Origin of the sequence: Thermogymnomonas acidicola JCM 13583 (assembly GCF_001316105.1) — an archaeon.
GTDB lineage: Archaea > Thermoplasmatota > Thermoplasmata > Thermoplasmatales > Thermoplasmataceae > Thermogymnomonas > Thermogymnomonas acidicola.
The window spans coordinates 1-53894 of the sequence record NZ_BBCP01000010.1 but is presented as its reverse complement, the minus strand read 5'-3'; the positions used below and the strand labels follow the sequence as shown (position 1 = coordinate 53894).

General features: G+C 58.1%; 66 protein-coding genes, 2 tRNA genes and 11 pseudogenes (1 of these 79 running past the window's edge). 34 read left to right on the top strand and 45 right to left on the bottom strand.

Translation table 11 applies throughout. The annotated features are described in order from the left end of the window. From JCM13583_RS13040 to JCM13583_RS09185, 8 genes and pseudogenes are all read left to right on the top strand, one after another. A pseudogene (locus JCM13583_RS13040) lies at window positions 1-2539 on the top strand (ATP-dependent helicase) (it extends 98 nt beyond the left edge of the window). Then, a complete protein-coding gene (locus JCM13583_RS14165; protein WP_171823559.1) occupies window positions 2536-2685 on the top strand; it encodes a hypothetical protein in 150 nt (49 codons plus the stop codon). The pseudogene JCM13583_RS13040 and the gene JCM13583_RS14165 overlap by 4 nt, the downstream one beginning before the upstream one ends. A gap of 53 nt (window positions 2686-2738) precedes the next feature. Continuing rightward, a complete protein-coding gene (locus JCM13583_RS09210) occupies window positions 2739-3203 on the top strand; it encodes a hypothetical protein (protein WP_162509728.1) in 465 nt (154 codons plus the stop codon). After that, window positions 3118-4485 (top strand): hypothetical protein, encoded by a 1368-nt coding sequence (locus tag JCM13583_RS09205; RefSeq protein WP_171823558.1) that lies wholly within the window; start codon window positions 3118-3120, stop codon window positions 4483-4485. The genes JCM13583_RS09210 and JCM13583_RS09205 overlap by 86 nt, the downstream gene beginning before the upstream one ends. After that, window positions 4458-5099, top strand: a complete 642-nt coding sequence (locus JCM13583_RS09200) for a hypothetical protein (RefSeq protein WP_075057466.1) — start codon at window positions 4458-4460, stop codon at window positions 5097-5099. Before JCM13583_RS09205 ends, JCM13583_RS09200 begins: the two co-directional genes overlap by 28 nt. Before the next feature lie 37 nt (window positions 5100-5136). After that, window positions 5137-5403, top strand: coding sequence for a hypothetical protein (locus JCM13583_RS09195; protein WP_162509727.1), 267 nt, complete (start codon window positions 5137-5139; stop codon window positions 5401-5403). 3 nt (window positions 5404-5406) lie between these two features. Further along, the gene (locus tag JCM13583_RS09190) at window positions 5407-5640 is read left to right on the top strand and encodes a winged helix-turn-helix transcriptional regulator (protein ID WP_075057464.1); all 234 of its coding nucleotides are present in this window, start codon (window positions 5407-5409) and stop codon (window positions 5638-5640) included. Next, entirely contained in the window at window positions 5634-5906 is a 273-nt protein-coding gene (locus JCM13583_RS09185; protein ID WP_075057463.1) for a hypothetical protein, read from the top strand. The genes JCM13583_RS09190 and JCM13583_RS09185 overlap by 7 nt, the downstream gene beginning before the upstream one ends. Here the strand turns inward: JCM13583_RS09185 and JCM13583_RS14160 are convergent. The 9 genes and pseudogenes from JCM13583_RS14160 to JCM13583_RS09145 form a co-directional block, all read right to left on the bottom strand. Continuing rightward, window positions 5903-6055 (bottom strand): hypothetical protein, encoded by a 153-nt coding sequence (locus JCM13583_RS14160; RefSeq protein ID WP_171823557.1) that lies wholly within the window; start codon window positions 6053-6055, stop codon window positions 5903-5905. The genes JCM13583_RS09185 and JCM13583_RS14160 overlap by 4 nt on opposite strands. A gap of 8 nt (window positions 6056-6063) precedes the next feature. Continuing rightward, a complete protein-coding gene (locus JCM13583_RS09180) occupies window positions 6064-6561 on the bottom strand; it encodes a hypothetical protein (RefSeq protein WP_162509726.1) in 498 nt (165 codons plus the stop codon). Window positions 6562-7224: 663 nt separating this feature from the next. Then, window positions 7225-8587, bottom strand: a pseudogene (locus JCM13583_RS09175) (MFS transporter). Window positions 8588-8740: 153 nt separating this feature from the next. Next, a pseudogene (locus JCM13583_RS09170) lies at window positions 8741-9793 on the bottom strand (zinc-binding dehydrogenase). A gap of 122 nt (window positions 9794-9915) precedes the next feature. Continuing rightward, the gene (locus JCM13583_RS09165; RefSeq protein ID WP_162509725.1) at window positions 9916-10146 is read right to left on the bottom strand and encodes a hypothetical protein; all 231 of its coding nucleotides are present in this window, start codon (window positions 10144-10146) and stop codon (window positions 9916-9918) included. Next, a complete protein-coding gene (locus tag JCM13583_RS09160; protein ID WP_075057460.1) occupies window positions 10121-11239 on the bottom strand; it encodes an FAD-dependent oxidoreductase in 1119 nt (372 codons plus the stop codon). Before JCM13583_RS09160 ends, JCM13583_RS09165 begins: the two co-directional genes overlap by 26 nt. A gap of 407 nt (window positions 11240-11646) precedes the next feature. Further along, the gene (locus JCM13583_RS09155; protein ID WP_075057459.1) at window positions 11647-11922 is read right to left on the bottom strand and encodes a PRC-barrel domain-containing protein; all 276 of its coding nucleotides are present in this window, start codon (window positions 11920-11922) and stop codon (window positions 11647-11649) included. Between the two features lie 88 nt (window positions 11923-12010). Further along, window positions 12011-14279, bottom strand: a pseudogene (locus JCM13583_RS09150) (CDC48 family AAA ATPase). 205 nt (window positions 14280-14484) lie between these two features. Then, a pseudogene (locus JCM13583_RS09145) lies at window positions 14485-15313 on the bottom strand (sulfurtransferase). Window positions 15314-15458: 145 nt separating this feature from the next. Here JCM13583_RS09145 and JCM13583_RS13035 point away from each other — a divergent pair. Continuing rightward, window positions 15459-15740, top strand: coding sequence for a pyridoxal-phosphate dependent enzyme (locus JCM13583_RS13035; RefSeq protein ID WP_162509723.1), 282 nt, complete (start codon window positions 15459-15461; stop codon window positions 15738-15740). Between the two features lie 2 nt (window positions 15741-15742). Continuing rightward, window positions 15743-16414, top strand: coding sequence for a pyridoxal-phosphate dependent enzyme (locus JCM13583_RS09140; RefSeq protein WP_162509722.1), 672 nt, complete (start codon window positions 15743-15745; stop codon window positions 16412-16414). Window positions 16415-16421: 7 nt separating this feature from the next. Here the strand turns inward: JCM13583_RS09140 and JCM13583_RS09135 are convergent, their stop codons facing one another. Together JCM13583_RS09135 and JCM13583_RS09130 are read right to left on the bottom strand one after the other, a co-directional pair. Further along, window positions 16422-17318, bottom strand: coding sequence for a hypothetical protein (locus JCM13583_RS09135; RefSeq protein WP_162509721.1), 897 nt, complete (start codon window positions 17316-17318; stop codon window positions 16422-16424). Further along, a complete protein-coding gene (locus tag JCM13583_RS09130) occupies window positions 17294-18376 on the bottom strand; it encodes a hypothetical protein (protein ID WP_162509720.1) in 1083 nt (360 codons plus the stop codon). Before JCM13583_RS09130 ends, JCM13583_RS09135 begins: the two co-directional genes overlap by 25 nt. Window positions 18377-18499: 123 nt before the next feature. On the opposite strand from JCM13583_RS09130, the gene JCM13583_RS09125 reads away from it, so the two are divergent. The 4 genes and pseudogenes from JCM13583_RS09125 (at window position 18500) to JCM13583_RS09115 (ending at window position 20773) form a co-directional block, all read left to right on the top strand. Beyond that, on the top strand, window positions 18500-18685 hold the full coding sequence (locus tag JCM13583_RS09125) for a DUF1059 domain-containing protein (protein ID WP_075057456.1): 186 nt from the start codon (window positions 18500-18502) through the stop codon (window positions 18683-18685). Window positions 18686-18765: 80 nt separating this feature from the next. Then, window positions 18766-18975: a hypothetical protein gene (locus tag JCM13583_RS14155; protein WP_171823556.1), complete on the top strand. Its 210-nt coding sequence runs from the start codon at window positions 18766-18768 to the stop codon at window positions 18973-18975. Next, on the top strand, window positions 18972-19694 hold the full coding sequence (locus tag JCM13583_RS09120) for a homoserine kinase (protein WP_171823555.1): 723 nt from the start codon (window positions 18972-18974) through the stop codon (window positions 19692-19694). The genes JCM13583_RS14155 and JCM13583_RS09120 overlap by 4 nt, the downstream gene beginning before the upstream one ends. Window positions 19695-19758: 64 nt before the next feature. Continuing rightward, window positions 19759-20773: pseudogene (locus JCM13583_RS09115) on the top strand (PLP-dependent transferase). 33 nt (window positions 20774-20806) lie between these two features. Here JCM13583_RS09115 and JCM13583_RS09110 read toward each other — a convergent pair. The 22 genes and pseudogenes from JCM13583_RS09110 to ppcA form a co-directional block, all read right to left on the bottom strand. Continuing rightward, a complete protein-coding gene (locus JCM13583_RS09110) occupies window positions 20807-21790 on the bottom strand; it encodes an HNH endonuclease (RefSeq protein WP_075057455.1) in 984 nt (327 codons plus the stop codon). Next, on the bottom strand, window positions 21787-22086 hold the full coding sequence (locus JCM13583_RS09105) for a hypothetical protein (protein WP_075057454.1): 300 nt from the start codon (window positions 22084-22086) through the stop codon (window positions 21787-21789). Before JCM13583_RS09105 ends, JCM13583_RS09110 begins: the two co-directional genes overlap by 4 nt. Next, complete coding sequence (locus JCM13583_RS09100; RefSeq protein WP_162509718.1) at window positions 22047-22499, bottom strand: hypothetical protein; 453 nt, start codon at window positions 22497-22499, stop codon at window positions 22047-22049. Before JCM13583_RS09100 ends, JCM13583_RS09105 begins: the two co-directional genes overlap by 40 nt. A 16-nt stretch (window positions 22500-22515) precedes the next feature. Beyond that, window positions 22516-22716, bottom strand: coding sequence for a hypothetical protein (locus JCM13583_RS09095; protein WP_075057452.1), 201 nt, complete (start codon window positions 22714-22716; stop codon window positions 22516-22518). Continuing rightward, window positions 22703-23188, bottom strand: coding sequence for a hypothetical protein (locus tag JCM13583_RS09090; protein WP_075057451.1), 486 nt, complete (start codon window positions 23186-23188; stop codon window positions 22703-22705). Before JCM13583_RS09090 ends, JCM13583_RS09095 begins: the two co-directional genes overlap by 14 nt. After that, the gene (locus JCM13583_RS13030) at window positions 23188-23355 is read right to left on the bottom strand and encodes an AAA family ATPase (protein WP_162509717.1); all 168 of its coding nucleotides are present in this window, start codon (window positions 23353-23355) and stop codon (window positions 23188-23190) included. Before JCM13583_RS13030 ends, JCM13583_RS09090 begins: the two co-directional genes overlap by 1 nt. Then, window positions 23352-23741 (bottom strand): isochorismatase family protein, encoded by a 390-nt coding sequence (locus tag JCM13583_RS09080; protein ID WP_162509716.1) that lies wholly within the window; start codon window positions 23739-23741, stop codon window positions 23352-23354. The genes JCM13583_RS13030 and JCM13583_RS09080 overlap by 4 nt, the downstream gene beginning before the upstream one ends. Beyond that, complete coding sequence (locus JCM13583_RS13025; protein ID WP_162509715.1) at window positions 23624-23962, bottom strand: hypothetical protein; 339 nt, start codon at window positions 23960-23962, stop codon at window positions 23624-23626. The genes JCM13583_RS09080 and JCM13583_RS13025 overlap by 118 nt, the downstream gene beginning before the upstream one ends. 162 nt (window positions 23963-24124) lie before the next feature. After that, on the bottom strand, window positions 24125-24481 hold the full coding sequence (locus tag JCM13583_RS14150; RefSeq protein WP_171823554.1) for a hypothetical protein: 357 nt from the start codon (window positions 24479-24481) through the stop codon (window positions 24125-24127). 81 nt (window positions 24482-24562) lie between these two features. Then, window positions 24563-24898, bottom strand: a complete 336-nt coding sequence (locus JCM13583_RS09070) for a hypothetical protein (protein WP_075057448.1) — start codon at window positions 24896-24898, stop codon at window positions 24563-24565. Window positions 24899-25016: 118 nt separating this feature from the next. Further along, the gene (locus JCM13583_RS09065; RefSeq protein ID WP_075057447.1) at window positions 25017-25628 is read right to left on the bottom strand and encodes a hypothetical protein; all 612 of its coding nucleotides are present in this window, start codon (window positions 25626-25628) and stop codon (window positions 25017-25019) included. Then, window positions 25610-25756 (bottom strand): hypothetical protein, encoded by a 147-nt coding sequence (locus JCM13583_RS14145; protein WP_171823553.1) that lies wholly within the window; start codon window positions 25754-25756, stop codon window positions 25610-25612. The genes JCM13583_RS09065 and JCM13583_RS14145 overlap by 19 nt, the downstream gene beginning before the upstream one ends. 16 nt (window positions 25757-25772) lie before the next feature. Then, window positions 25773-26060 (bottom strand): hypothetical protein, encoded by a 288-nt coding sequence (locus tag JCM13583_RS09060; RefSeq protein ID WP_162509713.1) that lies wholly within the window; start codon window positions 26058-26060, stop codon window positions 25773-25775. Next, window positions 26060-26521: a hypothetical protein gene (locus JCM13583_RS09055; RefSeq protein ID WP_075057445.1), complete on the bottom strand. Its 462-nt coding sequence runs from the start codon at window positions 26519-26521 to the stop codon at window positions 26060-26062. The genes JCM13583_RS09060 and JCM13583_RS09055 overlap by 1 nt, the downstream gene beginning before the upstream one ends. Next, window positions 26502-26879 (bottom strand): hypothetical protein, encoded by a 378-nt coding sequence (locus JCM13583_RS09050; protein WP_075057444.1) that lies wholly within the window; start codon window positions 26877-26879, stop codon window positions 26502-26504. Before JCM13583_RS09050 ends, JCM13583_RS09055 begins: the two co-directional genes overlap by 20 nt. Further along, a complete protein-coding gene (locus tag JCM13583_RS09045) occupies window positions 26861-27400 on the bottom strand; it encodes a hypothetical protein (protein ID WP_075057443.1) in 540 nt (179 codons plus the stop codon). Before JCM13583_RS09045 ends, JCM13583_RS09050 begins: the two co-directional genes overlap by 19 nt. Next, window positions 27369-27626 carry a hypothetical protein gene (locus JCM13583_RS09040; protein ID WP_075057442.1) on the bottom strand — a complete coding sequence of 86 codons (258 nt, stop codon included), beginning with the start codon at window positions 27624-27626 and terminating at the stop codon, window positions 27369-27371. Before JCM13583_RS09040 ends, JCM13583_RS09045 begins: the two co-directional genes overlap by 32 nt. Window positions 27627-27723: 97 nt before the next feature. Beyond that, window positions 27724-28092, bottom strand: coding sequence for a hypothetical protein (locus JCM13583_RS09035; RefSeq protein ID WP_075057441.1), 369 nt, complete (start codon window positions 28090-28092; stop codon window positions 27724-27726). A 174-nt stretch (window positions 28093-28266) separates the two neighbouring features. Further along, window positions 28267-29610 (bottom strand): annotated as a pseudogene (locus JCM13583_RS13020) (ammonium transporter). A 224-nt stretch (window positions 29611-29834) separates the two neighbouring features. Continuing rightward, a complete protein-coding gene (locus JCM13583_RS13015) occupies window positions 29835-30155 on the bottom strand; it encodes a phosphoenolpyruvate carboxylase (RefSeq protein WP_162509709.1) in 321 nt (106 codons plus the stop codon). Then, window positions 30128-30454: a phosphoenolpyruvate carboxylase gene (locus tag JCM13583_RS13010; RefSeq protein ID WP_171823548.1), complete on the bottom strand. Its 327-nt coding sequence runs from the start codon at window positions 30452-30454 to the stop codon at window positions 30128-30130. The genes JCM13583_RS13015 and JCM13583_RS13010 overlap by 28 nt, the downstream gene beginning before the upstream one ends. After that, window positions 30439-31365: a phosphoenolpyruvate carboxylase gene (ppcA, locus tag JCM13583_RS13005; RefSeq protein WP_162509708.1), complete on the bottom strand. Its 927-nt coding sequence runs from the start codon at window positions 31363-31365 to the stop codon at window positions 30439-30441. The genes JCM13583_RS13010 and ppcA overlap by 16 nt, the downstream gene beginning before the upstream one ends. 345 nt (window positions 31366-31710) lie before the next feature. Here ppcA and JCM13583_RS09015 point away from each other — a divergent pair, with 345 nt between their 5' ends. Further along, window positions 31711-32724 (top strand): AMP-binding protein, encoded by a 1014-nt coding sequence (locus JCM13583_RS09015; RefSeq protein ID WP_162509707.1) that lies wholly within the window; start codon window positions 31711-31713, stop codon window positions 32722-32724. Window positions 32725-32907: 183 nt separating this feature from the next. Continuing rightward, a complete protein-coding gene (locus JCM13583_RS14140) occupies window positions 32908-33180 on the top strand; it encodes a hypothetical protein (protein ID WP_075057437.1) in 273 nt (90 codons plus the stop codon). Window positions 33181-33719: 539 nt separating this feature from the next. Here the strand turns inward: JCM13583_RS14140 and JCM13583_RS12995 are convergent. Next, window positions 33720-34580 (bottom strand): annotated as a pseudogene (locus JCM13583_RS12995) (SMP-30/gluconolactonase/LRE family protein). Window positions 34581-35515: 935 nt separating this feature from the next. Continuing rightward, window positions 35516-35603: transfer RNA gene (locus JCM13583_RS09000), tRNA-Leu, on the bottom strand. 268 nt (window positions 35604-35871) lie between these two features. Here JCM13583_RS09000 and JCM13583_RS08995 point away from each other — a divergent pair. The 4 genes from JCM13583_RS08995 (at window position 35872) to JCM13583_RS08985 (ending at window position 38133) form a co-directional block, all read left to right on the top strand. After that, window positions 35872-36732, top strand: a complete 861-nt coding sequence (locus JCM13583_RS08995; RefSeq protein WP_075057435.1) for a DMT family transporter — start codon at window positions 35872-35874, stop codon at window positions 36730-36732. Window positions 36733-36777: 45 nt separating this feature from the next. Continuing rightward, window positions 36778-36930, top strand: a complete 153-nt coding sequence (locus tag JCM13583_RS14135) for a hypothetical protein (RefSeq protein ID WP_171823552.1) — start codon at window positions 36778-36780, stop codon at window positions 36928-36930. Further along, on the top strand, window positions 36927-37526 hold the full coding sequence (locus JCM13583_RS08990) for a hypothetical protein (protein WP_075057434.1): 600 nt from the start codon (window positions 36927-36929) through the stop codon (window positions 37524-37526). Before JCM13583_RS14135 ends, JCM13583_RS08990 begins: the two co-directional genes overlap by 4 nt. A gap of 121 nt (window positions 37527-37647) precedes the next feature. After that, the gene (locus JCM13583_RS08985) at window positions 37648-38133 is read left to right on the top strand and encodes a hemerythrin domain-containing protein (RefSeq protein ID WP_075057433.1); all 486 of its coding nucleotides are present in this window, start codon (window positions 37648-37650) and stop codon (window positions 38131-38133) included. Here the strand turns inward: JCM13583_RS08985 and JCM13583_RS08980 are convergent. Together JCM13583_RS08980 and JCM13583_RS08975 are read right to left on the bottom strand one after the other, a co-directional pair. Continuing rightward, window positions 38055-38309: a hypothetical protein gene (locus tag JCM13583_RS08980; RefSeq protein WP_075057432.1), complete on the bottom strand. Its 255-nt coding sequence runs from the start codon at window positions 38307-38309 to the stop codon at window positions 38055-38057. The genes JCM13583_RS08985 and JCM13583_RS08980 overlap by 79 nt on opposite strands. Window positions 38310-38338: 29 nt before the next feature. Further along, window positions 38339-39019 (bottom strand): SIS domain-containing protein, encoded by a 681-nt coding sequence (locus JCM13583_RS08975; RefSeq protein WP_171823551.1) that lies wholly within the window; start codon window positions 39017-39019, stop codon window positions 38339-38341. A gap of 318 nt (window positions 39020-39337) precedes the next feature. On the opposite strand from JCM13583_RS08975, the gene JCM13583_RS08970 reads away from it, so the two are divergent. The 10 genes and pseudogenes from JCM13583_RS08970 to JCM13583_RS08925 all read left to right on the top strand — a co-directional run bounded on the left by JCM13583_RS08970 (window position 39338) and on the right by JCM13583_RS08925 (window position 45925). Further along, complete coding sequence (locus tag JCM13583_RS08970) at window positions 39338-39610, top strand: hypothetical protein (protein ID WP_075057430.1); 273 nt, start codon at window positions 39338-39340, stop codon at window positions 39608-39610. Continuing rightward, window positions 39597-39935, top strand: coding sequence for a hypothetical protein (locus JCM13583_RS08965; protein ID WP_162509705.1), 339 nt, complete (start codon window positions 39597-39599; stop codon window positions 39933-39935). Before JCM13583_RS08970 ends, JCM13583_RS08965 begins: the two co-directional genes overlap by 14 nt. Window positions 39936-39956: 21 nt before the next feature. Further along, window positions 39957-40030: transfer RNA gene (locus tag JCM13583_RS08960), tRNA-Arg, on the top strand. A 160-nt stretch (window positions 40031-40190) separates the two neighbouring features. Then, window positions 40191-41437 (top strand): annotated as a pseudogene (locus JCM13583_RS08955) (divalent metal cation transporter). A gap of 69 nt (window positions 41438-41506) precedes the next feature. Then, window positions 41507-41854 (top strand): tRNA-binding protein, encoded by a 348-nt coding sequence (locus JCM13583_RS08950; protein WP_075057428.1) that lies wholly within the window; start codon window positions 41507-41509, stop codon window positions 41852-41854. A gap of 40 nt (window positions 41855-41894) precedes the next feature. Continuing rightward, window positions 41895-42398 (top strand): DUF2203 domain-containing protein, encoded by a 504-nt coding sequence (locus JCM13583_RS08945; protein WP_162509704.1) that lies wholly within the window; start codon window positions 41895-41897, stop codon window positions 42396-42398. Beyond that, window positions 42365-45004, top strand: a complete 2640-nt coding sequence (locus JCM13583_RS08940) for an MMPL family transporter (protein WP_075057427.1) — start codon at window positions 42365-42367, stop codon at window positions 45002-45004. The genes JCM13583_RS08945 and JCM13583_RS08940 overlap by 34 nt, the downstream gene beginning before the upstream one ends. 111 nt (window positions 45005-45115) lie before the next feature. Beyond that, complete coding sequence (locus JCM13583_RS08935) at window positions 45116-45280, top strand: MMPL family transporter (protein ID WP_162509703.1); 165 nt, start codon at window positions 45116-45118, stop codon at window positions 45278-45280. Continuing rightward, complete coding sequence (locus JCM13583_RS08930) at window positions 45277-45501, top strand: MMPL family transporter (RefSeq protein ID WP_075057426.1); 225 nt, start codon at window positions 45277-45279, stop codon at window positions 45499-45501. Before JCM13583_RS08935 ends, JCM13583_RS08930 begins: the two co-directional genes overlap by 4 nt. A gap of 190 nt (window positions 45502-45691) precedes the next feature. Next, on the top strand, window positions 45692-45925 hold the full coding sequence (locus JCM13583_RS08925; RefSeq protein WP_075057425.1) for a hypothetical protein: 234 nt from the start codon (window positions 45692-45694) through the stop codon (window positions 45923-45925). Here JCM13583_RS08925 and JCM13583_RS08920 read toward each other — a convergent pair. The 4 genes and pseudogenes from JCM13583_RS08920 to JCM13583_RS08905 form a co-directional block, all read right to left on the bottom strand. Next, entirely contained in the window at window positions 45915-46220 is a 306-nt protein-coding gene (locus JCM13583_RS08920; protein WP_075057424.1) for a hypothetical protein, read from the bottom strand. The two genes, JCM13583_RS08925 and JCM13583_RS08920, sit on opposite strands and share 11 nt — an antisense overlap. 63 nt (window positions 46221-46283) lie before the next feature. Beyond that, on the bottom strand, window positions 46284-46889 hold the full coding sequence (locus JCM13583_RS08915) for an HAD hydrolase family protein (protein ID WP_162509701.1): 606 nt from the start codon (window positions 46887-46889) through the stop codon (window positions 46284-46286). 39 nt (window positions 46890-46928) lie between these two features. Continuing rightward, window positions 46929-48232 (bottom strand): annotated as a pseudogene (locus JCM13583_RS14130) (dihydroorotase). Then, on the bottom strand, window positions 48205-48858 hold the full coding sequence (locus tag JCM13583_RS08905; RefSeq protein ID WP_075057498.1) for a 7-carboxy-7-deazaguanine synthase QueE: 654 nt from the start codon (window positions 48856-48858) through the stop codon (window positions 48205-48207). Before JCM13583_RS08905 ends, JCM13583_RS14130 begins: the two are co-directional and overlap by 28 nt. Before the next feature lie 61 nt (window positions 48859-48919). Between JCM13583_RS08905 and JCM13583_RS08900 the strand changes: the two are divergent. Both JCM13583_RS08900 and JCM13583_RS08895 read left to right on the top strand, forming a co-directional pair. Beyond that, window positions 48920-50012, top strand: a pseudogene (locus tag JCM13583_RS08900) (aminopeptidase P family protein). After that, entirely contained in the window at window positions 50009-50878 is an 870-nt protein-coding gene (locus JCM13583_RS08895; RefSeq protein WP_075057423.1) for a hypothetical protein, read from the top strand. The pseudogene JCM13583_RS08900 and the gene JCM13583_RS08895 overlap by 4 nt, the downstream one beginning before the upstream one ends. 103 nt (window positions 50879-50981) lie before the next feature. Here JCM13583_RS08895 and JCM13583_RS08890 read toward each other — a convergent pair whose 3' ends face one another. The 4 genes from JCM13583_RS08890 to JCM13583_RS08875 form a co-directional block, all read right to left on the bottom strand. After that, complete coding sequence (locus JCM13583_RS08890) at window positions 50982-51239, bottom strand: signal recognition particle (RefSeq protein WP_162509697.1); 258 nt, start codon at window positions 51237-51239, stop codon at window positions 50982-50984. A 4-nt stretch (window positions 51240-51243) separates the two neighbouring features. Further along, the gene (locus JCM13583_RS08885) at window positions 51244-51627 is read right to left on the bottom strand and encodes a 30S ribosomal protein S8e (protein WP_075057422.1); all 384 of its coding nucleotides are present in this window, start codon (window positions 51625-51627) and stop codon (window positions 51244-51246) included. A gap of 515 nt (window positions 51628-52142) precedes the next feature. Beyond that, complete coding sequence (locus JCM13583_RS08880; protein ID WP_075057421.1) at window positions 52143-52616, bottom strand: hypothetical protein; 474 nt, start codon at window positions 52614-52616, stop codon at window positions 52143-52145. Window positions 52617-52746: 130 nt separating this feature from the next. Further along, window positions 52747-53322: a hypothetical protein gene (locus JCM13583_RS08875; RefSeq protein WP_162509696.1), complete on the bottom strand. Its 576-nt coding sequence runs from the start codon at window positions 53320-53322 to the stop codon at window positions 52747-52749. A 185-nt stretch (window positions 53323-53507) separates the two neighbouring features. Between JCM13583_RS08875 and JCM13583_RS14125 the strand changes: the two genes are divergently transcribed. Next, the gene (locus JCM13583_RS14125; RefSeq protein WP_171823550.1) at window positions 53508-53663 is read left to right on the top strand and encodes a hypothetical protein; all 156 of its coding nucleotides are present in this window, start codon (window positions 53508-53510) and stop codon (window positions 53661-53663) included. After that, window positions 53645-53821 carry a hypothetical protein gene (locus tag JCM13583_RS14120; RefSeq protein WP_171823549.1) on the top strand — a complete coding sequence of 59 codons (177 nt, stop codon included), beginning with the start codon at window positions 53645-53647 and terminating at the stop codon, window positions 53819-53821. The genes JCM13583_RS14125 and JCM13583_RS14120 overlap by 19 nt, the downstream gene beginning before the upstream one ends. The last annotated feature ends 73 nt before the right edge of the window (window positions 53822-53894 follow it).

Sequence of the window (53894 nt, the reverse complement as noted above, 5' to 3'; positions counted from 1 at the left end):
GCTTACCGAGCCGCAGAGGAGGGCAATCCCGCTCATCCACGAGAGGAAGAACGTCCTGGTATCAAGCCCAACTGGCACCGGAAAGACGCTCACTGGTTTCCTGGCGATCATCAACGAGCTCTTCCGCTTCGCCAGGGAGGGCACGCTCAGGGACACGGTGTACTGTGTATACATTAGCCCACTGAAGGCCCTGGCGAACGACATCGACAGGAACCTGAACCAGCCCCTCAGGGAGATAATGGAGATATCGAAGGAGGAGGGCATGGAACTGCCACAGATCAGGGTCTCCGTGAGGTCTGGGGGGGATACAAAGCAGAGCGACAGGCAGAGGATGCTCAGGAAGCCTCCCCACATCCTGATCACCACCCCGGAATCCTTCTCGCTTGTCCTCACGGCCCCCAAGTTCAGGGAGAAGCTGAGGACCGTGAGGTACGTGATCGTGGACGAGATCCACGAGGTCTCGTCAACGAAGAGGGGATCGCTGCTCTCCGCAAATCTGGAAAGGCTGAGGGCTGTGACCGATGAGGACTTTGTGAGGATAGGCCTGTCCGCCACACAGGCACCCCTGGATGAGATAGCGAAGTACCTGTGTGGCTTCGACGGCGAAGTGCCGAGGCCCTTCGAGATCGTGGACGTGGACACTAAGAAATACCTTGACCTCCGCACCATCGTGCCGGTCCACGACCTGACCAAGGTGTCCTCTGAGGTCGCCAACGAGAGGATGTACGACATACTCACGGACCTCATAAACAGGCACAGGACAACGCTGATATTCACCAACACCAGGAGCGGGACGGAGCATGTGGCCATAAAGCTCAAGGCAAGGGGCATAGAGAGCGTGGAGGCCCACCACTCCTCCCTGGGCAAGGAGACCAGGCTCGATGTGGAGGATAGCTCAAGAGGGGGGGAGAACTGAGGTGCGTGATAACATCGACATCCCTGGAGCTCGGCATAGACATAGGCTACATTGACCTTGTGGTCCAGATCGGGAGCCCCAAGTCAGTATCCAAGGGGGGGCTCCAGAGGATAGGCAGGTCGGGGGGGCACGGCATAGACGAGCTCTCCAAAGGCAGGTTCCTGGTCTTCGACCTCGACGACCTAATGGAGTGTGCCGTGCTCACAAAGGCCGCGTACGACAGGGAGATCGACAGGGTCACCATACCCAGGAACCCGCTGGACGTGCTTTCACAGGTACTTGTCGGCATGTCACTGGAGAAGGTGTGGGGGGGCATAGAGGAGGCATACAGGACGCTCAAGAACTCTTACTCCTTCCACACCCTGGAATGGGACGACTACATGTCAGTCCTGAGGTACCTTGCGGGCCAGATAGAGGACAGCACCATATACTCCAAGATATGGCTCGACGAGGGCGAGGGCACGTTCGGGAAGAAGAAGAGCACCAGGATGATCTTCTTCATGAACGTAGGAACGATACCGGAGGACGCTGACTACCAGGTCGTGGGGGGGGAGAGGGGGGGCAGGCACCTCGGGCAGCTGAGCGACAAGTTCGTGGAGAGGCTGAAGCAGGGCGACATCTTCGTGCTGGGCGCCAGGACATACATGTTTTTGAGGACGTCGAGGAACCTGGTCTATGTGAAGGACGCCACGGGCATGAGGCCCACTGTACCCACGTGGACGGGGGGGGAGATGCTGCCCAGGAGCTATGACCTCGGCGTCCTGGTTGGCAGGTTCAGGGAAGAGGCTGTGAGAAAGATACAGAGGGGGGGGAGGACGTCAGGAAGTGGCTAATGGAAGACTACAGGCTTGATGAGTGGGGGGGTGCAGACAGTCTCATCTCATACATAAAGGGGGGGCAGATGAAGTACGGGGGGGTGCCCACCCACAGGCACCTCCTGGTTGAGGGCTACATTGACCGTGACAACCTGTACAGCGTGATTTTCCATGTCCCGCTGGGCAGGAGGGTCAACGATGCCCTCTCGAGGGCATACGCTCAGGCAGCATCCAACAGGTACGGGAGCAGCGCCAGGGTCACAGTCACTGACGACGGCTTCATGGTGACGCTCTCGGAGAAGCCTGACCTCAGGGAATTCGTCCACCTGGTGACCTCATCCAGCTTCGATGACACAGTGCGTGCATCCATAAGGAACACAGAGACCTTCAAGCAGAGGTTCAGGCACTGTGCCTCGAGGGCTCTCATGGTACTGCGCAGGTATAAAGGCACGGACATAAGCGTGGTCAGGCAGCAGCTCAGGAGCGACAGGGTCCTCAGGACAATAGGAGAGATGGAGGGCTTCCCTGTTGTCAAGGAGACGTTCCACGAGATAATGGAAGACATGATGGACGTGCCAGGGCCAGGCAGTACATAAGTGAGGTCATAGAGAGAGGGAATTACAGGGTCCTCGACTACACCGCTGAGACGAGCCCGTTCTCCTATGGCATAATACTTGCAGGCGTATCGGACCTGGTGCTCATGGAGGACAGGTCAAGGGTACTCAGGGAGCTGCAGAACAGGATACTGGACAAGATCTACGGCCCAGGGGGGAAATACGTTACATCTTCAGGGACGATGGGCCCGTGAGAGAATTCTTCGCCTCTCTGGTGCCCAGGGTCAGGGACATGGAGAGCTACGAGGCCATGGCAAGGCATTTCCTCCACATAGACCCGTTCAGGAACAGGCAGAACTCCCCCCCTACCCTTACTCTGACACGGACGCAAAGGCGATAGGTGAGGAACTGATAGAGAAGGACAGGATAGTCTCGGCCTTTGCCAGGATGCCAGTGTGGTGCCACATAGACAATTACCCCCCCATTCTGAGAACGCTGTTCCGGGATGCGTCCAGGGTCAGGCAGGAGGACCTGGCCCTGCTGGAACACTGCAACGGCACTACGCTCTCAGAGCTGAAGAGGGACACGGGCCTCAGCGAGGAGGACATAAGGGAATCCATGAACAGGCTGGAGGCAGCCTACCTGGTGAGGAGGAAGCTCCGTGGGGGCGTGCAGGTCTTCATCAGGAATGACCTGGAGGCGCAGGATATGGATAGGGAAGAGGCCCTCAGGGCCGCCGTACGCAGGGTCCTCCACTCCTACGGGCCCCTCACTATCGAGGAGGTGCTCATCCGGATACCCGTTGGTCAGGAGGAGGTAGAGAGGGCGCTGGATGCCATGGTCTCCTCCGGCGAGATCACTAGGGACTTCGTCACTCCTGTCTTCGCTCCCCCAGTTCATCCTCAGGGAAGACCTTGAAAGGCTCACCGGGATGCAGAAGAGGGACATCAGGAAGGACAGGGTCTTCAAGATGCTCCAGCCGGCAAGTGATGTGAACGACTACTTCATGAAGTACGGATACGCCTCCTCAACATGGGACCTCAGGGCCAGGGGGGGCGTGACTGTGACTACCGGCCAGCTGGCGTCGATGGTCGGAGACCGGTCGCTTGTCTACGGCCGCTTCGTGAAGAACAAATACGTGTACATGCACCCGGAACTGGCCAAGGCACTTCACACGCTCAGGCGCGAGGAGGCAGGGGGGGATGAACTGAGGAGCGTGTACAGGGCCATAGAGAACGGCGCCTGGAACGAGAGCCAGGTATCCGCGGTCACGGGCCTTCCCAAGAAGGTGGTGAGGGAGGCAGTGAAGGACCTGGAGTACTACCTTGCGGTGTGCAGGCTCCCTGACGGGGGGGGCCTCAGGCCCCTTTACGGCCTGGACAGCTACGGTGACCCGTCCGAGGCCATGTCACTGCTCGTGAGGATGTTCGGGCCCGCCACCCAGGAGGAGCTCTCGAGGCACTTCTGGTTCTACGCATCAAGGTTCGTTAATAGCATAAAGGAGACCGTGAGCCAGGGCGGGGGGGAGGTATACTACGGCAGCACAGGTGAGTACAGCGGGAGAGGGTCCATAGTGAGCACCGGCGACCCCCCCGTGACCATTTTCCTTGAGAAATTCTACACGGACAGGGACAGCAATGGCAGGTTCATCGCGGCGAGCGGCAACACCTACCAAGTGGAGGTGAGGGAGAGTGCCGACGCAGTGGTCATCGAGAAGTTCGAGGAAATGCCCGGTGAGGATTTCGTGGATCTCTGCAGGCTACTTGTTTCCCTCGTCTCCGGGGGGGGCACGTTCCGGGTCAGCGTGGTGCGCGGCATCTCCGGTGGCGAGGCAGGGGGGGTCGCTGAGGGCCTGGGCCTGAGGGCATCGGGCGACACAGCGGTGTACGGAGAGGTGGACATAGAGGACATGGATGAGGGCAGCCTGCTCTCACTGGCCCTGGCCAGGGCCATGAGGCGCTCCGGCGAGATACCCTTCGCGGTGATGAACGGGCGCCTGGAGGGCTTCAGGAGCGCACTGGAGGCTGTGCACAGCGGCATCTCGCCCACAGACGTGAGGAGTCACCAGGAGTCGAGCCTCCTGCTCAGCTTCAACGGCCCCCCCTTTGACATAGTCTCACTGGGGGGGACGCTCGGTGTGGTGGCCCTCTACAGGGCCTCAGGGAGAGGGAGATGGACGAAGGCGAGAAGGAGATCGTGAGGATCGTGCTTGAGAGCAGTGGCGCCACTGAATCGGAGATAGTCAGTGCCTCTGTCCACCCGCACCTGCCCAGGGTGAGGATAAAGGCGCTGTTCCAGAGGGACGTGCTGGCCAAGGACTACGAGAGGCGCTACATCGTGGTGCCTGAGAAGTACAGGAGGAGGGAGGCCATGCTCATTTTCCTCCGCTACCTCCTGAAGAACTACGGGTTCTTCGATGCCCAGAGGTACTCTGAGGCAACCGGGAACGAGGTCGACAGCGATTTCGTCTGGGCCGTGTCACGCCTGCACGAAGAGGGCAGTGCCAGGAGGGTGTTCGTCAGGGACCTCGGTATGGTAATGTATGTATCAACGGAGAGGAGGAAGAGGCCAGAGGGCCTATTCATATCGGGACCGAAGGACTTCATTACCAGGTACTTCTCCAGGTACCTGAGGGCAAGGTTCGGCTCCCTGAACCTCTACTTCATATTCATGGACGGGCAGGCAGTTGCGGCCGTGAAGGTCAAGAAGAGCGGCGAGAGCGTCACGATAGAGAAGGTCATCGGGGACAGGAAGTACAGGGACGTCTTCAGGAAGGAGATGAACGCCTTCGGTATTTCCGCAACGTTCTCGTGAGAGATATTAATTTAAAGTGTGCGTATCCACACCCATCATGGACCTCTACAGCACCTATGCGTCTGGCCTCATACTCATCCTTTCCGTGTTCCTCTCAGCCGTCTCCATGAGGGCTTACAGGAGGAGCAGGCTGAGGGCCGCAGCCCTGGTGTCAGCTGTGTTCATCCTCACCGCTGTGGTCGAAGTGGTACTGCTCCTCTCCACCTTCATGCTCCTCCCTCTGGAGGGCCATTCTGATGACATAATGTCCACTCTCATACTTGTAATCCTTCTCCTCTTCTACTTCTCGATCCTTAGGAGGTAGTGCTTGAGGACCGACAGCAGCGTCCGAGAGGATATATCGGAGGCCATAAGGAAGAACCCAGGTATACACTTCAGGGAGCTACAGCGCATGCTGGGCCTTGCTGTCGGCCAGCTGGAATATCACCTCTACAGGCTTGAGGTTGAGGGGGGGAGGATATTCTCAAGGCAGGACGGGAGGTACAGGCGGTACTTCCCTGGGGGGGATGAGGGGGGACGCAGAGGGAGAGGACTGTGCTGATCGCGCTCAGGAACCCTGACGCCAGGAAGATCGTGCAGGCCCTGTTCAGACAGGACATGAGCACAGAGGTGCTGAGGGCCTTCACGGGCCTGAGGAGGAAGAGGTTCGAGGGCGCACTGGCCTGGCTCAGGGAAAACGGTGTTGTCACTCTGGACGGGGACACCGCCAGGCTGTCCAGCAGGGAAGAGGTGTCCAGGGTGATCACCAGGTACAGGGAGAGCTTCATCGGCACGCTGGCAGACAACTTCCTCTCGCTCTTCGACTAGCGCCTTGACCTCCTGTACAGGGCGTAGGCGGCACCAACGAAGACAGTGCCCGTTGCCAGGCCACTTGCCAGTGCCTCGGAGTGCTCCAGTATGTATTCTATAACAAGCCTCGCAGCGTTGTTCAGGAGGGTGCTGTTGAATATGTTCACCCCCCCGCTCACTGACAGGAAGGGTCGTAGTGCAGCTCCAGGTGACCCTGTGGCACACGGAAGTAGAGCGTCTGCTCTATGCCCTGACCGTAACTGACGATCTGTGACCTAGCGTACATGCTCACACCGTTGACAGAGTAGGTGGAGTTCCACATGTATAGGAACGTGCCAGACGTGGAGTTCGGGGGAGAGAAAGAGAGGCCATCCAGGCTCATGTTGGTGTCCTTCTGGAACCCGTGTGCCTCAGCATACCTCATTGGTGCACCGTCATCACTGCCATACATTGCAAGCCTGATGAAGAGCATCCCGCTATCGATTTCCCGGGTACTGGTGGCGCCAATGGATATCGAGAAAGTCTGGTTCACATAGTAGCGCTGCGTCCCGTTTCCGGCGCTTTCGATGAGCGTCTTCACGGTTGTCCTGTTTATGTACACTGAGAGGTAAATGCCGAACGGCTTTTCCCTGCCCAGCCCCCCCGGAGCGCTCACTGGAACCAGGCGGATCATGCTTCTGTAAACGGTTTCGTTGGGGGCCCAGGCTCACCACGTGCCATTTCTCACTGAATATGTTCGCCTCCAGGAGTGACTGCTGGTTCACGAACGCTATCTGGGCCACCGAAAGGTTGAAGAACTCACGGTCAAGGTTCAGCTCTATTCCAGGTGTGGTCGGAATGACAACGGTGAGGCCGCTGTGCGGTGAGCCATAGTGGTGGCTGGCACCGAATGGGAGGAGGGCGAACAGGGCCAGTGCCACCAGGAAGCGGTACCTCAACACTCCTGAATCGATCTAGAATGAAATAGCCTTTTGGTACAAACTTTCAGGAGAACTCCTCCTCAAGCTCAAGCATTACCTGGTTTAGAACCTCCTCGAAAGTGCGGCCGGAGTACTCCCTGAGGCCCCCCCATCTCAGTCCTGAGGCGTGCGTAGTACATGTCGCCGTCCTGGTCAAACTCTATATCGCAGATAAGCTCCTCCATCAGGATCCTCAGGCCGCTCAATCCCTACGACAATAAAAAACTTTCAGTGGGGGGGCTGCACTGCAGAGGCCAGCAGTGGAGGCACAACCAGTACCCCCTGGCGCAGCAATTTGCCAACGGGGGGGCCTTGAGCCTCCACTCCCCCTGCGCCTGGAAGGGCGTGGCACAGGGGGGCCCGGCTACCCGGGGGGGTCAGGCCGATACTGCCTCCAGCGTCTTCCTGGAAGAGCGCGGGCCGAGCAGTGCTATTATGCCAGCTATGAGGCCAGTGACCGCTATGAACCTGAAGCCGAAGGCGAAGGAGAACGAGGCCACAAGGATGGGCAGGAATATGGCGCCAAAGGCCCCCTCCAGCGTGTCCTATGCCGTCCGTGAGCGCGAAGCCGGAGGTCCTTGCCCTTGTCGGGTAGCTCTCTGCTGTGTATGTGTAGGCCACCTGCAGGTACATGCCAAGGGCCAGGGCTGCCAGGAATGAGCCAAGGTAGATGAAGAGGCCCGTCTTGATGGAGAAGAGGAAGAGGCCTATGAACCAGACAACCGTGTCCGCGAAGATCACGAACTTCCTCTCATACCTGTCGGCAGTGAATGCCATAATTGCCGCGCCCACAGGGTAGCCCACCGCACCCACAGCGATGTAGCGGATGGATGATGCCACGGGGGGGAAGCCGGCCGAGGCAAGGATCGTCTCCGCGTCCCCGAGGAAGGCGTAGTTGCCTATGTACCAGAAGAACCACATGACGACGAGTATCGCAAGCCTGACGGAGTACGGTCTCCTGAACACGTACAGCGTTGGGAACTTCTGCTCTTCCAGCGTCACCTCCTCTGGCTTCGGTTCCGGGAGGCTCTTGACCCTCCTGAGTGCGGTGGATTCCATCATCTCCAGTACTTTCTTCGCACCTGCGATGTCCCTGGCCTTTGCGGCCAGCCACCTTGGAGATTCTGGGAGCTCGAACCTGAGGAGAAGGGCTATGAAGGCGATCACCGCACCGATGCCAAAGAGGTACCTCCAGCCATTATAGTACACGGGCACAAGCACCAGGCCTATGAACGGGGTTATTGCCTGGCCCAGGATGCCAACGATGAACGTGTACACGGTGATCCGGCCCCCCCTCACTCCCGGCGGGGCGAACTCGCTGACATAGCTCGACACCAGGTTCAGGTCCGCGCCCAGGCCCAGCCCCCCCGTTATGAACCTGAACACAGCCAGTTCCGGGACGTTGAACGATAGGGCATCGCCCAACGAGCCAACGGCAGTCAGCGCCATGGTGAGTATCATCGACCTGTACCTGCCGTAGATGTCGGCCACAGTGCCTATCACGTAGGAGCCTATTGCATAGCCTATGAGGCCCACAGACAGTGCCAGAAAGAGGCTCAGCGATGACCCGATGTGGAACTGCGCGTCGATTGCTGGCATTGCCAGGCCTATATCTGATATATCGTAGAAGGTGAAGAAGTACCCGATGCCTATTATGGCCAGGTAGGTGTAGGGCAGTGACCAGACAGGGATCCTGTTTGCCCTCGCTATGATCATCTTTATCTCTTCTTCCTGCGCCATTAGTTCACTAAAACCCCACGTGAAATAAATATCTTTTGCGATAAAATGGATCTGGGCCACAGGCTTTTCCAGTCGGGCCATGGTGCCGGCTGAACATGCCACGCATGTAACTAGGCAGCTGGCCGTGGCAGCACTTAGGCGGGGAGGTGTTTTTCAGAACTTTATCAGCACCCTCCCAGTGTTCTTCCTGGCCCTGATGTCCTCGTAGGCCCTGTTGATCTCGCCTGGCTCTATGTGCCTGTCCACCACAGCCCTTATCCTGCCTCCCCCCCTGGAGAGTTCGAACACATCCATCATGTCCTTCCTGGTGGAGCTGATGCTCCCCCCCTCAACCCTGTTCCCCCCCTTGAGTATTATCAGGCCCAGTGGTAGGCCCACGGCTCTGGCTGGACGTTTCCCACCACTACCACCGTGCCGCCGGTCCTGAGCGAGCGGAGTGAGCTCTCAAAAGTAGCGATCCCCCCCACAGCTTCCAGCGCCACGTCAACACCACCGTCTGTCAGCTTCTTCACTTCCCCCCCGTCGAACCTGCCGGTGGTCACGACCACATGGTCCGCACCCGCCCTGTGTATCGCTTCGACCTTTGACTGCGAAGTGGTCTCCGCAATGACGGTTGCGCCGAGCCTCTTTGCCACCTGCACGGCGTGAATGCCAACACCCCCCCCTCCAGCACCGGTTATGAGTACCCTGGAACCGTCCTGGACGTTTCCCACCACCTTCAGTGCGTGGTAGACCATACCAGTTACGCATGCAGCTATGGCGGCCTCGTCCTCGCCGATGTGGCCTGGTACCTTGACCAGGCTCTTCTCGCTGACGATTGCGAGGTCGGAGTACCCACCACGGAGCGTCTCCCCCCCGTAGACCTCCTTGTTGGGGGCACAGGTTCTCCCTGCCCGTCAGGCAGAACTCGCACCTCCCGCACGGCCTGTATATAAGGCTGGCAACCCTATCCCCCCCTCCTTCACGTATTCCGCACAGGGGCCAGCCGCCACAACTGTGCCGCTTATCTCGTGGCCTATGACCCCCCCAGGCGTCCTGACCCTGGGCATGAAGCATCCCTGGTCAGTATGTCCCTGAAGCATATCCCGGACACGCTCTGCCTGATGACGACCTGGTCCCCCCCTCGGGCTCCGGAACCTCCGATTCTGCAACCTGCAGATCCCTGCCAACTGCGGGCAGCACTATCTCCCTGGCCCTGAACGCCATTCACTCACCTCTCCCACACAGGCCACCAGGGCATGGACGAAAGCTGGACAAGAGGATGCCCCCCCTGGCCCTTCGTGCCATTATTAGAATGGGGCCAACAAATTAAAAGGTTCCTCACGCTGTCATACCCTGGCCACGGTCTGGCATGGCTCCCTCACTGCGTCCAGATCCCAGCCCAGCCTGGACATGTTGCGTTCTGGCTCGCGGAGAAGGCCCTGGGACACTGCACGGATCAGGACGTATGCGGAGAACGCAGGTGCACCCGTTGCACCGGGTGAGTTGTAATTTATGACGTGGAGCGATGAGCCATCTGTTATCATTACAGCCTCAGGCACGAAACCGCTCCTGCTCACCACAGAGCCCCCTCACCCCGGAAATTCCAGGGCCCGATATCATGGATGCCTTCAGTGACGGTATGAAGGAGGACAGGCGCCTGACCATGCCCTCCGGGGGGGAGGTGCTGCTCTCCCACTCGCTCCTGACCATGCCAAGGAACTCCAAGTTCGTGAGCAGCGAGAGCCTGGTGAGGACAGGCCTCTCGAACAGCCAGGACAATGCCTGCAGCGGAGATTCAGAGAAGCCGGAGTAGACATATGGCCCGGCCACCAGGGCCGCGTTTGGCCCCCCCAGTTCCCTGACGCCACTGTACCGGACAATGAAGTGCGGGTCAAGGAACGGGAACTTCAGGAACCTTGGGACACTGTATATGTTGTGCCTTATGGAAGGCAGAGCATCCTGGCGCAGGCGCCAGTAGTCGCCCCCCCTGAAGAAGAATACACTTAAATCCCTCGCTAGGCCCATGGAGTGCGCTATCCTCAGGGAGTTCGCACCCGCGCAGTTGAATACTGTCCTGGCCCTGAGCGTGCTCCCGTCAGACAGGGTAAGGTTGTACCCTTCACCCTCAACGATCCTAACGACGCTCCTGCCCAGGACCGTTGAGACGCCAGAGAGCGTGCCGCATATGGCCCTGGTCATGAGGCCGTAGTCAACAGATGTGTCTGTCTTCGAAAAGAACGCGCCCAGAGCCTTTACTGACCCCCCCTCAATGGCCTGGAGGCCATGGGTGTCGAGGACCTCATACTCCTCCCTGGACATGCCGTTCGACTCAGCGTACTCCGAATAGGATGATATGACATCCAGATCACGGTCGCTGAGGGCCACCTCAACCGTACCGACCTGTTCCCATGGGAGCGAGAAGTCCCTGGCGAACTTCATCCACATTGGATAGGAGAGTGATGCGGCCCTTGCGAACGTGCCCTTCTTCACCGGGTCCAGGTAAAAGGGCCTGTGGATGACGCCCGTGTTCCTTGAGGTTGTGTGCGATGCGACATCGCCAGAGGCATCTATGAGGCATACCCTGGCACTGTAGAGCGAGGAGATCCAGTGTGCTAGGCATGTCCCGAGGACGCCTGCACCGATTATGGCGATGTCGCAGTCCCTCTCCATTGCCATGGTACATCAAGTGCCGATTTTAAAGCTGCTCAACACCCATCCCTGCACGGCAGACGCTGCCTTAACACTAAGAAGACCTCCAACCCGCTCGGTACGCATGCCTTACACGGAACCCGACAGGCTGATCCAGGGCCTTCAGGCTGGCATATATCACACCTGGCCATTGACTGAGGCCAGGCGCCTCTGGTACCCATGCCCGGGGGGGTTTCAGGCCCATGATCGGCCAATTGTACCTGTTTGCCCTGCTGCCCCCCCTTTATCCCATTAACCCCCCCTGGGCCTGTGAACACTGCTTTGACCGCAGCCTTCCATGACGGATGAATTGCACCCGAATGGCATAGGGAGAATGGGTCTCCCCCCCATTGCCCCCCCAGACCGCCCAGGTGCTGCAGCCGGACACTTCACTGCTTCTGCTGGATCTTGACATCCACCACGCATATGTCCCTGAAGGAGCGCATCAGCGCTATAGGTATCAGGTAACGCCCATCCGGGTCCCTCTCAAACTCACCTTCTGTGGATGGGTCCAGCAGTTTCATCCCCCCCCTGGTGGGCTGCACTACAATGCTCTTCAGCTCACCGCTTGACTGGTCGATCCTCAGGTTCTCAACCGACCCCACAACCGTTCCGTCCGATGTTGCCACTGACTTCTTCAGGAGGTCTGAGACAAACTTCTTCAAGCCGTTATCCCCTCACTCCCGTAAGTATTGGCACAGAGATATATTGTTCTGTCGGGGGGGAAAAGGGATCGAAAAAGTGAAGTCGGGCTCACTGGTACAGGCCCAGCTCCTCCACAGGCGACTTTTTCTTCTTATCCATCACGTTCTTGTTTATGCTCTCCGACAGCTGGTCGTAGAACTTCAGTATCTCCTGGTCCACCGACGGCCTTATCACCTTCATGGCGTCTATGAAGTTCTGCTGCGTTATCTCCGTGGCGTCTGGGTTCTGCCTGTAGGCCATCATGCCCGCTTCGCGGCACAGGTTCTCGAGGTCAGCGCCAACATAGCCCTCGGTCTTCTCCGCTATGTACTTGAGGTCGACGTCCTTGGCCAGTGGCATCTTCTTCGTGTGCACCTGGAGTATCTTGAGCCTGCTCTCGGCGTTGGGTGCCGGTATGTATATGAGCTTGTCGAACCTACCGGCCTCAGCAGGCCCGGGTCTATTATGTCTGGCCTGTTGGTCGCCGCTATCACCACAACGCCCTGCAGCACCTCTATTCCGTCAAGAGATGTCAGCAGCTGGTTCACGATCCTCTCCGTTACGCCAGAATCCCCGTACGTGCCCCCCCTCCTCGGCGCTATGCTGTCGATCTCGTCCAGGAATATTATGGTGGGCGCGACCTGCTTGGCCTTCTTGAATATCTCCCTTACCGCCTTCTCGCTCTCGCCGACCCACTTGCTCAGCACCTCTGGCCCCCCCTTGACCGATATGAAGTTGGCGTTGCTCTCTGTGGCAACAGCCTTGGCCAGGAGGGTCTTTCCAACGCCTGGCGGCCCGTACAGCAGGAACCCCCCCTTAGACGCCTTATGCCCAGCCTCTGGAACACCTCCGGCTTGAGCAGGGGGGGCAGCTCCACCGCTTCCCTCAGCTCCTGCTTGACGTTCTCCAGGTCACCTATGTCGTCCCACCTGACGTTGGGGACTTCCACTGTGACCTCACGCAGGCTGCTCGGCTCGATGGTCTTCAGGGCCTCCATGAAGTCCTCCTCGGTCACCTGCATCTTCTCCAGTATCTCTGTTGGTATCGGCTTGTCCAGGTCGATCATGGGCAGGTAGCGCCTCAGTGCATTCATGGCGCTCTCCCTGGCGAGGGCCGCAAGGTCTGCTCCAACGAAGCCGTACGTGAGGTCTGCGATCTTGTCCAGGAACTCGTTCTTCTTCTCATCGTCCATGCCCATTGGCATGCCACGAGTGTGTATGGCCAGGATCTCCTTCCTGCCCCCCCTCTTGTCCGGGACACCTATGTTTATCTCCCTGTCAAACCTGCCTGGCCTCCTCAGCGCGGGGTCAACAGCATCGATCCTGTTCGTGGCACCTATCACTATGACGTGGCCCCCCCTCTCCTTCAGGCCGTCCATCAGGGTGAGGAGCTGTGCAACCACCCTCCTCTCGACCTCGCCCTGCACCTCTTCCCTCTTGGGCGCTATGGAATCGATCTCATCGATGAATATGATGGACGGCTCTGACTCCTCAGCCTTCATGAATATTTCCCTGAGCTTCTGCTCGCTCTGGCCGTAGTACTTGCTCATTATCTCCGGCCCGTTTATGGAGAAGAAGTTCGCACCGGACTCGTTTGCCACGGCCCTGGCTATGAGGGTCTTGCCGGTTCCAGGCGGGCCGTAGAGGAGGACACCCTTGGGTGGCTTGATACCCAGCCTCTCGAAGAGCTCCGGGTGCTTCAGCGGGAGCTCTATGATCTCCCTTACCTTGCCCAGCTGTTCCGAAAGGCCCCCTATGTCCTCGTAGCTGACCCTGGAGACGTCGTCCAGGACCTCAGATGCCGGCTCCTCCCTTATCTCTATCTTTGTCTCCTCGCCAACCTCCACCGGCACCTTGCTCGGAGTTGTCTTTATGACCTTGAACAGCAGGCCTGAATGGCCGGCAAGCGTGAGGCCAGGGACGCTTATGTTGTCGCCCTCGAGCATGGGCCTCCGCATCAGGGCCTTCTGGACGAAGTCGTCTATGCCCTCCCCCCCGAACTTGAGCCTCTGGTCCTTCCTTATTATTGGGGGGGCGAGCGTTATCTTCTTTGCCTCCTCCGTCCTCACCTTCCTGACCTTTACCTTATCACCTATTGAGCAGCCACAGTTATTCCTCATGACGCTGTCTATCCTAACTATACCCTTGTTCTCGTCCTCGGGCCTAGCGCGGTAAACCCTCCCGACTGTCTTCTTTGTCTTCTCTATCTCGACGACGTCCCCCCCGATCTCTGCGCCCAGGGCCATCCTCGATTCCTCGTCTAGCCTGACCCTGGACATGCCAGGATCGGTCGAGTTGGCCTCAGCGACACGGAGGATTATACCGTCACTGTACTGCATATTCCCATATTTGCAAGAAACTATTTTAAAATTGTGAGTTAAGTCCCGGGCGCCCTTCGCTTCGCCCTGCACACACACATGCAACCCTGTGTCCGCCGGACCCATGTCCCCCCCCATGCCGGACACCCACTGGTCCCGGGAGGGGGGGCCCAGCACCGTGAGCGATCGCCATGCACCCCTGTGGCCACCCGAGAGGGCCCGGCGCTCACTCCTCTCCGGTGGCCACCGGGCTGTCCTCGTACGAGACCCAGTCGCTCCATGAGCCTGAGTAGAGGAGGGGGGGATCAAGGCCCACGAGCTTCATGGCAAGTACGTTCACGCATGCCGTCACGCCGGAGCCGCAGTAGACAACCGGCCTGCCACCGAGGCCCCTGTAGACCCCCCTCCAGCTCCTCCTTAGGCCTGAGTGTCCCCCCTGCCAGAGGTGACCGCCGTGTAGGGTATGTTGACAGCACCGGGTATGTGGCCGGCCTTTGGGTCTATGGCCTCATGGACCCCCCCCAGGTACCTCTCCCTCTGCCTCGAGTCAACGAGCACATAGCCACGGCCCATGCGCCTGACCCAGTTGATGTCAACGACCATGCCAGCCGCAGGGTGCGGCTGAAAGTGTCCGCGCCTGGCACTGGGCACCTCGGTGCTGACCGGCCTGCCCTCCCTCACCCATTTCTCCCAGCCACCGTTAAGCACCCTTACATTCCTTATGCCGAAGTACCTGCACAGGAACCAGAACCTCGAAGCACCGGTCAGGTCATCGTCGTAGGCAACATACTCCGAACTCTCAGTCCCGCCTATCCTCTCGATCACTTCCCTGAACTGCTCCGGAGGTGGCAGCGGGTGCCTGCCACCGTGCCTTCCCTTTGGCCCGGACAGGTCTTTTTCCAGGTCCAGGAAATGGGCCCCCCCGGTATGTGTCCACTTAGGTATGCCCTCAACCCGTACTCTGGGTCGGAGAGTGAGTACCTGCAGTCCACTATTATTGAGTTTCCCAGCCTTTTCTCCAGCTCGTCGGCCTCTATCACGGGACACTCTGCCATGGTACCGTAATCCCCCCCCTGTGGCCTATTTCAGTTGTGCCCGGTGGGCGCTCCCATCACATGCGGCCAGACCGCACAGGAATTAGCAGTGGGGGGGTTTGCGCATTACTGGCAAGTTTATGATACCTCTACCGATTGACTGGCCATGGCCATATACTATGATGCCACAGATCTCATAGGCAACACACCTGTGCTCCTGCTCAGAAGGCTCACGGGCGAGGGCGATGCCGAGCTCTACGCCAAGCTTGAATGGTACAACATAGGAGGTTCCATAAAGGACAGGACCGCCCTGAACCTGATCGAGCACGCAGAGGCGGCCGGGGGGGTGCTGAAGAAGGGCAAGAGGATCATAGAGGCCACATCAGGGAATACTGGCATCGCCCTGGCGATGCTTGGCGCCATCAGGGGGGGTACGACGTCACCATAGTCATGAGCGAGGCGGTGAGCGAGGAGAGGAGAAAGATAATCTCGGCCTACGGCGCGGAACTCATCCTGACACCGAGCAGCCTTGGAACCGCTGGGGGGGCCATAGAGATGAAGGAGAGGCTGCTTCAGAAGTACCCTGACAGGTACGTTGCAGTGGACCAGTTCAGCGACCCTGCAAACATACTGGCACACTACCAGAGGACTGCGACAGAGATAATAAAGGACTTCGGGCACAGCCTGGATGCCGTGGTGGCCACGATAGGAACTGGCGGTACGACATCAGGCCTGGCGCTGCGGCTCAAGCAGTTCGACAGGAGGATAAGGGTGATAGGCGTCACTCCCGCACTTGGGGGGGTGAGGATACAGGGCATCAGGAACCCCCCCAGGGAGCCCAGGCCCTCGAAGCTGGTGCACACTGATTGGCTCGACGAGGTCGTGGAGATCACTGAGGAGCAGAAGAAGGAGTGCTTCAGAGTGGCCTCCCTTGCCGCCTCCAGGGAGGGCATACTCATTGGTATGAGCAGCAGCTGCGCCCTCTACGTGGCGATGAAAGAGGCGAGCAGGCTGGGCAGTGGGCACAGGGTGCTTGCTATACTGCCGGACAGCGGGTACAAGTACTTGAGCACTGAGCTGTACCAGGACAGGTCCCGGAGGGCGAGCCCAGATGAGGCCTGACCTGGCATCAGTGAAGTGCCTCGCCAAGAGGGGGGGTTTTGGCGATGTCACGCAGGCCCCCCCCTGTGAGGAACGAAAGGGCCCTCTCGCTGAGCTCTCCCTGCCTCCCCTCCACCAAGTTCAGGACCTCCCTGGCGCTTTCCAGGATATCGCTGCAGCCGCCGAGGCCCAGGGAATTGCAGAGTGCCTGCGCCTTCACGGCGTACTCCATGCACTCCTCCGCCTTCAGGGCCAGGCCGCAGACCCTCACCATCATCGAATATGCCTGGAGCCTCCTCTCTGCCTCGCCGAGGAGGAAGGAGTTCTCGATGGCCTTCCTGCAGAACTCCTCTGAACCCTCCAAATCGAGCATTGAAAGGTGGGCAGTGGCAAGGTCTATGAGGGTCGAGGTTATGCCCTTGCTCTCGAAGGACTCCTCGAATATCCCGAGGGCTACCCTCAGGTCCGAGATTGCACTTTCCAGCATGCCAAGGCCCATCTCCGCCAGGCCCTTCAGCCTTGTGATCTCGCCCAGGGCCTGCCTGTCTTCTATCCTGGAAGACAGTGCGCTCTTGCTTGCATCCAGCGCTTCCCTGTAGTTACCTGATTCGAGGAGGGCCCTTATGCACAGGCCAGAGGCCTCTGCCGCGAGGGCGCCTCTCTCGCTCTCAAGCACCTCAAGTGCAGTCTCGAGGGCCCTCTTATAACCGCCTATCTCGATCAGCATGTCCGCCACTGCCAGGGCCCCTTCGCTGCCACCGTCGATCGACTCGAAGCACTGCAGGGCCTCCCCGTACCTGTAGGAGTTGTAGAGGCATGTGCACCTCATGGTCTGCAGCAGTTTCCTCGATTCCTCGGTTACCATGGGCATGGCGCTCTCTATGAAGGACATGAGATCCGTCAGGGATGTAAAGCGCCGGAGCATGAGGCGCCAGTTCTCCCTGACCTCCGCGTCAAGTGCCTTGAGTTGCCTGATCTGAGGTATGCCACCAGCCTGGCCTGTAGGGGGGGGACGCCATTCATCAGGCCAGCCTGAACCATCCACTGGGCGCACCTCACGTAAGCATCCCTTCCGAGAAGCGCCACTATCCTGTCACCGAAGGGGGGGCCCTTGTTGAACGCTATCTCGCCACCGTCGTCCCTTGCCAGGCCCAGGCGGGAGAGGTCACCCACCGCGCTTGCGAAACCTTCGCCGAAGGCTGCCTCCAGTTCCACGCGGCGGTATTCCCTCCCAGATATGTAAAGGGCCAACAGGAGCTGCCTGGCCCCCGTCGCCAAGGTGGGACACGATCCTGGATGCCAGCGTTGGGGGGGCATCCGGGGGGGGATTGTGAAGTGCCTGTAGAGGCCCAGGTTGACGGTACCGTCGTCCCTCAGGATCCCGAGGTAGGAGAGGTAGCCCAGCACGTAGTGCGCTGCGTCGAAGTTCCTGTTGGACACCCTTGCCACAGCGGACACCAGGTCTCCTGGCATGTCCCTGAATCTCTCCCTCAGGTACCAGACCACGTCCCTGTCAGTTGGCCTCGAGAGCTCAACAACACCTATGCGGTCAGAATTTTCGCCCAGTAAGCTTGAGAACCCGGAAGAGAGGGAATTTGCGGTTGCTATCTGCCTGACATGGAAGCGGGAAGTGTTGCGCGAGAGGTAGACGAAGAAGTGCTTCGTGTGGTCGCTGAGCATGTCAAGGCCATTTGTTACGAGCCAGCCGTCCCACCTTATGGTTTCCAGAGTCCTGATTATGACGTCGAGCTCCCTCTGCTCGTGCCTGCCGGTCAGCCTGTCAAGCAACCTGTTGTAGGGAGCGTACTTCAGGATCTCCCTGTCATAGTATGGCCTGTGGGCCCAGTGCTTCTCGCCTGAGACGAGCATGTCCACCAGCTCCTGGGCACCCCCCCATCCGGGCCCACCGGTCAGGACTATGCACCTCTCTTCCTCCATCAGTTCCGAACAGCGTACAAGAGCTTCCTGCAGGTTGAGGCCCATCCATTAGTCAGCCCGCATCCTCATATAAATTTAGGGACGGTGTTCCCGTCAGGAAATGCCTTCCATGCACGGTGTGCACCAAAATAGTTATATATTGAGATTAGTATATTTAATGCGGTAGGTATGGCCTCATACAAATTTAAGTGCCGGGACATCGGTATGGATTGTGACTTCAAGGCCAGCGGCAAGACCGTTGACGAGCTGATGCCGAAGATCGCGGAGCACGCGAAGAACGCTCACCACATAGAGCAGATTGATGACAACCTGAAGCAGAAGGTCCAGTCCGCGATCAAGAAGTCCATGTTCTGAACGCGCCCGAGAGGGTGCTTATTACTTCTGATAATTATCTATTCTAAAACACTATTATTCACTTTATAATCGAAACCGCAATGAGGAGTGTCAGCGCGGTCGCCTTTTCATCATCCGCAAACCTGGGGCCCGGTTACGACATACTCGCATTGGCACACACTTCCTTCTTCGACAGGGTATCTGTGAGGGAGGGCAGCAGGACGAGGCTGTTCTGTACTGGAATACCACAGGAAATCGAGAGCAACACGGCGGGCAGGGCAGTTACGGCAATGCTCAGGGCCTGGACGTGAGGGCAGAGCTGGAGATACACATAGAGAAGGGTATCCCGTACGGCCTGGGACTGGGCAGCAGCGGTGCGAGCGCAGTGGGTGCTGTCACAGCGGCCTCCGAGCTGCTGGGCCTCTCGCTCTCTGGCGAGGAGATAGTGAGGTTCGCCATGCAGGGAGAGGTTGCCTCTTCCGGTGCCGCACACCCTGACAATGTTGCCGCAGCCACCTTCGGTGGCGCTGTTGCCGTGCTATCCGATGGGCCAGTCGTGAGGAGGATCCCAGTCCACAGCGCCTTCAGGTTCCTCCTGATTGTCCCTGGGCAGCAGAGGGAGGGCAAGACAAGGCTTGCCAGGTCCCTGGTCCCGAGGGCCATAGAGACAGGGAAGTATGTGAGGAACAGCAGGCGCCTGGCATCGCTGATACTGGGCCTGAGCTCCGGTGACAGGGAGCTCCTGCGCGAGGGCATGAACGATGAGATCGTTGAGCCTTCACGCTCACCCCTCTTCCCTTTCTACTGGCGTATAAAGGAAGAGGCGCTTGCACTCAACGCCGCAGGCGTGTGCGTGAGCGGGGGGGCCGGGCCCTCCATCCTGGTGATCTTTGACGAAAGGACTGATGTGTCAGGCATAGAGAGGAGGGCCACCAGCATACTGGAGTCCTTTGGCATGAGCACCAGGACCGTGAGGGCTGTCTCCGCAGGGGGGGGTGCGGCCATTGAGGAGCCCGGCATCGTTTCATAGGGATACAGAAGACCCGGTGGCCCACTCCCTGGTCTTCCCCATTTACCAAACCAGCTCGTTCCTGATGCCGGAGGGAGAGCACTACAGGTACGGGAGGGAGTGGAACCCAACGGTGGAGGAACTGGCCAGGAAGATGGACATGCTGGAGGGGACGCCATCGTCCACCTGCTTCAGCTCGGGCATGGGGGCCATCACCTCACTGCTCCTCTCCCACCTGAGGCCCGGGAGCAGGCTCCTTATACACAGGGACATGTTCTCAAGGACCTACAGGTTTGCACGCGAGTTCCTGGCGTCCTTCGGTGTCTCTGTATCGGTGGCTGAGCCCGGGAGTGAGGAGTTCATCAGGATGGTCAGGTCCGAGAAGCCTGACATGGCACTCCTGGAGAGCGTTACCAATCCAGTGCTGAGGGTCATGGACATACCGAGGATAGCGGAGGCATGCAGGGAGGTCGGCGCAAGGTTCATCGTGGACTCGACCCTGGCCACCCCGGTTAACCAGAAGCCCTTCGGCATGGGCGCAGACGCTGTGATACACAGCGCGTCGAAGTTCCTCTCAGGCCACAATGACGTCATTGCGGGTACACTCTCTGGCCGTGAGGAGATCGTGAGGAGGGCGGACGACATGAGGCGCAACCTCGGATCCACCCTTGACCCCCCCAATCGGCCTTCCTGGTGATGAGGGGCCTGAGGACCCTGGAGGTCAGGATGGAGAGGATCAACAGGGACGCCGAAAGGGTGGCAGAGGAACTGTGCAGCCTGGAACACGTGAGGGATGTCATATACCCGGGGGGGCTGAAGGAGCACCCTGATCACGATATATCGAGGAGGGTGCTGTGCCACCCCGGAGGCGTCATAACATTCCACCTCTCAGAGGACATAGACCCGCAGGCATTCATGAGGGCACTGGGCGTGGTTGCGCCCGCAAATACGCTTGGCGGCGTCTTCTCCACAATATCGCAGCCGTACACAATGTCCCACAGGGGGGGTTGAGCGAGGAAGAGAAGGAAAAGCTCGGTATCACCAGGGGGGGCATGATGAGGCTCTCAGTGGGGGGGCTCGAGGGGGGGCAGACGCCATAGTGGAGGACATAAGGGGGGGCGCCATATCCAGGGCTAGATTATATAGTCCCCCCCACCTGGGTCAGTGAAGACCCTGGCTGGCACCCTGTTGCGCCCTATCTGCACCCTCAGCGTTACGTAATCTATATCGCCGTACTTCGATGCCACATCACGCACTATTTCTGCGTATTTCCTCCGGTCAGCCTCCACGCACCTGGCCTCTATGAAGGAGCCCAGGTTCTGGACGACCCTGTACTCGCCTGTTATGTCGTCAAATGCCCTCTGGAGGCCCCCCCTCAGCCTGCAGTTCTGCGCCCCCCCTGGAGCGTCTATGAAGTGTGGCAGGACGACCATGTGCTTCTCCTCAAAGTAGTAGAGGGTGTTCTCCACAGGCAGGCCGGCATAGCCCTGCGAGAACGTCTTCCTGTGGCACTCCTCGCACAGAGTGACCAGGTTCCTGAAGGAATCAGAGCCGCCGTCCTTCCTGGGCACTATGTGGTGGACCTGGATGTTCAGGTGCACCCTGTTGTAACCTGCCCTGGACGGCAACCTGGTGACGGTTGATGTGCCGCAGAGCCTGCAGGAAAATGAGTCCCTGAGGAGGACTGCCCTGTAGACCCTGGCCCACGGCACGTTCGTCGGTGTCCTGTCACCCTCAGGGCTAAAGTCCTCGACCTGAGTGAAGCCCGAGAGCCTTGCGGCCATGATGAGGGTGTCCGCATCGAGCCTGGGGGGGATGTCCTTCAGGCCCCCCCTGTACCATCGCCCTGGGCACGAAACTGCCACCCTTGCCTCCATCAGCCTCACCCCGGTACCCGAGAGGTCAAGATAAAGCATGGGCTTGCCGGTAAAGCGGGCACCCCGGAGGCACCATGGCCTGTGCCCTGTCAGGGGGAGCCCGATGAAGCCGAACCACTCCCTGGCCCTGGCCTCGAATCCAGAGTCCCTGCCGGGGGGGAGCCATGACTGCCTAGCGTGCACGAGCCCCAGGCCGTGCTCCTCCTCCAGCTCCCTGATCACGCCACTGTCCGTGCTCATGAAGACGAGGGACGGCCCAGTGTCTGCGGTGAAGTATAGGCCTCCGTCCTTGACCTGGCAGCCTCTGCTGCCCTGACGGCTTCCTGGAACCTGTCGTCCTGCACGCTCAAACCGGAGGAGAGGAGCAGGCCGTGCATCTGCCACATGTCCTCCATGGAGATCCTGAGGAGGTCGTCGGTTTCGAGACCCCCCCTGCGGAGGGCCCGTATGAGCCTGCGCATCTTGAGGAGCTTCCACCTTGAGTAGTATGGCGACCTCAGTGCTGCGCTGTGTGCACCCTCTGTCCTGAGGCCCATTTCCTGCGGGATAAAGGCAAGGTGGACCTCCTCCCCCCCCGGCACGGTAGGGCGTAGCACCTCCTCTCGTCCATGTATGCGTATGATAGCCAGAGTGAAAGCGGCCCGGCCACAGACCTCGTGCCCGATCCGGAGGCGAGCCTCGCCAGCCTTGAAACGGAGGCAGGATCGGATATGCCGAGGACACCTGCGACAGCCCTGGCAGCAGCCGCGCTTACAGCCGCAGATTCCCCCCCGAGGCCCTTTCCAGCTGGGTATTTCCTCTCCATCTCTATGTAAAATGATACCTTTATATCCCTGCCGGACAAGGACCTGAGAGCCCTCATGGCCTTCTCCACCCTGGCCCTCACTGTCTCAGGGTTCAGGCCCCCCCTCACATATATCTGCTCTCTCCCTGATACTGCGCAGGCCACCTTGCACACCGAATAGTCAGCGGTGAGGGAGACCGAGGGGGAAGTTCGCTATGTTCAGGCTGCTGTCCCAGTAGCCCAGGAACTTCTCCAGGCCAGTTATGGGGTGGCCGTAGCCGAAGGAGATCAGGCCGTTCATGACCTCTATGTCCGTTTCCACAGGCTCGAAGTCCAGGCCGTAGTCCCTCAGGGCCCTCTCCAGGGCATCAGTGAGCCTCAAGCCTCCCAGACCTCGCCATCTCGTTCACATAGCGGAGGACCTCTGCCCTGGTCCTCCAGTAGTCCAGGTTATCGAATGCCCTTATGCCCATCCTGCCGCACTCCTCCAGAGAGTACCTCATCATGACCCTGTACCTCGGGAGCTGCCTGGCCAGGCGGTGGCCCGGTGATGAGAAGTGCGTATACTTCTCCCGCTCCAGCAGGCGCTCAGCGTTGACCCTCTCGTCCGATATGTACAGGTATAGGGGGGGTATAACGCCAGCCATGACATCGGCCTCGAGCTGCGAGGGTATGAAGTGCAGGGTCTCCACCACCAAGGGCTCCCCCCCATTGGATATGGCCCTCCTCAGTACCTGGTTTATCCCCCCCGTGTTCAGTATCCTCCCCTGTTCCAGGTATCCCCCCCTGAGTATGCTCTGCTCGCTCTCTTCCCCCCCGAAAAGTGACCAGGCCTCGTACACGCTCTTTGACATCACCTCCGCTTCTCTGCCGGTGAGCAGGGGGGCCTGACCATCTCCCTGAGGTAGTCGCCCGAGAGCACTATGTCTATGTCGAGCATCCGGGCCACAGCACCCGCCATGCTGGTCTTCCCGACGCCCGGAATACCGCCTATTAGCACCACTGGAGCCTTCAGGTTCACTCACCCCATATCTTCATGAGGTCCCTGGTATCGATCACCTCCACGGAGCGGGATATGAGGTCCAGGGCCTCGTAATAGACCCTCTCTGAGTATGTCGACGTTGCGTCCGATACCACAACGCTGAAGTAGTTCCTGGATAGCGCAGAGATGGAAGTCACGTAGACCTCGAGCTCAGTTGTGAAGCCCGTGAGCAGGACGGTTCTCTTCCCGGAGGCACGCACCGCATCCGCCAGGGCCGGGCTGCTGAAGGCATCGAATCCGGAGACCGTCACGAGAGTGCTCTTGCTGTCAGGAAGGAAGTAACGGAACCTATCCTCAAATGTCCTGTCAAGTACCGACTTAGGGGGGGCTGAGCCTCGCAGTGCCCTCTCCCTCTTTGCATCCATGTATTCCTGGATCTCACTGTCGTGCACTGCATGGGGGGGGCGCCGGAAGTGTATATCATCGGTATGCCCTTCACCGATGCCTTCTCGAACAGGTAATCGAGCGCCATCACCACTTCCATCTTGCTGAATATCCTGGAGAATGTGTCCATTGAATAGTTCATGTTGACGATCAGCGTCTTGGAGGGTTCCAGTATGGATTCCAGCCCCCCCATGGCGGTCATGCCAGGGTTATATTGAGCTAGATTTTATACCTCTGCCTCTTGCTGGGCACAGGTGCCCCCCCACACTATCCGAACCGTTCCACTGCCACTCCGGGGCATGCGTGTGGGCCCCCCCTGCCAGCGATACGGTTGCTGCCGTGCCCGCGTGCAAACTGTTTCCAGTCAGGGCGCATTCCCGTGATGCCGTCCCTGCCTCACACTGATCACAGTATATGTATCGTTCAGGTATGGCTCAGGGTCAAGCGAGAATTTGTTGCATGCACGCGCAATCTCAGAGCCCAGCCTCCCATGCACCTCACCATCGTCCAGGTGCCTGTATTCCACATCCGGCATTGCCGTGTCTGTGAAAAAGAGAGTGGCAGCCCTCTGGAACACCGGCCCATCGAGCAGCGAGGAGAGCGACACAAGGCTCTGGAACTGCCCATCCATGCCATCCGGCACAGCGATGCCGTGCGCTTCCAGGTAGGCCCTGACCCTCCACGTCTGCACCCTGGGCCCTATCAGCGTGAGGGGGGGCACGCGGCCCCCTCACATATATCCTTCCACCGACCATTCCCGTGCCCACATGGTGGCCCACCGGCTGCCTGCTGAGGCCGGAGTTCAGGACGCATATGATCCCTCCCGCCATGTACTCGCCCAGGTAGTCCCCTGCGGTACCGAAGACGAGGAGCAGTGGCCTGTTCTCCCCCCCATACTCGCGCATCTGTATGCCAGCCCTGTTGCCAACACTCCCCCCCGAATCACCACTGTGCCACCTTGCATGGCCTGGCAGGCCACATCGCCAGCATCGCCCATCACCGTTATATCTCCAGACTGCATCGTATCTGCGAGGTCGTCCTCACAGCTACCGTGCACGGTGACCCTTGGCCCATCTAGGAGGTTTGCGAAACAGTTGCCCGCGTCCCCGAATACCTCCACACAGACCTGGCCCTTCATGCCGGAGAGGAGGAACCTGTGGTTCGAGACGCCCCCTGATCCTGATGTCCCCCTGCAGCCGCCCTGGCAGCCACTGCCCCCCTGCAGTTCATCCGCACCGTACAGGGAAGCGTCTATCTCAACAGTACCTGATCCCGTGCCTGTCAGCCACCATCACCTCCCCCCCACCCTTAAGCCTCCTAACCTCCGGGTTCCCTATCAGTCGCTTTACCTGGTTGAGCTCGCTGGCCACAACCACCCTGCCCCCCCCATCTGTCCCCACGAGGAGTGGCCTGAGCTTTGACCTGTCCGCAACGGCCGCAATCTTCCTCATCCCTCCCTCCATGAAGGAGAAGGCCACAGAAAACGGGCCGTCCAGGGAAAGGCCCGGGAACTCATTCGAGAGTGGGTGAGTGCCAGCGAGGACTTGGAGGGCCTCTTCGGCTGGCATCCTGAACCTGTGCATCAGGACGAAGAGCAGGCGGACGATGACCTCGCTGTCTGTCCCCCCCACGAAGCTCCTGTAGCCCAGGTTCCTCAGGGCGTTCACATTGGCGCCGAAAGAGCTCACGTCACCGTTGTGCACCGCGGATATGTTCACAGAGGAGAAGGGGTGGGAGAATATCGGATAACTACCAGGCGAGTTAGTGGGCTGTCTGGTGTGTGCCAGCCAGGTGTCCGACTTTATTGATGTGAACCCAGGAACGCTGCCAGCCACGTCCGATGGAAAGCCTATCCCCCCCTTGACCACGTGCAGCCCCCCCTACCCACGCCCACAAAGCGTGCCCACTCACCCTTTTCTGGAGAGAGCAGCGAGTTTATTGCCTCAACCCTGTTCTCAATCTCCGCTTCCCCCCCATCGTCAGTGACGACGCTCATCTCCCACAGGAACGTGTTACCCCGACACGCCCCCCCTCAGGTGCAGTGCCCTCTCAAACTCTATTTCCCAGTGGCGCGGTATGAAACCCCGGGCCCTGTGGAGGGCACGCATGCTGGAGGCAAAGGCCTGCAGCGTGACCCTGTCTGTGTCCTCGAAGTAGGAGAACCCGGCGCCCAGGTTGCTCCCCCCCCTGTACGATATGCAGCCTATGGCGTCCAACACCTCAGCACCGCTCACTGGAGATTCAGGATCGAACACGGCCAGTATACCGCATGCGCCTGGGGGGGAAACCGGTACGTGCATCACTCACCACCCGCCTTTACGCCCAGTGACTGGCACACTTCCGTGGGGGGGAGGCCCACGGCACGGAGCAGCTCCCTGCTCCCCCTCAGCGACCTCCCCACAGAGGTTACGCCGGCTGCCCCTGAGAGGAGAGATATCTCCTTCTGTATGCCTGCCAGCAGGTTCTCTATGTGTTCCGTGGTGCCGCCCTTTGACACCACCACGTCCACCGGGACGTTTATAGAAACGAGATCGGCGCCCAGGCAGACCATCTTGAAGACATCCTCGGCACAGTGGACACCATCGCTTATGGCCAGTATGAAGGCATCCCCGCGCACCCTGTGTTCCGTGAGCCACTCGTCTATGCGCGCAACCACCAGCGGCGCCGGCTCGTCTCTTTCCTGCACGACGAAGAAGCGCCTCCCCCCCTCGTCCAGGGCGTCCAGGATCTGCTGCCTCCAGTCAGTGGAGAGGTACTCCACATCCGTGCACCATGTGCTTAGTTCCAGTCTCTGCCCCTTCAGCACAGGGACCTGCATTGACCTGGACACCATGTCCATGTAGGGCGAGGAAGCTTCCGCAGGTGATGCAACAGTGAAGCAGGGGGGGATGGAGATGCAGGGGGGGCCACCCCCTCAGCTTCACAGAGGTGTCTATCTCCTCCCTGTAGGGATCCACGCTTGGCCTTGTGACCTGTGCACCGTCTATGCGCAGGTAGTCCAGTAGCTTCTGCGTTCCGGACACGTGGGGGGGATCAGTGTTGCTCCCCATGCTCGATATGGGTGGGTGGGCAGGTGAGTTCCCGGAGAGTCCCGAGAGCCTTAGTATGTGCTCCTCCATGTGCTGGGGGGGAGCGGTACCTGCACTGGGAGAGGTGGGAATTCAGAGGGGGGGACATCTTCCTCCAGGCCTATCAGGGATGCCTCGGTGTCCAGGATCCCGGAGGGCTTCAGGAGCGACCTGTTCCCCACCACCTCCTCCAGCGATGCCACGCCAGAGGCCTCCATGATCCTGCACATCTCGTCGCGCCAGCCCCCCCTGAGGAAGTTCACCACGGAACCTGTGGCAAATTCGAGGGAGAGGCTGCCCCCCCTCCTGTCCGATAGCCTGTTGGTGATCAGTGCAGGGCAGAAGCCCAGGTGGCACCTGTGCACCATCACGCAGCCCATCGCTATAAGAGTTGCCGTGCCCAGAACAGCCATGTCTGCGCCCAGGGCCATGAGCTTGAACATGTCCTCCGGCGTGCTTATCCTCCCACCGGCAATCACCAGGAATCTGTCCCTGAGCCCCTCAGAGACCAGGGCATTGTGGGCGGAGGCAACTGCCACCTCAACAGGAAGACCTATGTTGTTCCTGACCACCTCCGGGGGGGGCGGCCCCCGTACCGGCTCCATAACCATCTATTATTATTCCGGCACCTCCCATCCTGGCCACACCCAGCGCTATGTAGGGAATGTAGTTGGTTGCCGCTACCTTCACCAGGACCGGCTTCCCTGTCATGGTGCGGAGCTGCCTTATCCTTCGCCCAAGGTCCTCTATGGAGTATATGTCGTGGTGCGGTGCCGGTGATATGGCGTCGATGCCCACGGGGTATCCTCCTGGCCCGGGATATGGCCTCTGTGACCTTGGACGCAGGCAGGTGCCCCCTATTCCCGCTTCGCCCCCCCCTGCCCTATCTTTATGACTATGGCGGAGCCTTTGACAGGGTGTCAGCGGTCACCCCAAACCTGGCGGAAGCCCACTGCACCGTGATGTTCGGTATGCCCGATACCTCAGGGAGCAGCCCACCCTCACCGGTGCCCGCGACCACAGATTCTATCTGCGCAGCCCTGGCGATGGCTATGTTCGGGACCCCCCCAGAAAGCGCGCCGAAGGACATGTCGCCAAGATAAACAGGCATGGATAGGTCAAGGGAGTTGAGGAACCTCATGCCCGTTTCCGGGTCCTTTACTGGGCCGCCACCTGTGCGGACACGGAGACGGTCGAGGAGCCTTCCGGTTCTCTCACTATCCGGTACGAATATCGTCCCGTCACTCCTGGCGTTTTTTGACATGAAACGGATATGTTCAATCCGCCACGTGCTCCAGAACTCATTCTGCTTCTGCTCTGGCAGCCTGAGGAATGTGCGTAGCTGATTGACACTATCTTGCACGATGGTCTATTTTCTCATGTTATTTAAAATTAACTTGGCCGATACGTAAAATGGTGAGTGAATACGTATTTCGTATCACGTGTCCTCCAGCCTTTCAATGTGCACCTCCTCCGCGTACGCCACCTCCCCATGGGCAGCAATGTCCCCGTGGTGCACGCTGGCCTCGTCCGCCCTGAGGGGGGGCACGAACAGCGAGATCAGCTTCAGGATGCCCAGGTTGGCGAGTAACACGTAGCCCATGACGAATACGCCTGAGAAGACCTGGACCAGGAGGAGCGATGGGTTCCCGTACAGGCGCCCCCCCTGAGGCCAGGCTCTATGTAGCCGTCACCGCAGGGTCAGCAAAGACACCGGTCAGTATTCCACCAACCAGGCCCGAGATGGCATGGCTGCTGAACACGCCCAGTGAATCGTCTATGCCCATCTTCGGCTCCACCCTGTTCAGGAAGAACCAGGGCACAGTGCCTGCGGCAATGCCGATGGCAATGGCACCCAGGCCGTTCACGTACCCAGCAGCCGGAGTTATCGCGACCAGTCCGGTTATGGCACCTGTCGTTGCACCTATGAGCGACGGCTTGCCCCTGAGGAGCTGGTCCATTGCCATCCATGTGACCGTGCTCACGGCCGCGGCCAGGTTTGTGTTCAGTACGGCTATGCTCGCATCTATCGTTGCGCCTCCAGGGTCGCCACCGTTGAACCCGTTCCAGCCGAGCCAGATGAGGCCTGTGCCGGCCAGGACGAGCATCATGTTGTGTGCCTCATGGCCTGAGCCTTCCTAACCCTTGGGCCCACCATCATGGCCGCTGCGAGTGCGGAGACGCCGGCGTCCAGGTGTATTACATACCCGCCCGAGAAGTCCACAGCACCCATCTGTGCCAGCCAGCCACCGGCGAAGAGCCAGTAGGCCAGAGGAGCATAAACCAGAACCGTGAACATCGGGACGTAGAGCATCCACGCCCTGAAGTTCATCCTTTCAATTACGCCGCCTACTATCAGCACTGGCGTTATTGCCGCGAAGACGAACTGGAAGAAGATGAACGTTGCGTTGGGGATGGAGAGCAGGGAGCCGCCCGGGCCATACGCTGACTGCATGCCCAGAAAGTATCCGGAGAGCGACGGTGCTGGGGTGCCGAGTACAGAGTAGCCGTGGACAGTGAGCAGGGAGCCGGGCCCGAATGCCATCCTGTATGCCACCGCAACCCAGACAATCAGGACACAGGCGAATGCGTAGAAGACCATCAGCGAGGTGTTGACCGCGTGCTTCCTCCTGGTAAGTCCCGCATAATACAGGGCCACACCCGGTATGCTCTGCAGGCCCACCAGCGTACCGGCGATCATCATCCAGGAGTTGTTCCCTGTGTTGAGCCAGCTGCTACCCGTGACCAAGTTGCCTGACGTAGCCTTTGGGCCGAACAGCATGCTCAGGTAAAAAAGGGCCGCTATAATGGCTGCGCATGCTGCTGCGTGATTCCAAGCCACTTACCCTGCATGATAGTGTTTCGCATTTACGCGACCCTATTTAATTTTTTGCAGAACTTTCTGACACTCTGTCAATGAAAAATTGATTTATTAGAATTTCAGATCACATTTCTCAACTACTTCTTTCTTCGCGATAGCAAACGTGCGGTTTCCTTGATATCATGTCAACCGAGAGTCCTCCTCGCCCTTGCCATCTCAAGGACAGCGGACCTTGCCTCATCATCGTGGCCGGACTGCATGGAGATCAGGAAGAGGGAGGACAGGAGGGCGTGCTTCTTCGTCGCATAGTCCTGCGGGCCCGGCTTGATGCCGAGGGTGTCCTGCAGGTACCTGAGGTCCTCGAGGAGCATGCCCCTGAACTCGTCCTTGAGCGATCCACCGAGTATGTCCAGGGCATCCCAGTTGAAGAGGCCGGCAGCAGCAGAGAGGTCTTCCCTGAGGCCACGGTAAGTGGACATTATGAAATCCACATCACCATCGCCCATTTCCTGGAGGCTGATATGCCGAATACCTCAGGTGGGAGGCCCATGCTGTAAAGTGCTGCCACAAATGTGATCGCCCTGGGCAGCACGATGCCGCCCTGGTTCCTGCTGTAACCGAAGAGGCCTATGTGGAGCTTCCTGGAGCGCCTGGGCGGAATATACCGGGCACACACGTTGATCAGGCCTGCTATGCTCTCGAGCATCCTCTGGTACCTGGCAACATATGGCTCAAGCACCTTACGGAGCTGCACGGCGTCCACCGGCATGGGCTCCTTCACCACGTTCCTCATAAGTGATTCCACGGCACTCCTGGCCTCGTCCCTCCCATAGTCGTACCTGAATGCAGACTGTGCGGTGAAGGTATGGTAGCCCCCTGTACTCGTCCATAACCCTTTTCTCGTTCCCGGGCACCAGCTACCCCCCCTGAAGACTGATGTTCCCGCCCCGAGTATGGGGGGGTAGAAGGGTATCCCCCCATGCCCTCGGACATCCTGTGGATCTCGTGCACGGCGTACTTTGCAAGCAGCGTGGCGGAGATGAAACCGTAGTTCATCGCGGGGGGGTCCGACCTTGCAATGAACACCCTCATGTACTTGGGGTATGCAAACCTCACGTACTCCTGCACGATTTCCCTTATTTTCAGGACCGAGGGCATGTCCTCTATGAGTGGGATTATGTCGATCTGCTTCGGCTCTGAATCGCCGATCCACTCATCAACGGTCATTCCGCTGTCCAGGCTAATCCTGCCCTTTCCCACGACCACCTTCCTGTAGTAGCTCAGGACTGATATCAGATCCTTCGAGCTTGTGGTGAATGGTATTATCACCTGGAAAACCGGGGGGGAAACCTTCCTCTCATAGAACCTGCTCGCAACGTCATGGCTCACTGGTATACTCTCCAGGGTCTCCATCACGACCTTCCTCTCAGGGCCCTCGATGCTCGCGTTTGGTATCCTGTATGTCAGGAACAGGTCCCTGCCGAGCTCCCTTTCCCTGAAGAAGTCAGGGTACCTGGAGAGAATCTTCCTCACAACATGGTAATCGACGTCCTTTCCCTCAGCGTCCCACATCGCCTCGTCAACGCCAAGCTCTGAATACGAGCGGAACGTCTCCTCCACCTCTCCATCGCCCTGGATCACTGCATCTGCCTGCCACCATGGTGGAGAGGCGTTATCTGGGTGCTGCGTTGACATGACCCTTGGTACCATGTGCATGCGGCCCCATGTCCCGGTGAGATAAAAAACCGTGAACCGCACGGGTGGACGTACCTTCGGAAATTGCGGCTGAAATGAATCATATGGACGGCTCTGGATCGGAACACATGCCACTCTGATAACTGCGCAGGGCAAGCGCAGACCCCAGTGAGCATGTGGCGCGGCTCGGTGCAGGCTCTTCAAAAATCCCTAAAGTTTGATATACGCTTTGCCCAATTGTGTATACCATGGATCATACAAAACTGCGCAACACCGGCCTGACGCTGGACAAGCTGTTCCTGAAGACGCTGCTGACCTCGGGGGGGCACAGGTACCTGACGGATGGGAGGGTGAAAACCGGATACGGTGAATTCTACGAGGCGGCGGTGGGGGGGGTTGCGGGGGGGGCTCCACAGGCTGCTGGGCCAGGACAGGGTCGTGTCAGTGATGGACTGGAATTCCATGCAGTTCGCGCAGCTCCTCTATGCTGTGCCAATCTCTGGAAACATAGTCCACCCAGTGGATGTGAGGCAGCCCACCGGACAGGTACTCTCATCCATGAGGGAGGCGGGGGGGAGCAGCTGCCTCCTCTATTCTCCCCCTTTCAAGGGCCTGGCAGAGGCTGCAGTGTCCGCAGGCCTCGTAAAGGATGAGTTCTGCATGTCCATCGATGAGGCCACAGGACAGGACCTTTCCCATGGGAATGGGGGGGAGACAGGACTCCCGGAACTGGATGAAACAAGGGTGGCCTCTGTCCTCTTCTCAAGCGGCACGACTGGAAAGCCCAAGGGAGTTAGGTACAGGCACAGGGATATTGTGCTGACCGTGTGGGCTATGGAAACAGGCCTTTCGGCCTTTCCGGGCCCCCCCTCCAGGCTCACCTCTTCTGATACTGTGTTCTCCCTGATCCCGTTTTTCCACCTGTGGTCCTGGGGCACGCTGTACATATCCACCCTGATAGGCTCGAACTACGTCCTGGGCGGCCGCTTCGACCCGAGAACAACGTCTGAACTGATCAAGAGATCAGGTGCCACCTGGATGAGCATGGTCCCCCCCACCATGTTCAGCGCACTCACTTCATATGACAGGGACTCACTTGATGGTATGAAGGTGCTCATAGGGGGGTCCGCCATACCCTCCAGCATACTGAGGTTTGCTTCGGAGCACTCAATAGAGCTGGCGGGGATCTATGGCTTCACCGATGGCCTTGCTGCCGGCATAGGCACCTCGGAAATCATGGATGACCTGCCCTCAAGGAACGCTGACGCGGTGAATGCGGTCACGCCACTGGTGTTCACAGATTTCCAGATCGGTGGAGACGGGAGTGAGCTGGGGTTTCAGGGCACCCTGGTTACCGGACGGTTACTTCAATGTGCATGAGGAAAAGGCATACAGGGGGGGTGACTGGTTCTACCAGGGGGGGACTCTGCAGAGATAACGGGAGATGGCAGGATAAGAATAAGGGACAGGATCAGAGATCTGATCAAGAGCGGTGGCGAGTTCATACCCAGCGCACTCCTCGAGTACTACATATCGGAGATAGACGGTATCAGCGATGTTGCGGTGATAGGAGTGCCGGACGAGAGGTGGGGGGGCGAGAGGCCGGTTGCAGTGTACCGGACAAGTGATAGCTTGAGGGTTGGTGATGAAGTGATTGTATCCCACCTCAGAGACCTCGCCTCCAGGGGCCTGATCAGGGAGTGGTGGATCCCGGAGCGTTTCATCCGGGTCGAGAGCATGCCTATGACTGGAACAGGAAAGATAGACAAGAAGGCGCTAAGGGCAGCGCTGTCACAACAGCCTGGGAAAGCACAGCCAGGGAGCAGACCTGATTAAGATGGTGCGGTGCCTGTAAGCATGGAGTTCCTGGAGCCCCCCCTGCAGGGCATGACCGGTGCCACTCCCGCACTTCCACGGCCACCGTTTCGAAGACAGGTGTCATTACAGATGGCCTGGAAGACCGGATCCGGTCCGGATATGGTCCGCATTACATTACCCATGGGCTGGGCACACACCGCGGCCTCCGGCAGGGTTGGGAGTTGCAGCAACGGCATTTGGGCTCCGTATCCGGGAGCCTCACCTGCCACCCAAACCCGCATCTGGTTCGTGGCCGGGCCATGCCATAGACATATACACACCGTGGTGCCATGTGCCGGGCCAAAGTGGCGTGGGGGGGAGCAGTGCACAGGGTGGCCCCCCGCACCGCCGTACCTTAGCCCAGGCACCTGGAGATGAAGGGCAAGGGAAATGCCGGGCGAACGTCTCATTCCGGCACGGGAGATTCAGTGGCGCTGAAAGCTGAATGCTGCAACAATTGAATCTGGCTTGTTGCGCCAGTGGGCCTATCTGGCCGGCGCCTGGGTTCAACGTAACGGTCAGGGTACCCTGAACCTGAACGTCCTGGAGCCCTCATAGTCCGTGTGCACCACAAACAGACTCCCGCCCATGTCCCCCCCAGGCTCATTGGAGGATGCTGACGTCACGTAGAGATCGCTCAGCCCGTCCCCCCCGGCAAAGACGCAGGATGTTATGTTCTTTGCGGGGAAGACTATCTCATCGACCTTCCTCTTCCTCTCCGGGTCGTGGACAGATACCCTGCTGCCACCCCCCCAGTGGGCAACCCAGAGGTTCCCGTCGGCGTCTATCGTCATTCCGTCTGGATTCCCGTTTTCGTTCCTGAAGTCCACTGCAGTGCCGAGCCACTCAATGTTCATGCTGCTGTCGTAGGAATAAGCATCAACCTTTCTCCTCGGTGTATCTATGTGGTAGAACACTCTCCTCCCAGTGTCCCAGGCGATCCCGTTGGATATGACCAGGCCACTTAGGATGCGCCTTGCCGTGCTCCCGGAGATAACGTAGAGCGAGCCGATGGGCCTCCTCTCCTCCAGGTCCATGGTGCCTGCAACGTAGTTGCCGAATGGGTCTGCCTTTCCATCATTGAACCTTGTGGCCCCCCCTTGGTCCTTTTCGACCTCGAGCAGGAGCCTGTGACCCCCCCTGACTCGTCGATCAGGTAGAGGCCGTGGTCCACTGTGGCGGCCATCTCCTCGCCGGTGGTTGGTACAATGGACGATATCATCCCCTTGGACTGGAAGGTCCTCATCTCGGAAGCCCCGAGAGATAGGTAGTGGAATTTTCGCCCCTTTATATCAACAGTAGACCCGCCTCCTCCTCTCATCGTATGTCGAGCCCTCACCGAGTACATCTACCTTCCTGAAGAGAACCTCGGGTTCCATGTGCATACATCCATGCCAGGTATAAGTTTGTGTGCGGTGTGCACGCTTTGCCCAGACGGTGCCCAACGGATGACAACATGACTTTCACAGGAACCTATCTGGCTCTCAGGATAGGGATGATTGCCGGTGAGATTGGAGCGGTCTGGCACACTGGAAACACACTTTCTTCTGTAGTGTCAGCCAAGATAACGTGCTGGAAACACCGAAGGCAAGTTGCCGGCGCGACCTGCCACCATCTCCCCCCCACCCGGATGAGGAGTATATTGAGACCCAGGCCCATAATCCGTTACAGAAGGCCCCCCCGGGATTGGAGGTAGATCTGTATCACTGACTGCAAGTGTTGTGATTACAACGGCCGTCAATACAACAACAGTTCCAAACAGAAAAGAAGCCTCCTTTAGCCCGTATGACGCAGCCATATAGCCCGTGATGGTACCAGCGGTGCCTGCACTATGTAGCCGGCGGCGTCGTTCAATACCGTGGTAAAGCCCCTGGAAGTGCTCATGCTCAGATCCAGGCCTGCGGTGACCGTCATAGTCCAGGCGAATGCCTGGTTGATTCCCACCCCGATGTTATCCCATTTGAAAAAGTCAGAGGAGACAATAAAGAGTGTAGAGAGAAGATGCTGAACACCAAACTAACAGGGAATAACAAGAGCACAATCTGGTATAGGCAACAGAAGATAAAGCAGGGTCTGCCTCTTAAAGTTTGTAAGAAGCGTTCAAAGCAGTAGCTCCCCCCCTGCTCCAGCATTGATATTAGTATTTTTTTCACTTTTATAATTCTCTTTTATTACCACTGAAACAGGATTAACTGCAGAGCCAATATTTTTTCGTTTTTGCGGAAGAGGTGTGTAAGGAGAGCCTGAAAATTTCAGCGTGGAGATGCTATAGTGGAAAGCTAAAGCTGCTCCACTACCTCTCTCCGATACGGATTGCGGAGGGCCGGATTTGAACCGGCGAACCCCCCCTGCGGGAATGGACCCTAAATCCATCGCCTTTAACCTGGCTCGACAACCTCCGCCCGATGACATGTTATGTGCCTCTGATATAAGAAACATATCCAATCCTATCTACACATGCATTTCCCCCCCGGCCAGGTGCACTTCCGGGGGGGCACCAGACAGGAAGCCACGGCCTGCACCTCGGCAGACCTCCATAACTGCGCTGTATCCTGGCACTCTAAAATATTGTTATACGCATAAATATTCCAAACATTGGAAATAGTCAAAACATTGGAGATGTACGAATTAATTAATATGTTAGTAATGACAGGCCAAGATGATAGGTAGATGCGTGAGCTGAAATTCCTGATACCCTACGTTGTATTCACGTCCTTCTCGTATTTTTTCGCCAAGGACGGCCTCCAGTATGCTTCTCCCCCCCTGGCCTTCATGGCTTTCAGGTACCTGATCGCGGGCGCGATCCTGCTGGCAATTTCGAGGAAGCTAGTCCTCAAGATGGATGTCATTTACCTTACCCTCTTCACTGTTGCCAGCACGGCCTTCTGGATCTATGGCCTCGCCTACGTCTCTCCCTCCCAGTCTGCAGTCCTCAGCTACACAATGCCACTTTTCTCCCTGCCGATAGCCTTCCTGCTCGTCAGGGAATCCCCCCCATCGAGGATGGAGGTCCTGGGCATAGTCGTGGGCTTTGCCGGCGTTTTCATCTACGGTATCCCCCCCCTTGTCCACGGCTTCACCTTCCTGGGCATGGTTCTGACCATTGTCAACGCAGTGTTCTGGGCCACCTTCACAGTCCTTTACAGGCGCCTGAGGGAGGAGGAACCGATCAGCGTGAACGCCACCCAGTTCGTGGTGGGCGCAGCCATACTCTTCGCCCTCTCCTCATTCAATTTCAGGGTCAGTTTCAACCTGCAGTTCACCGAGGACCTACTCTGGATGGCGACCCTGGGCGGGGCACTGCAGTTCCTGCTCTGGAACCTCATGGTGAGGGTGAGCAAGGTCAACAGGGTGACCGTGCTTGCATTCTCCGTGCCGATATTCACCATAGTGCTGGAGGCGGTGATGAACCACTCCATGCCCACATACTACGGAATTGCCGGAGTAGCAGTTATGTTCATCGGAATACTTATATCAAGGCTGCGCGGAGGGATAAGCATAGTGCGTCCTCCGCAGGAGACCGTGAAGTGACTCCGAATACCTTATTTCACCCTTTATGATAATAAGAGCACGTCAGTGCTCGTTGTCGGCAACAGCAACATAATTGGCCTTAACCTAATGAACAGGTTGATAGAGAACGGCGTCCTGGCAATAGGGGGGGTGAGGGGGGGGCTAGAGGATATCCCCCCCGGCGCTCTCCGAAGGCTGAGGGTGTTGAGTACGTTGTGAACGCCATCTACGGTGAAGGCATTGCCGCTGCAGTGCCTGAAGATGAGAGGGCAGGGGAGGCAGTGAAGGTGGCGCAGAGCATAATCAAGGGCCTCTTCCCAGGGAGCATGCACGTCCTGATATCCTCTGACCTCGTCTACCTTCCACGTGGTGGAGAGAAGAGCGAGGAAGACGCAACAGGGCCGGCCACTCCACTGGGCGCGAAAATGCTGGAGGCGGAGGCCACAGCCGGTGAAGGTGCCCTCATAATCAGGACCGGAATACCCCTGGGGCACTGCGCCCCTAACCTCATGGACAGGTGGGCCGCAGGGGGGGCCACCGGCTGGGCACCGGTTACCGGCAGGAGGAGGGCCTTCGTCCTGAACAGGGACCTCTCCACAGCTGTCATACGGCTTCTCGGGAGGTCCGGCATATACAACGTCTGCGACTTCAACATGGCCGAGGAGGAGTTCGCAAGCGCGGCCGGCATCAGCAGGCCACCCTGTAGATCCGATCGCTCCGACTATTCCCTTTCGTGCAGGAAGCTGACGCATGAGACGGGCCTCGAACCGGCCGGCAGGGATATACTGGGCGCATGGTACGGTGGTGTGCCCTAACAGGTTAGGGAAAAGTGATTATTGGCCAAATCCCATGCCTGGCTGATGCCAGGAGAGGAGGAGATGGTCAGGGATCACGAGGAGGCGAACAGGCTCCTCAGGGATCTGCTCAGGGCGATAGATGGGGGGGCGAGATCGACATAGACCTGTTCGAAAGGATATCCGTAGGCTCAGGAGGCACATCTACGCCGAGGAGGAGGACATGTTCCCCAGGGCCCTCCAGGCCAGGCCAGACCTCTCTGCCAAGGTCTCGGGCCTGGAAATGGAGCACGCATCCATCTGGATGCTTCTTGACAGGGTTGAGGGAGAGATAAGGCGGAACGAGGTGGTCAAGGCCCCCCAAGTACGTGCAGGAGATCTACGACATCCTGCAGGCCCACAACGTGCAGGAGGAGAAAGATGTGTACCCAGTGGCAGGCACGGACCTCCACTTGCTTCCTTCAGGGTGCCTGATGGGTGGGTATGCAGGAAGCTCCGCAGGCCGGCCTCCACAGGCACTGAGGCTGAAACCCCCCCCAGCCCTTCCTGTCACCTGAGCACCTTTGTGAGCCTGTCCGGCCTGTCCGGGTTCAGGCCCCCCCTGGACTGGGCCAGGCGCATGGCATAGAGCTGCCACGGGATTATCTCGAGGACACACCTCTCAGGATAGTCAAAGCCCCTGATCACCTGTGATCCCAGAGACCCATCAAGTACCTGTGCACCGAAAGAAGTGCACTCCTCCCTGATCCTTGCTGTCACCTGGTCTTCTGAGAATGTGACTACAGCATCTTTGCTGCCTGCCACCTGGATGTAGCCGTGCTCGAACTCCTGGGCTATGAAGGCCTCAGCCTTACGGATGCAGTTTCCCTAAGCTTCAGGGCAGCCTCCCTTGCGGTAACGTATGAGTATCCAGAGCCCAGGAAGATGTAGTTGTCCGCAGACACCACCTGCAGGTTCTCCGCCTGCCCGACCACCTGCCCTACTGATGCCGCCACCTTCCTCATCACTGCCTCTGAACACGAGCCCTGGATGGCGGAGCAGAACTCAAGGGATGCCATGAGCATGGCTGTGAAGGACTTCGTTGCGGCCACGGCTTTCTCCGGCCCCCCCACAGACAGGTATATTTCAAGGTCAGAAAGCTTCGAGAGAGTGCTCTCCTGCGAGTTTGTGAAGGATATGATCCTTGCGCCGCTCTCGGCCGCCTCCCTGGCCGCCCTGACGGTGTCCCTGCTCTCGCCTGACTGGCTGAAGAACACGTATATGGCATTCCTGCCGAGCGAGCGTATGTAAGTGCCTACTTCAGAAGGCGCAACTGGCACAGCAGGCCTCCCGCTGTCGTTCAGAAGGAGGGAAAGAAAAAGGGAAGCGTTGAAGCTCGTCCCGCTTCCCGATACCACGAATCCCATGGCCCCGGAGGCCATATCCTGTATTTCGGAGCTCTTCCTGTGTGCACTCTCCCAGGCATTCCTCACACTGGTTGACTGTGACCTGATCTCCTCTTCCATCTGGTACATGAACCAGATGAACATTGCATTTCAGTTTAAATGTTTACTGCAGCTTCTTCTGGTCCTCCAGGGGGGGTGAGAAGAGCTGCTCACCCACCAGGGCCTTTATCCTCCTGGTTTCGTCCCTAATTGTGTCCACAAAGTGTAAGTGTATTTTGTGGAACATGAGAGAAATCAACTGCAGGTTATTAATAAATATTCGTTCGTCTATAAATCATGCAATATTTCGGAGGTGAAAAATATTTAAAAATATATAAGCAGACAAATATTTTAAGATGTCTGACACCGCACAGCAACCTTTTTGCCAGACGTTTCCAATCTTTACCCATGTATAGGCACGGGTTTGTTGAAAAGGATATAGACCCATCGGACGTGCATGAGAAGGTGAAGGAGTTCCTGGTCAACGACGGCTTCAACATCACTTCGGACGAGCACCATGACCAGATGTGGGAGATACATGCCAAGAAGTCCGGGAGGGAGAGGATCGTATTGGGCAAGGTCAGGGACGTGGATGTGGTCATAGCAGGGAGCAAGGGCAAGTTCGAGGTGCAGCTGCACGCAGGTATCTGGGGGCAGGGACATGGCTGTGCCCGCTGTTGAGGGCCTCCTCACGCTTGGCCTGGCCACGGCTGTGGAGGTGCATGAGGGCCACGAGTACGAACTGAACCTCTGGAAGAGAATAGTGCACCTCATAGACCCTTCGCTCCTCGTGTGTGACCTGGACGGCCTGCTCTTCAAGTCCAGGGACGACCTGGAGAAGCACATAAAGATGGCGCATCAGCAGAACAACACTGGAATGATGATGGCCCCCAATGATGATGGCTGGCATGGGCCTGATGACCATGGGCATGTTCGGGGGGGGATTCGGCGGTTTCGGGCCCGGGTTTGGTGGGTTCTGGATCTGACTGTACCGCAAATTGCTTAACCCGTCAATCCATAATTGTCCGGGCCTGTGAGATAGTCAGGAGAGCCTGTCGGCCTTCGGAGCCGAACACCCGGGTTCGAATCCCGGCAGGCCCGCTATATTCCATTTTGATTAAATAGCACCGTGACCCCCCCCTATTGTGCCATTGGAAAATATAGAAGCAGGAGTTATGCAGGGGGGGATCAGCTATTTTTTAACAGTGTTAATTATGTCAGGAGTGCCTTACATCATGGACGACGGTATCGGGTGCTCAGTATGAAGGGATCCTACAGAACATGGCTGCTCCTTTTTGGGCCGGCATGGCTTGCAATGATCGCAGACATGGATGCCTCCTCGTACATAGGGGGGGCTGCATCGACAGGGGGGGCAGCCTTCGGTTACGGTCTCGTTTGGCTCATGGCACTTCTCGTAATCCCGCTGTTCATCATCCAGGAGCAGGCAGGTAGGATCGGTATAGCGACCGGCAAAGGCCTTGGGACAGTGGTCAGGGAGAGGTACGGCAGGAGAGCGGCAACCGCAGTGGCACTTCCCATGGCGATCACGGACATGGTAACCTACGCGATCGAATACCTGGGCATAGGCATAGGCCTGGAGGTTGCTGGAATCCCGATACTGTATACGGTGCCGCTGATCTACGTGCTCCATATAGCCATAGTGTCCTCGGGCAAGTACAGACAGGCGGAGAAACCCCCCCTCATCGCAATGTCTCTTCTGCTCATCGCCTTCCTGGTCGCTGCACTGGTCATCAGGGGGGCCACTGCCACACACAGACCCCCCCGAAGCGAACATGTTCCTGCTCGGTGATAGCAGGAATTATTTCCTTGTACTGGCAGCGGATGTTGGGGGGGCTGTTGTCATGCCTTTCATGGTGTTCTTCCAGGCTTCCGCCACAGGAACGAAGGTCATGGGGATGAGGTCAAGCAACATCGCGGTTGAAGGGAGAGCAGCCATCAGGTCGATTAGATCGGAGACCCTGGTGGGGGGCCATGGTGACTGAGGGCATGATGATCGTGGTGGTGATGGCCTTTGCAGGCATTGGCAGTGCTTCCAGCGCATCATTCTTCGCCACACCTGCAGAGCTATCAAGAACGCTCAGAGTCCTGGCCGGCGACTACGCACCAGCTGTCTTCAGTGCCGGGCTGGTGGCTGCGGGTTTCATCGCCCTGATCGTGATATCGCTTGGAAGTGCCTGGGGGGGAGTTGCTGAGGCCCTGGACATGAAACAGAAGAACTACTGGCTCCTGTACGTCACTGAAAGCCTTCCCGCAGTGTTTGCCTCGATACTCGTAAGTGCATCGTTAATGATTGAGATCGTCCTATACCTTCTCGTGTTCTTCGTTCTAGCACTCATAGCGCCCCTTTCGGTAATGTGGGTCATAGGAAGGGACCCTGAGGTCATGGGGGGGCCCTTGACCATGCCAAGGCGTGTCCAGGCTGCATACCTGGCTTCCTCTGCACTTGTCGTATCAACAGCGTTCATCGCCATGGCCACGTCCATATAGGAGATGGACAGTGCTCCCATGTCCTCACAGTGCAAATAAGATATACACCGCAACACCTATACCGGGCCGATGTCCGTTAAGAAGGACAAGGTCGGTTTCTCAGTGTTCCAGAGCCTGGACATAAGGGTGGGGGGGGTCATAGAGGAAGTCAGGGACTTCCCAAAGGCCAGGAAACCGGCCTACAGGCTGAAGATCTACTTCGGACCCGACATAGGGTACAGGCAGTCATCGGCGCAGATAACCAACTACAGGCCTGAGGAACTCGTGGGAAGGAAGGTCATTGCGGTCGTGAACTTCCCCCCAAAGCAGGTGGCGGACTTCATGTCAGAGGTTCTCGTCCTCGGCGCCCTGACACCGGACGGAGTGAAACTGCTCTCAGTGGACGAGGGAGCACAGCCAGGCGATGTTATCGGGTAGCGGTGCGAAATAAATATTTCCGTATATTCGATCGGTATGCATGCAGTACTTCGACCTCACCACTGCCAGGGACGAGATACCGTGGCTGCGGGAGAGGTTGGACGAACTGCGCCTCATATACAGGGAGCTCGGCAGCCGTGAGGTGTGGGTACCGAAGGAGCAGAACGATGTCCTGTACGCGCGTGGTGAGGCCATCCTGGAGGAGATAGGGAGAAAGGGCATCATAGTCAGGGACATAGAGGCAGGCCTGGTGGACTTCCCTGCGGTGATAAACGACATGCCGGCTTACCTGTGCTGGCTGGAGAACGAGGAAGACATAAAGTACTGGCACTACGTTGACGAGGGATTCGCGGGGGGCGCAAGAGGATCACGGGAGAGGAGAGGATCCTGGAGACCAGGTAACTTGCACGGGTGGATCGGTGGCACTACGTGGAACCCTGGCGGTTCATTTACCGTCGGAGCTGTTCTTCAACGTTTATCTAACGGATTGTTATCTACCACCCGATATCGATGTTCGAAAGGGCTTTCAGGAGGCTGGCCCTAACAGTCACGAGGCACAGCGGCAAGGTCATCATAATCTGGCTCGTTATCCTTGTCCTCTCACTCCCCCCCTTTGCAGGCATACTCTTCAACGACACCTCGTACAACATAGCGTCTGACATTGTGCCGGCGAACTCGATGGCTAACACCGCCCAGAACCTCTTTAACACGTACTTCGGTGGGGGCGGGAACGCGTCGTCCAACTCCACACTCGTGATAGTGACTAACGGGACGCCCATAGATAGCGTCAGGGGGGGCATAGACCTCCTGGCATCGCTGCAGGGCGCCGTTGCATCGTACCTCGATTCCCTTGGGAGCGGCGTGAACATAACCAGCTTCCTCACTGTGGAGAACGAGACCCTGCAGTCCTTCAGCAACTCGTCAAAGGCACTGCTGAACGGCACCTACAGCCTGCTCTCGACCCTCAACGCGGAGGAGAGCGAGCTGAACCAGACCACAGTCGGCCTTGCCGAGGTTGAGTACGGTCTGCCCGCGGTCTTCATCAGGGCGTTCAACGCGAGCGAGGCGTACGGCAACGTGACGGTGGAGGACTCCGTGGCATACCATGCCGCACTGTCAGCAGCGGGAGATATGCCGGCCCAGTTCTCCAGCCTCGCCACCTCTTACCTTGATCTCTTCAGCTACGCCTGGAACAGCACGGTGAAGGAAAACGCCCCGTACAGCGTGCTGGTGCAGACAGGGTCCGGAATAGTGAGTGGTATTGACGGAAAGCCAAACGGTGGGTTCTACCGTGCACTGAACACAACAGAACCACTTCTGGCAAACATAACCGCAGGGCTGGCCGGCAATGTCACCCTGGAACAGTATGTGGAGAATATGCAGCAGTTCAACTCCACGCTCCTCTCATTCTCCCGGGCCTTCGCGGTCAACTACACATCCAGCTCGCTGGGAAACAACAGCAGGGCTGAAGAACTGCTGAGTGCACTTAACCTCACCCCCCCCTCGTACATTGCAGAGCAGTCCTGGGCCTCGGGAAAGTCCATGACAGGGCCTGTGATCGAGGGCTGGACTGTATCCGATGTCGAACAAGGCCTCATTGACTCCTTTTCTGGAAACCCTGAGGTCCAGCTAAACACCCAGACCCTTACTGGCTACCTCACAGCACTGAACGGGACGAGCCCATCGAAACTGGCCTCATACACCATCCTGTCCGGCAGTTACCTCACATACCCGATCGTGCTGACACCCGCCTTCCTGCACCAGTTTGTTGGTTACGACAACTCCACAACCATAATACTCATAAGCACACAGTTCAACCTCACACCGGAGCAGGTAAACACCATACAGGCCATAAGCGACAACTTTAAGTCGGTTGAGCCAGACAGCAGGTACTACGTTGCAGGAGCCTCGGCCCTGGACCAGGAGATCGAGAGCGAGGCCATAGACGGCCTCCTGAGGGCCCTGATAATAGGCATTGCAATCTCGGTAGTTATAGTGGGCATTTTCTTCAGGTCACCTGTGGCAGCATTCCTGCCGCTGTCCATGTTCGGCATGTCCGCGGTCATATCTTCTGCAGTTGATGGCCTGATATACAGGAGGATACTACACTCCACAGTCTCCTTCATAACGCCCACGCTCCTCTACATACTCCTCCTGGGCCTCACCAGCGACTACATCGTCTACATAATGGCCAGGTACAGGAGGGAGGTGAAGTCAGGTAACCCGGAAGCGATTGTGGATGCGGGCCAGTGGGCAGGCAACGCTGTGCTCACCTCCGGCCTCACCGTTGCGATCTCGTACATAATTCTCTGGCTCGCAGACGTCCCGCTGTTCAGCGATTCGGGCCTCGTGAACGCAATTGGCGTGGCCGTGGCCATACTGATCGCGACCACGTTCTTCCCAGCGCTCTTGAAAAGGGCGGGGGGGCCCAGGGTCTTCTGGCCGAGGCACCCGGCGCAGCTTCAGTCGATACCCATGGAGAGGACTATGTGGAGGATATCGCGCGCAGTGCTGAGGAACAAGGGGGGGAAGATAGCCGTTGTGTTCATCGTTGTCTCTGTCATAGCCCTCTACGTATACCTCATCACGCCCACGAACATGGACGTGTTCAGGCTGATACCCCCCCAGAGCTCGGGAGTGGAGGCACTGCAGGTCGTGAACGACACCTTCCACGGGGACTTCTTCGACAGGGGGGGTTACGTTATCGTGAAGTTCCCGTCACCCCTCTTAGCTGAGGGAAAATACAACATGACCGAGATGGCCTACATAACCGGGCTGGAGGAGAACCTCAGTTCCGTAAAGGGTGTCTCGGAGGTCTTCGGCCCAAGCTACCCCTTCGGTTACTACGTGAATGTGCAGAACGTCACGCATGGGCGCTTTTCATCAATATACAACAGCACCATAAGCAGTGACATAGGCAGCAACCCTGACTACGCCATGGTGACCTTCCAGCTGTCGCAGGTCGCCTGGGACCAGTACTCCTCTAACACGGTGAAGGACATAGTCAAGGACTTCACCCAGGGCTCCAGGTACCCTGCATATGTGGGCGGCCTCACTGAGGGGGGGCTTAACGCGGCCTACTCCGCTACACTTTCCGCCTTCCTGAAGATCATACCTATCCTGCGGCTGCCATATTCGTTATACTTTTAGTCCAGCTCAGTTCTCTCTTCACGCCCATCAGGCTCATAGCGATGGTCCTCGCATCAGTTGTCATATCCCTGGCGATAACGTTCGGTATAGTGCACTACTCCCCCACTTGGGATGCCGGTCCTGATTTTCGTGCCCATGTTCACCTTCGTGACCCTGCTGGCCGTTGGCCTGGACTACGACATCTTCATGGTAACCAGGGTGAGGGAGAGCGTCATTAAGGGATCAGGGGACGAGGAGGCCATTGCGCGCGGCGTCACGGAGAACGGGGGGGCGTGATCGCAACCCTGGGCAGCCTGCTGTTCGCAACCTTCGGGTCCCTCTACTTCAGTGACATAGGCATCATACAGGAGATAGGCATAGGCCTGGCACTCGGTGTCCTCATAGACACGTTCGTCAGCTGGCCCTTCTTTGTGCCGTCAGTGATGCTGTTCCTTAAAAAGTACAACTGGTGGCCCAGCAACATCGCGAGGCTGAGGGAGAGGATAGGCGGCAAGTGAGCACGGCGGGTTATGGCCCGGGAAGTGCCAGAGGACTGCCACATTGGCGGGCCGACCTATCCTGATTGGCATGGGAGGGTGAAGTCAGAGGACATGCCAGGCCGTCCCGGGCAGTACCAAGAGTGGCTGGCACACGGTCTCCGCCGTGGAAAAACCTAAATATGTTTCTATTATGAGGGGTCTGAATCCAATGAAGACTTACCTGAAAGTTACGTTCTCAAGCGAGGGTGCGAAACCCAGTGAAGTGATCAACAGGCTTCGTTCCCTTGGCTTCAAGCCCGTCATAGGGGGGGAGCAGGACATGGTATACGAGTGGGGGGGCGAGAACGCAACAGCAGAGGATTCGATCTGGTTCGCGGACAAGATACAGGCCACACTGGAAGGATTCAAGGTTATGTTCCAGATCGAGACGCTCAACGACTGACCTTTTCCAGCGGGATCCTCCTTATATCACCGCAGTGACCGCAGTGCACGATCAGCAGGCGCCTCCTTATCCTCAGCACGGTGCCGAATCTGTATGGCCACTTGCATACCTTGCAGTATGACCTCTTGATCTCCTTGGGTAGCGTGAGATCCATCCTGAGGGCCAGCCTCTCCATGATCACTATGTATCTTGCGGCCAGTGCTGGGTCATCCTCCACTGAGGCGAGGTCGAACATGTGCCAAATGCGTTCCCTGGCGATGGCCCTGAGCTCCCTCTTCCCGAACGTTGACCTCATACAATACCGTACTTCCCGAGCGCCTCAACGAAGCCTGAGGAGTTCTTTCCTGATGTCACGGTCTCAGCCATGGACATGAGGACCTCGTTTGTGCCCACGCAGGCACTGTGCACGGCCTCCCTGAACATGGGCATGTCGTTCTCTGAATCGCCAATGACCAGTATCTCGTCTTTCTCCAGGGAGTACATCTCCATGAGCTTCCTGAAAGCGAACGCCTTGTCCTGCCCGGGGGGGTTCAGTATGTGCCATGAGTAGCCGCTGTTCGTCACGGTCACCCCCGAACTTCTTCGCCTCCTCCCTGACCCTCTCCTCATCGTCCTCCCTCATCCCGAAGCCCATGGAGGTGAGCCTCCAGGCATTAGAGAATATGCCGTATGCCGACGTGATCCTCTCTATGTGCCTCAAAAACTCCTCCGGCTTCTCCTTTGAGAAGAAGGCCTCCACGTGCTCCTTCATGATGTAGCAGCCACCGTTCTCCGCGAATGCCGGCGCGTTGAGGCCTATGAAGACCTCCAGCCCGTACATCACGGGTATGACGTTCCCGCTCACAAGGCTCACCAGGATGCCCCTGCCAATGGCCTTCCTGATTGCCTCTATGGCCGCAACGTCTATCCTCCTGTCCCTGTGTGTAATCGTGCCATCGACATCGGAGAGGATGAGCCTTATCACGGCCCTGGATCGCCTGGTGCATTAAATCATGATCGGGGGCTATTTCAGATCTCGAACGAATTCACCCAGGGGGGGCTCCTCAATGGCCTCGTACCTATCCAGGACGGTTTGGCCCCTCATTATCACCGTTTCCGGGAACACGGCATCGAAGCCGTTGAACGGAGTCCACGGGTTTTTGGAGTGCAGCCTCTCCTCGTTCACCCTCCTCATGGAGTTCAGGTCGACACACATGAAGTCTGCGTAGTAACCCACATCTATCCTGCCCTTTCTTATGCCCATTACCTCGCAGGGTTCGAACAGGCGGTCTCTATGAGGACCTTCATGTCAAGCACCTTCTTCTTCACCAGCGCCAGCATGAGGGGGTATCCTCGTCTCAACCCCCCCCACGATCCCCGCCCTGGCGTACTCGAACTCCTCCTTGTCCTCCTGCGTGTGGGGGGGCGCGTGGTCCGATGACAGGACGGTGTAGTAGCCCCCCCTCAGGTATGCCTCCAGATTGGCCTCAACTGTGGGCTTGTCCCTCAGTGGCGGGTTCACCTTGCCCAGCGGCCCCCCCAGGCCCATGCTGTCATGGAGGAGGAGGTGGTGCGGTGTCACCTCCCTCACCACACTGCTCTCGGCGCTCAGGTAAGGGTATGTCATGTGGGCCACGACCCTCTTCCTTATCTTCAGCGAATCTACTGCCTTCCCAGCCGCCACCTCACACTCCAGTGGCCTGGACCTGTTGTATTCCCTCGTGTCCCTTGCCTCCACCTGGTGTGCCGCCAGGCACCCCCCCTGGTCCTCCGCATGGAAGGCCACAGGCACGTTGAATGAGTCCAGGGCCTGGCCTTCCTCTCGTCGATTTCCGGGACAACCACCGAGTTCGTGGATCCGCCCATAAAAACCTTGATCCCACTCGTCTCCCTGGATATGACCTCCTCGTTCGAGCCCGTGAACATGGTGTAGAGTCCGAAGTCCGCATATGACCTCCCCCCCCTCACCCTAGCCAGCTTCTCCCTGAAGACCTCGTAGTTGTCCACCGGCACTGCATTGTTCGGCATGTCGAACACCGTGGTTGTGCCGCCGTATATGGCAGAGAGCGACCCTGTCTCGAAGTCCTCCTTTTCCGTCTCCCCCGGGTCCCTGAAGTGGACGTGTATGTCCGTTCCAGCGGGCAGGACAGCACCGGGGGGGAGGCGCTTCACCGGAAAGCCCCTTATGTCCATCCCAACCCTCTCGATCCTACCGTCCCTCACGAGTACCTCAAGCTCCCTGAACTCGCCTAAGTAGTAGAATATGCCAGAATAAACCGTTTCCTGCAAGATCCACCACCTCACACGCCCCCCCTGGCCTCGCCCCATATGAACTTGTGGAACTGCGGCAGGAGCCTCACAGGCAGCGCGTCCCTGACCACGGCTTCTGCCAGCCAGCGCATGTCAGTGCCCCAAGCAGGCTGGAAGACCACGTTCACACTGCGCTGCATAGACCTGATGAAGCCTACGGAGTAATCGTAGTCACCCCCCCTGCTGGCTATGACGAACTTCACGTAGTCGTTATCCCTTATATAGTCCAGGTTCTCCTTCAGGAAGTGCTTCTCCTCCCCCCCGGAAGACGGTGTCTTGATGTCCATGTCTATGGAAACCATGGGTGAGAAGGTGAACTCCTTTATGGGCAGTGAGCCGCTCGTCTCCAGGAGTACCTTTTTGCCCATGGACACGACCCTCTTCGTGAACTCCAGCGCTTCCCTCTGGAGGAGGGGCTCCCCCCCACCAGTGAAGCAGACCCACTGCTCCCTGCTCCTCTCCACCTCCCCCCCGAGCAGTTCTTCCAGTGGTACCTCCCTGCCACCTGTGAAAGTATACTTCGAATCGCACCATGTGCATCTCAGGTTGCACCTGTTCGTTCGCACAAACAGCATGGGTATGCCCATGTAAAGTCCCTCGCCCTGGATGCTGTGGAACACCTCGTTATGAGCACATAACCACATCACTTTGCTGGATATATCTCTCCCTGCTAACTGTTATATCTACATTACCACTCTTCCCACCATGGACCCGAAGAGGATATTCGAGTACGCCAGGGAGACAGACACGATCCTGATATTCAACGGTGACGAGAATTCCGTCGACAAGACCTTCTTTTACCTGACCGGGGGGGCAGATTCAGGGCTCTTCGAGCACTCTGCTCGTGGTCACGCCGGAAAGCGTGAAGATCGTGACATCGCAGCTGGAGGAACAGTCAGCAAGGGCAACGGGGGGGCTTGAGGTGCTGGTGTTCAGGAACCAGGAGGAGTTCAGGGACATCATAAGGAAGGAGGTGGAGGGTGTTGACACGATAGGCCTCAACTACTCCGCCCTGACGCTCTCCAAGTACAAGGAGATATTGAAGATGATACCTGACAAGGAGTTCATAGACGTGACAAGTTCGATAGCAGAGGCCAGGAGGCTGAAGACAGAGGAGGAGATATCGAAACTCAGGGAGGCGGCGAGGATAGGCAGTGAGGCCTTCGAGAGGGTGCTGGACAGGCTCCGTGAGGGCATGACGGAGCTGGAACTGGCCGCAGAGCTCAACTACGAGATGATGAAGGCCGGCGCAGATGGGCCCTCGTTCAGGTCGATCATAGCCTTCGGCCCCCCCAATGCGTCCATACCGCACTACGCACCCGGTGACAGGAAGCTCAGGAGGGGGGGCGACTTCGTGCTGATGGACTTCGGGGGGGCCCTTTACAGGCGGTACTGTTCTGACATAACCCGCACCGTGGTATTCGGCCATGCGAGTGAGGAGCAGAAGTACATGCACCAGGTTGTCTACGAGGCCCAGGAGGCTGCATTCAAGGTGATAAGGGAGAACGCAAACGGGAAGGACGCTGACCTTGCTGCCAGGAATGTCATAGACAGCACAAAGTACAAGGCAGGTTCATACACTCCCTGGGGGCACGGCGTCGGGCTGGACGTGCACGACCACCCTGCGCTGACGCCAACCCTGGACTTCCCGCTCAAGAACGGAATGGTCGTTACAGTGGAGCCCGGGATATACGTCCCGAAGTTCGGCGGTGTCAGGATAGAGGATGACGTGGTGGTCAGGAAGGACGGCAACGAGAGGATCACCACGGCACCGAGAGACCTGATCGAGGTTTCATGAACCTGCCAACCAGGGAAGGCTTCCTGGAGTTCAGGGCAAGGATCGGCACGCTGCTGGGGAGCAAGGAGGGCACTGAGGCCAGGAGGAGGGCCGTTGACTTCCTCGAGTCCGTGGCGCGGTCAGAGAAGCCCGACCCGAGGGACAGCGACACCTTTTACCTCTCCCTCTGGATACTGCGTGCCATAGATGAGCAGGGATTCACCACCAGGGCTCTCAACACTGCCCGGGACCATGTGGAATCTGCGGTGAAGCAGTCTGACCCGGAGGATGCTGTCTCATATGCCTCTTCCATGGGCATGAGGGCATCCTTCGACTACAGGAGCCACAGGTTCCTTGTGCCTGTGTTCGACTTCGTGGCCACCGTGAAGAGGGTAAGCGGGCCCACATACAGGCTCGTATACCAGGACGTGGACTCCGGTACGGTGAGGGTGAGCGAGGACGTGTTCGCAACGCTTGTGAGGGAGAGGTTCGTGGCCCTGTTCCTTGACCTCTACAATTCCATCGAAGTTTCGGAGGCCAGGGAGGCCCTATCTGGATATGCAGATATGGTGGAATCGCTGGGAAACCTCTTCAGGGACCTTTCCAGGAAGTGGGCCGATGTGCCAGGGGGCCTTGACTTCAACAGCTTTCCACCGTGCATATCGACCTACCTGAACCAGATGAGGGATGGGGTGAACCTCCCGCACATGGCCAGGTTTACCCTGGTGAGTTTTCTCTTCAACGTTGGCATGGACAGGGAGGACATAATGAGCCTGTTCAGGACCGCCCCCGACTACAACGAGAGGATGACAAGGTACCAGGTGCTCCACGTCACAGGGGGGAGATATCAGGCAAAGTCTATTCACCACCAAAGTGCGCTGTCCTGAAGTCCAACCACCTGTGCTACGCAGGCGACGATGCCGTCTGTGCTAGGGAGTGGCTCAGGCACCCGCTCCAGTACTATTCTTACAAGAGGCGCAGGAAAGTGCCCTAGGACAACTTCCTCTCTATCATCTTGATGAGTGTTGATTTCTTCACGTTGCTGTCCACTATGTACATCTTGCAGGGCTCCCATGGTATCCTTGGGTACCTGGCATCCCTGACCTCGAACTTCAGCCTCAGGGACCTCAGAATCTCCTCGAGCCTTGCATCGGAGTAATTCCGGGCAGCCTTCCTGGAGATCTTCCTGCCGAGACGCCTCGTATTGCTCTCCCTGAAGTACTGGGAGTAAAGGGTTACCTGCACCATGGCTTCACTGCACCAGGACGGCGTTGATCACGCCTTCCTGCCCGGGCCTTGAAGTTATCCTAGCATCACCGAGTTCTGTCTGTATTATGGTGCCCTTGTTCATTATGTTCCTCTGCACGAAGTGCGGGTTGGCCGGGTTGGCCTTCACCGTTAGGATCCTGACCTTCTTCGTTGTCCTGTCCTTTGGGCTATAGACGTTTGCAAACTCTGCCCTCATTATGAAGGTCTTCGTGTTGCCGCCCCCCCTGACCCTGATGGTCTTCCTGCTCTCCGGCCCAAGCCTCGTGAGAGTTGGCTCCCTGCCGAGCTCAAACCTCCTCTTGTTCCTTAACTTCTTGTACTTCCCGCCTGTGAACTTCTTTGAAGCCCTTCCCTGAAACACGGTCATCCCGATCACTCTGTACCGAACGTGCTGGGCATCATGCTTCCTTCTTTAACTTTATGGGGGGGTTTAATGGGGGGGCGGAAGCCCCCTTCGGTGTGGGAGGGGGGGATGGTAGTGAGCAGCGGGAGTTAGACACTGAGAGCATATCCTCCACTCCAATTTATCTGAATTCACGAGATACCTCTCCTAAAAGGCTGAAAGGGCTGGTGGGAGGGTAGTGAAGGTGAATCCAGCGTATACCTAAGAAGTATGCCAGGTGTGGATACGTCAAGAATGAACTGTCCCTGAAAGACCGTGTGTTCGCCTGTACTGAGTGCGGTCGGACTTTAGAGCGTTATCACAGCGCTCCCCCCCTAAACGTTCCACGTGAAGGGCCGGCACTGCCCTTAGAGCCTGTGGACAGGAGACCTCTGCTGTACATTCCCTTTTCCGAGGGAGTGTATAGTAAGTTTCCTGGAAGAAGCAGGAAATCTTCACCGTGAGGTGGAGATGCCCCCCGTCCGTAATGGCGGGGTAGTTTACAGGCTTTGCAGCTCTGCCCTCCTGACCTCGGGCATGTGGTCCTGGAACCAGTAGGAGAGCTCCGGGTCAACCACCATGAGCGTCCTCTCCGTGTAGCCGAAGGAGCGCACCCTATCCAGCGCAACCTCGTTCACGTGTTCCCAGCACGACCTCTCAAGGTCCCAGACCACACTGGAGAAGAGGCGGTGCTTGGCCCTGTACATTGAATCCGTGACCTCAGAGTTCAGGCTCCTGAGGTCCTTCCAGTAAGATCGCAGGTATGACTCCACTGTGTCAGAGACCATCAGGAGCATGTTCCTCTTCACCCTCTCCTCCATGGTGTCGGCTCCGGCCATCATGGAGGAGTAACAGCCATGGTTGGCATCATGCACCATGGTCACCCATGCATCGACTATGCTCTCCACCACCTCCATGTGGGCATCCCTCTCCGCGCTGCCCTTTAACTTGCTCCCGTCGTAGACAAGGATCACGGAGGATGGGGGCAGAGGAGGAGATGAAACGCATCAGCGATGCCCTCTGTGGGCCAGATACCCACTCCGGCAAGTGGAAAGGGAAAGAGGCTATGCGCATGGCCTGGCATGTCCTGGTGGCTATTGTAATTTAGGAGAGTAGTACGTAGAGGGCGGTGCCAGCCAGCACAGCGGCAACGATGTAGTCCACGGTGGCGGGCCTCAGTCCCGATAGGCCCCTCAGGTAGCCGAGCATGGACACATAGACCATGCAGACCACGGTGGCCACTGTCACTGCCAGGAAGACCACAATGGCCACCGACAGCGTATAGAGGCCGGATGGAGATGCAAGGAGCAGTATGGGGGGGACAAGGGCAGGGTCTGGGATCACGCTGGCTGCCAAGGATACCTGCTGCACCTCCGTGCCCGCGGACTGTTCCCTGATGGCGTTGGCTACGATGTAAACGGACACAGCGATCAGGAGCACAAAGGATATGTACCTCACCAGGGCACCGCTCAGGAACACGAGGCCCAGGAATGCAACGGAGGCGGAGAGGGCGGAGGTGGCCAGCCCGTGTGTGATGCCGATCAGGAGTGAAAGCGAAAGAGTCTTTCTCTGCGTGTATCCTGACCTCACGCTCAGGGCCGAGAGCGGTACCCAGTGGTCCGGGGCAACCATGTGGAGTGCCGCGATCGCTGCAGCCAGTCCAAGGATGTAGTAGATCAACAGAACCCGATCGCCAGGCAGTATTGAACTCTTCCACCTGCCAACCATGCCTGGCACGGCGGGGGGGACTGCAGGCCTGGCAGTGGTCTTGCCCTGTGCTTTCCGTCCACCACTGGGAACCTTCTGTACTGAATTGGCCTGTGGCCGATGTGAACCTCTATATAAAAGGTCGTTTATGCATGTCGGTGAAGTACGAGCAGAGCTTCGGCCTCTCCGGATCGCTGGTCTTCGTCGCCATACTGCTTGCCACATTCCTCTATCCGCCTGTTGACCCGGTCATAAGGGTGCAGCCGTTTCCCGGCCTTGTGGGGGGGCCATACACATGGCTGTCTTCCCCGTGATCGGTATATTCGCATCAGCACTGGCCAACACCATGAGGACGCACGCTGGAGCCATAATGATAACGCTCTCAGTACTGGGCCTTGACATCTTCCCTGGGCTCTACATACTCTCGTTCGCCCTGATTCTCATAGGCGGCATGGTTGCTGTTCTCAGGTGATGCCAGGAATGCACATGTATAAAAATTATTATAAGTATCCCTCTTACACCCAGCAAAAATGTACCTCTCACCT

Excerpts from the sequence above, each read along its gene's own strand:
- JCM13583_RS08940 (WP_075057427.1), top strand. The coding sequence starts at position 42,365 with ATGTTCGAAAGGGCTTTCAGGAGGCTGGCCCTAACAGTCACGAGGCAC.
- JCM13583_RS09195 (WP_162509727.1), top strand. The coding sequence starts at position 5,137 with ATGGACCTCTACAGCACCTATGCGTCTGGCCTCATACTCATCCTTTCC.
- JCM13583_RS09135 (WP_162509721.1), bottom strand. The coding sequence starts at position 17,318 with ATGCTCCGGCGCTTTACATCCCTGACGGATCTCATGTCCTTCATAGAG.
- JCM13583_RS08920 (WP_075057424.1), bottom strand. The coding sequence starts at position 46,220 with ATGAGGTCAACGTTCGGGAAGAGGGAGCTCAGGGCCATCGCCAGGGAA.
- JCM13583_RS08885 (WP_075057422.1), bottom strand. The coding sequence starts at position 51,627 with ATGACCGTGTTTCAGGGAAGGGCTTCAAAGAAGTTCACAGGCGGGAAG.
- JCM13583_RS09035 (WP_075057441.1), bottom strand. The coding sequence starts at position 28,092 with ATGTCAAAAAACGCCAGGAGTGACGGGACGATATTCGTACCGGATAGT.
- JCM13583_RS09160 (WP_075057460.1), bottom strand. The coding sequence starts at position 11,239 with ATGGAGAGGGACTGCGACATCGCCATAATCGGTGCAGGCGTCCTCGGG.
- JCM13583_RS13035 (WP_162509723.1), top strand. The coding sequence starts at position 15,459 with ATGGCCATATACTATGATGCCACAGATCTCATAGGCAACACACCTGTG.
- JCM13583_RS09140 (WP_162509722.1), top strand. The coding sequence starts at position 15,743 with ATGAGCGAGGCGGTGAGCGAGGAGAGGAGAAAGATAATCTCGGCCTAC.
- JCM13583_RS08995 (WP_075057435.1), top strand. The coding sequence starts at position 35,872 with ATGCGTGAGCTGAAATTCCTGATACCCTACGTTGTATTCACGTCCTTC.
- JCM13583_RS08895 (WP_075057423.1), top strand. The coding sequence starts at position 50,009 with ATGAACCTGCCAACCAGGGAAGGCTTCCTGGAGTTCAGGGCAAGGATC.
- JCM13583_RS09200 (WP_075057466.1), top strand. The coding sequence starts at position 4,458 with ATGGACGAAGGCGAGAAGGAGATCGTGAGGATCGTGCTTGAGAGCAGT.
- JCM13583_RS08985 (WP_075057433.1), top strand. The coding sequence starts at position 37,648 with ATGGGGGGGCGAGATCGACATAGACCTGTTCGAAAGGATATCCGTAGG.
- JCM13583_RS09080 (WP_162509716.1), bottom strand. The coding sequence starts at position 23,741 with ATGGATGCAAAGAGGGAGAGGGCACTGCGAGGCTCAGCCCCCCCTAAG.
- JCM13583_RS08925 (WP_075057425.1), top strand. The coding sequence starts at position 45,692 with ATGAAGACTTACCTGAAAGTTACGTTCTCAAGCGAGGGTGCGAAACCC.
- JCM13583_RS09090 (WP_075057451.1), bottom strand. The coding sequence starts at position 23,188 with ATGTCAAAGAGCGTGTACGAGGCCTGGTCACTTTTCGGGGGGGAAGAG.
- JCM13583_RS14120 (WP_171823549.1), top strand. The coding sequence starts at position 53,645 with ATGGCTGTCTTCCCCGTGATCGGTATATTCGCATCAGCACTGGCCAAC.
- JCM13583_RS13015 (WP_162509709.1), bottom strand. The coding sequence starts at position 30,155 with ATGGGCGATGGTGATGTGGATTTCATAATGTCCACTTACCGTGGCCTC.
- JCM13583_RS09060 (WP_162509713.1), bottom strand. The coding sequence starts at position 26,060 with ATGCACGTACCGGTTTCCCCCCCAGGCGCATGCGGTATACTGGCCGTG.
- JCM13583_RS09125 (WP_075057456.1), top strand. The coding sequence starts at position 18,500 with ATGGCCTCATACAAATTTAAGTGCCGGGACATCGGTATGGATTGTGAC.
- JCM13583_RS08935 (WP_162509703.1), top strand. The coding sequence starts at position 45,116 with ATGCCGGTCCTGATTTTCGTGCCCATGTTCACCTTCGTGACCCTGCTG.
- ppcA (WP_162509708.1), bottom strand. The coding sequence starts at position 31,365 with ATGCACATGGTACCAAGGGTCATGTCAACGCAGCACCCAGATAACGCC.
- JCM13583_RS14145 (WP_171823553.1), bottom strand. The coding sequence starts at position 25,756 with ATGAGCGTCGTCACTGACGATGGGGGGGAAGCGGAGATTGAGAACAGG.
- JCM13583_RS13025 (WP_162509715.1), bottom strand. The coding sequence starts at position 23,962 with ATGACCGCCATGGGGGGGCTGGAATCCATACTGGAACCCTCCAAGACG.
- JCM13583_RS14155 (WP_171823556.1), top strand. The coding sequence starts at position 18,766 with ATGAGGAGTGTCAGCGCGGTCGCCTTTTCATCATCCGCAAACCTGGGG.
- JCM13583_RS09130 (WP_162509720.1), bottom strand. The coding sequence starts at position 18,376 with ATGGGCCTCAACCTGCAGGAAGCTCTTGTACGCTGTTCGGAACTGATG.
- JCM13583_RS09070 (WP_075057448.1), bottom strand. The coding sequence starts at position 24,898 with ATGAAGGGCCAGGTCTGTGTGGAGGTATTCGGGGACGCGGGCAACTGT.
- JCM13583_RS08890 (WP_162509697.1), bottom strand. The coding sequence starts at position 51,239 with ATGGTGCAGGTAACCCTTTACTCCCAGTACTTCAGGGAGAGCAATACG.
- JCM13583_RS08950 (WP_075057428.1), top strand. The coding sequence starts at position 41,507 with ATGTCCGTTAAGAAGGACAAGGTCGGTTTCTCAGTGTTCCAGAGCCTG.
- JCM13583_RS08970 (WP_075057430.1), top strand. The coding sequence starts at position 39,338 with ATGTATAGGCACGGGTTTGTTGAAAAGGATATAGACCCATCGGACGTG.
- JCM13583_RS08975 (WP_171823551.1), bottom strand. The coding sequence starts at position 39,019 with ATGTACCAGATGGAAGAGGAGATCAGGTCACAGTCAACCAGTGTGAGG.
- JCM13583_RS09180 (WP_162509726.1), bottom strand. The coding sequence starts at position 6,561 with ATGATCCGCCTGGTTCCAGTGAGCGCTCCGGGGGGGCTGGGCAGGGAA.
- JCM13583_RS08945 (WP_162509704.1), top strand. The coding sequence starts at position 41,895 with ATGCAGTACTTCGACCTCACCACTGCCAGGGACGAGATACCGTGGCTG.
- JCM13583_RS09110 (WP_075057455.1), bottom strand. The coding sequence starts at position 21,790 with ATGAGCACGGACAGTGGCGTGATCAGGGAGCTGGAGGAGGAGCACGGC.
- JCM13583_RS09205 (WP_171823558.1), top strand. The coding sequence starts at position 3,118 with ATGCCATGGTCTCCTCCGGCGAGATCACTAGGGACTTCGTCACTCCTG.
- JCM13583_RS09050 (WP_075057444.1), bottom strand. The coding sequence starts at position 26,879 with ATGGAGGAGCACATACTAAGGCTCTCGGGACTCTCCGGGAACTCACCT.
- JCM13583_RS09105 (WP_075057454.1), bottom strand. The coding sequence starts at position 22,086 with ATGGGCCTCAGGACAGAGGGTGCACACAGCGCAGCACTGAGGTCGCCA.
- JCM13583_RS08905 (WP_075057498.1), bottom strand. The coding sequence starts at position 48,858 with ATGTGGTTATGTGCTCATAACGAGGTGTTCCACAGCATCCAGGGCGAG.